The sequence below is a fragment of the Nocardioides sp. Root240 genome, assembly GCF_001428825.1.
In the GTDB taxonomy this organism is placed as follows: Bacteria; Actinomycetota; Actinomycetes; order Propionibacteriales; family Nocardioidaceae; genus Nocardioides.
On the sequence record NZ_LMIT01000001.1, the window covers coordinates 534,265 to 589,593 of the forward strand.

Here is a 55,329-nt window from a genome sequence, read left to right on the forward strand (position 1 = left end):
GGGTGGCGGCGGGGGCGGGGCCGGTGGGGCCGCGGCGACGCGGACGACGGTGTGCTCGGGAGCCGGGGCGAAGGCCTGCTCCGGGGCGGGCTCCGGGGCGGGCTCCGGGGCGACCGGCTCTGGTGCGGTCGGGGCGGCGCCCGTGAGCACGGGGCACCAGGTCAGGCCGCCGCTGAGCACGACGCCACGCTCGAGCGGGAGCCGCGGGCCGGCCGGCGTCGTACCGATGGGGAGGAGGTGGACCTCCTCGCCGGACCGGGGGTGGGCCACCGCCTCGGTCCACGTCGCGGCGTCGCGGCCGTCGACCGACAGCTCACCGACCCGGACGGCGAAGGCACCGCGGACCAGCACCCGGACCTCGGCACCGACCACGCGGGCCGCGGCGAAGTCGGGCAGCGCGCCGAGGTCGCCGCGGGAGAGCACCTCCACCACGGTCAGCGGCTCGAGGCCGCGTCCGGCGAGTGCGGACACCTCGGCCAGCCGGTCGGCCGACACGACGACCACACCCTCGTCGGTGACGAGGGTGGCGTGCTGACCGGGGACGTACGACGCGGTCACGACCGCTCCCCCGCGTTGGGCCGCGTGTGCTCGACCCGCTCGTCGGCCGTACCGGCGACGTCGACCACCACGACGGTGACGTTGTCGTGGCCGCCGGCGGCGACCGCGGCGTCGACGAGCGTGTTGACGGTGCGCTCGGCCGGGCCGTCCTCGGCGAGGATGTGCAGGATCGCGGTGTCGGAGATCTCGGTCGGCAGGCCGTCGGAGCACAGCAGCAGGCGGCTGCCGACCTCGGCCGGCACCAGCGCGAAGTCGGGTTCGGACAGGGTGTGGGCGCCGATCGCGCGGGTCACGACGTGCCGCTCGGGGTGGCCCAGCGCCTCGTCGCGGGTGAGCTCACCGGCGTCGATCAGCTCCTGGACGACCGAGTGGTCACGCGAGATCTGCTCGAGCACGCCGTTGGCGAGCAGGTAGGCACGGGAGTCGCCGATGTTGGCGACCAGCCAGTAGCCACGGCCGTCCTCGATCACGTGGGCCGCGGCGACCAGGGTCGAGCCGGGCGCCGAGCCGTCGGCACCGACCAGAGCGGCGACCTGCTGCTGGGCGGAGCGGACGGCGGCGTCGATGTCGGCGGGCTGCACCACGCCGAGCCCGGCCAGCGGCGCGAAGGCTTCGACGACGAGGCGGCTGGCGGCGTCACCGCGCTCGTAGCCGCCCATGCCGTCGGCCACGACGAACACCGGCGGGGCCACGAGCAGCGAGTCCTCGTTGACGGTGCGGACGCGTCCGGGATGGGTCGCGGCAGCGTGGACCAGCCGAGTCGCCCCGCCCGCAGGCGTCCACGTCTCGGCTCCCGTCGCGTTGACCCGCACCGCTACCCCCGAGAGAACCAGCGCCCCACCCCTCCCATCGCACGGTGGGGACGTCGGGTCGCAGCGTACCCCGACGACCTCCGCCTCCGGGCAGCAATGGCGCCACATGTGGCGACGTCACACCAACACCCGGGCCCCCGCGGTGGGTCATTACGCTGGCCCCATGAGCCAGAAGCCCGAGATCGACTTCGTCGACCCCACCCCGCCCACCGACCTCGTCATCACCGACCTCACCGTCGGCGACGGCGCCGAGGCCACCTCCGGCAGCACCCTGTCGGTCCACTACGTCGGCGTCGCACTGTCGACCGGCGAGGAGTTCGACGCGTCGTACAACCGCGGTGCCCCGCTGGACTTCCGCCTCGGCATCGGCCAGGTCATCCAGGGCTGGGACACCGGCGTGCAGGGCATGAAGGTCGGCGGCCGCCGCCAGCTCGTCATCCCGCCGCACCTGGGCTACGGCGACCGCGGCGCCGGTGGCGTCATCAAGGGCGGCGAGACCCTGATCTTCGTGGTGGACCTGCTCGAGGTCCGCTGACCCTCCCGCTCCGGCTGCGGTCGGCCAGATCTACCAAGGCAGGTTGTCCGGTACGTCGCCCTCGGCGACCCGGGCAGCCTGCCCTCGCAATTCCACGACGTCGCCGACGCGCAGCTGACGTCCGCGGCGGGTGTCGACCTCCCCGTTGACCTGCACCAGGCCGTCGGCGATGACCGGCTTGGCCTCGGCCCCCGACTCCACGAGGTTCGCCAGCTTGAGGAACTGACCGAGCCGGATCACCTCGTCCTTGATGGGGACGTCGACGGGCACCGGGCCCGTGGGCTCCTGGTCCTTGCGCTTGCGGCCGAACATGGCCATCAGTGAAGCACCACGGAGATCGCGTGGATCAGGACCCCCACGAGTCCGCCGACGATGGTGCCGTTGATCCGGATGAACTGCAGGTCGCGGCCGACGTGCAGCTCGATGCGCTGCGCCGCCTCCTTGCCGTCCCAGCGCTCGATCGTGTGGGTGATGACGGTGGTCAGCTCGCTGCCGTAGCGGTCGACCGCGAAGACGGCGGCGTCGGCGGCCATCCGGTCGAGCCGCTCGCGCAGCGGGGCGTCGGCGCGCAGCCGCGCCGAGCCGGCCTCGACCTCGACCAGCAGCCGGCGTCGTACGGCGCCGTCGGGATCGTCGAGCGACGACAGCAGCGCCTTGCGCAGGGCCTGCCAGAGGGTCACCGCCGTCGCGATCACGGCCGGGTGGTCGAGCACCCGCTCCTTGAGCCGCTCGGCACGGGCCTGGGTGTCCGGGTTGGCGAGCAGGTCGTCGGAGAGCCGCCCGAGCATGGAGTCGAGGGCACGGCGGGCGCGGTGGGAGGGGTTGGCGCGGATGTCGGCGACCCAGCGGACCATCTCGAGGTGGGCGCGGTTGATGACATAGGTGTTGACCGAGTCCGGCGCCCACCACGGCGCCCGCTCCCCCAGCACCTCGTGGACGGTGTCGGGGTTGGCCAGCAGCCACCCGTGCATCTCCTCGAGCATCAGGTCGACCAGTCCGTGGTGGAGATCGTCGTGCAGCGCCTCGGCGAGCAGCCCACCCAGCAGCGGCGCGATCGGCTCCTCGCGGAAGCGCGGCACCAGCGCCTCGGTCACCAGCGCCTCGACGTGCTCGTCGCGCACCTTGCCCAGCGCGACCGCGGCGATCTCCGAGCCCTCCGTGACCACCCGCTCGGCGTTCGCGGGGACGGCCAGCCAGTCACCCACCCGCTGGGCGATCTGCACCCCGAGCACCCGCTCGCGGATGATCTCCTCCTGCAGGAAGTTCTCGCCGACGAAGTCCTCGAGCCCCTTGCCGAGGTCATCCTTGCGCTTCGGGATGAGGGCGGTGTGCGGGATCGGCAGCCCGAGCGGGTGCTTGAAGAGCGCGGTGACGGCGAACCAGTCCGCGATCGCACCGACCATCGACGCCTCGGCCCCCGCGTTGACGAAGCCCCAGGCCCCGTCGAGGCCGAGCGTGGCGACGTAGACGACCGCGGCGAGGACCAGCAGGGAGACGGCCACGGTCCGCATCCGGCGCAGGGCCGAGCGTCGTACCTCGTCGGCGGACGGGTCGGTGGGGATGAGGGGGCCGGACACGCGTCCATCCTTGCCTACGACGGCGAGGGAAGCGCGAAGGGCGGCCCCGGTCTGTGGTCCGGGACCGCCCTTGCGTTTCGCGCGTCGCGGAACCCCCCAGTCACCGCAACCTCGCACCTCGATCAACGACGCGGGGACCGTGAGGTTCCGGTTCCGGGAGGATGAACGTGACGGAAAGTCACAGGAATCGGATCTGATACCGAGCAGGCGCTCCGGCCTCAGGCCGAGGCACCCCGACGGGCCGGTACGAGCGCCGCGAGGACGACCCCCAGGAAGGCAGCCGCGGCGCCGACGACGAAGCAGATCCGGAACGCGCCCTCGTCCGGGATGTCGTAGCCCCCGAGGCTGATCGTCGAGGAGGTGAGGATCGCGGCCATGACCGCCGCGGAGACGCTGGTGCCGATGGAGCGCATCAGTCCGTTGATGCCCACGCCCGAGCCGGCCTCGGCCAGCGGGACGGCCTCGAGGATCAGCGTCGGCATGGCGGCGTACCCGATCCCGATGCCGGCGGAGGTGATGCAGTTGGAGACCATCAGCTGCCAGGGAGCGTCGGTCAGGAAGATCGCGAAGACGTAGCCCAGGCCGAGCACCGTGGCGCCGATCATCAGCGTGCGACGGGCGCCGATGAGGCGGATCAGGCGCCCCGACACCGGCGAGAAGGCCATCATCACCAGGCCGCCGGGAGCCAGCCACAGGCCGGTCTCGAGCATGGTCTGGCCCAGGCCGTAGCCGGTCGCCCCGGGCGACTGCAGGAGCCGGGGTACGACGATCGCCTGGGCCATCATCCCGAAGCCGATCGCGATCGCGGCGACGTTCGTGAGCAGGACCGGGCGGCGTGCGGACACCCGCAGGTCGCAGAGCGGGTCGGCGACGCGGAGCTCGTAGCTGCCCCACGCCAGGAGCACGACGACGGCGGCGACGAGCAGCCCGATGGTGCGTCCGTGGGCCCAGCCCCACTCGTTGCCCTTGGACACGGCCACCAGCAGGGCGACCAGGCCGACAGCCAGGCCGACGGCACCGACCGCGTCGAAGCGGCCGGGCACCGCGTCGCGCACGTGCGGCACCAGCAGGACCACGGCGGCGGCGACCGCGGCGGCGAGCCCGGTCGAGACCCAGAACAGGGTGTGCCAGCTGAAGTCCTGCACGATCCACGCGGACAGCGGCAGGCCGATGGCACCACCGACGCCGAGGGTGGCGCTCATCGCGGCCATGCCGGTCGCGGCGTACTGCGGCGGCACGACCTCGCGCATCAGCGCGATGCCGACGGGGATGAAGCCCATCGCGAAGCCCTGCAGCATCCGGCCGGCGAGCATCGGGGCCAGGGTGTCGCTGAGCGCACAGACGAGCGAGCCGAGCGCGAGCAGGGCGGCGCTGATCATCAGCACCCGCTGCTTGCCGAACAGGTCGCCGAGGCGCCCGGAGATCGGCATCGCGACCGCGCCGGCCACGAGCGTGGCGGTGACGACCCACGAGGCGTTCGCCTCGCTGGTGTGCAGCAGCATGCCGAGCTCACCCTGGATCGGGATGACCATCGTCTGCGTGAGCGAGGCGGTCAGGCCGCCGAAGCACAGGACGACGACGGTCAGCAGGGGCGAGCCGATCCAGCCGCCGGCGGCGGGCGCGGACGGCGAGGCCGCGGGCGAAGTGGTTGTCACGGTCAACCAGTCAACGGTGTTGACCGACTCCCTGTCAACGCCGTCGACCACGTCCGGCCATGCCCTACGGTGGCGGTGTGACGAAGACCTCCTCGCCCGAGCGCCAGCTGCGCCCCGCCGGCCTGGCCACCCGGGCCGCGATCGAGGAGGCGGCGCGGCGGCTGTTCGCGGAGCGGGGCTTCGACGCGTCGGTTCGCTCGATAGCCGCCGAGGCGGGCGTCGACCCGGCGCTCGTGATCCGGCACTTCGGGTCCAAGGAGGCGCTCTTCCTGCGCTGCATCGACACCTCCGGCAGCATCGGCGCGGTCCTCGACGGGCCGATCGAGACCGTCGGGCGACGGCTCATCGCCTACTTCCTCGAGCCCGGCCGGCCGCTGACCCGCCAGCGCTACCTCGCGCTCGCCCAGGCCGCTCACCTCGACCAGGTGCGCGAGGAGATGAACCGGCACACCGCCGAGACCTACGTCGCCGCGCTCGCCCCGCGGCTCACCGGTGAGGACCGCGAGCTGCGGGTCGCCCTCGCCGTCGCCCAGCTCGGCGGGCTCCTGAACCTGCTGTTCCGCCAGGAGGACCCGATCGTCACGGCCGCCGACGCCGACGCCGTCGTCGCGCTGTACGGCGATGCGATCCAGCACCTGCTGACCCCCGAGCACGCCTGATGCGCGGCGCGCGCGGCTGGCACGCGCTCACCGCCGTCGTCGCGATCGTCGCGATCGGCCTCCAGCTCGTGCTCGTGATCCAGGGCGGCCGGGTGCTCGACGAGGTCGAGCCGCCCGCCCTCGGCCTGCGGCTGGCCCGCTTCATCGCCTACTTCACGATCCAGAGCAACCTCCTGGTCGCGGCCGCGACGGTGCTGCTCACCCTCTCCCCCGGGCGCGACGGGGCGGCCTTCCGCGCCCTCCGGCTGGCCGCGACCGTCGGGATCACCGTGACCGGACTGGTCCACTTCTTCCTGCTCCGGCCGTTGCTCGACCTCGACGGCGCCGACTGGGCCGCCGACAAGCTGCTGCACATGGTGGTGCCCGTGCTGGCGTTCGTCGGCTGGTTCGCGTTCGGACCGCGTCCGCGGATCGACGGCCGGGCGATCGCGGTCGCCTTCGCATGGCCGATCGCCTGGCTCGCGGTCACCCTCGCCGTCGCCGGCGCGACCCGGTGGGTGCCCTACCCGTTCCTGAACTTCCGCGAGGAGGGCTGGGCGCACGTCGGCGTGGTCTGCGTCGGGATCACCGTGCTGTTCGCAGCACTCATCGCCGGGTTCCGGTACGCCGACCGCCGGCTCGCGCCTCGGCCCTGACCTGCGGCGGAGCAGGAGGACGAGACAGCGTCCCGGGGTGTGACATCGCCGCGAGACGTCAGTCGCCGCGGGCCTCCAGCGCCGCGGTGAGGAGCGCCACGAGGGCCTCGGTCTGCAGGTCGATGGCGCCGCCCTCGACGTCCTCGCCCGCACCGTCGAGGGCACGGGCCGCGAGGCCGGCCTTCTTGTCGATGAGCTCGGCGATGCGGGTGTCGAGGGTCTGGGTCGCGATGACGCGCCACGCCGTGACGGGCTCGGCCTGGCCGATGCGGTGGACCCGGTCGATGGCCTGGGTCTGCTCGGCGTCGGTCCACGAGAGCTCGGCGAGCACCAGGTTGGACGCCACCTGCAGGTTGAGGCCGACGCCGGCAGCGGTCAGCGAGCAGACCGCGATCTGCACCTCGGGGTCGTTGACGAAGGCGTCGATGGCCTTCTGCCGTGCGGTCGAGGACTGGTCGCCACGGATGGAGGTGTACTTGATGCCCCGCTCCGCGAACGTCTTCTCGGCCACGTCCATCACGTCGATGTGCTTGGCGAAGAAGACGACCTTGCCGACGTTGCGGGCCAGCTGGGCGGTGTAGTCGGCCGCGAGACCGGCCTTCGCCTGGCCGATGCGGCGCATCATCATGAAGACGTTCTCGCCGGTCTTCGACGAGTTGTCCTCGCGCTCCCAGCCGGCGACCTGGCGGACCAGGTGGTGGTCGATGCCCTCGACCACGTGGCCGGCGCGACGCGTGGACAGCGCGGCGTCGTACCGCTCGACCATGCGGCGGGCGAGCTCCTGCTCGGCCTTGCGGATGGACCGGCCGGCCTCGCCCTCGAGCTCGACGGGCATGTCCGCGACGCGGCGGGCCGGGATGTCGGCGGCGACGTCGATCTTGCGGCGACGCACGATGCCCTCGTCGACGACGGCGCGGCGGGCGGCGGGGTAGAACGCCGGGTCGGCCGGGGTCAGCCCGGTCTCCTCGAGCGCCTCCATCAGGTCGCCCTGGGGCACGACGTCGTCGATCCAGCCGAGGAACTGCCAGATCGCCCGGAAGTCCTCGATGTCGTTGATCAGCGGCGTGCCGGTCAGCGCCATCATCAGCGGCCGCGCGACCCGCGAGCGGATCCGGTTGCTGATCTCCAGCACGTTCTGGGAGCGCTGGGAGGTCTTGTTCTTGATGTAGTGCGCCTCGTCGACGATCATCCCGCGGAAGCCGTGGTTGCCGAGCCAGCCGACGTGGCGGTCGAGGATCTCGTAGTTGACGATGAACACGTCGGCGAAGCCGTCGGCGTCGGCGCCGTCGCCATGGAGGACGGTCGCCTTGCGGTGCGGGGTCCAGATCTCGACCTCGCGCGCCCAGTTCGTCTTCACGACGTTCGGCACGACGGCCAGCAGCGGGAACGCGCCCGCGGCCTCGGCCGCCAGCAGGGCCTGGGCGGTCTTGCCGAGACCCGGCTCGTCGGCGAGAAGGTACGTGCGGTGCCCCAGCGCGGCCGAGCCGATCAGCTGGGCCTGGTGGTGCATCAGCTCGCGGCCGACCGGGCCGTGGAGGCCGGTCAGCGTGGTCAGCTGGTCGGCGTCCGGCAGCGGCATGCACGCCGGGGCGTCGGGTGCGGCGCGCTCGAACGAGCGGAACAGCGGCTCGAGCAGCTCCCAGCCGGCCAGGCGGCGCGGCCGGACCTTCGCCCGGGCGTGCTCGAAGTCGGGGGCGAGGAAGGGGTTCGCCAGCTGGCGCGCCTGCACCGACTGCGGGATCACCCGCTTCTCGAGCAGGGCCGCCGTCTCGGGATCGACGACGACCGGCTCCGGCTCGGGCTCGGGCGCGTCGACGCCGGCCTTGCGCAGCAGCTCGCGCCGCATCGCCTTGGCCGACTCCGACATCTCGGCGTTCTCGTCGAGCAGCGTGAAGAGGGTGCTGTCACGGGCGGCCGTCTGCGCGAGGATCGTCGCGATGCCGTCGAGGCGCTTGAGCTCCTCGCCGCGGCGGCTGTCGGAGAGGTCCGGGTCGTTCTTCACCCGGGTCCGCTCTTCGCGGGCCAGGAGCGCGACGACCTGGAACTTCGCCCGGACCTCCGGCATCGCCGAGCGACGGGCGACCGCCGCCTCGACCTCGCGCACGGCGCGTGCGAGCTGCGGGATGATGCCCTCTTCGTTGCGACGCGTCCGCGCCGCCTGCGGGTTGTTGCGCCGCTGCTGCGTCGCTCCCCGCTGGCCTCCTCGAGCCACAGGTGTCCTTCCCAGTGCGGATCGCTCCGCAAGGCTTCGCCGGCGGCTCGCGCTGCTGCGGGAGGGCACCGGACTGGTGAACATCACCGGGTGCCCGTCTGCGAGACGGCGTCCGGTGGTCCTCCCAGAGTAGCGCACCCCCCGCCGGCGAGGGATCAGGCGGCGTCCACCACCCGCCCGCTGTACGCCGCCAACCGGGTCAGCGCGTCGGCGTCGACCGGCGCCGCGACCTCCTCGGCGAAGGCCCGGCCGCGGGCGCCCGGGACGACGTTCGCGGCCAGCCCGGCGACATACTCGGCCAGGGCGTCGCTGACGGTGATGGTCGCGCCGACGGCCCGGGCGAGGTCCCAGGCGTGCAGCAGCAGCTCGATCGAGACGATGCCGGCGAGCACGGGCGCCGGCGCCTCGCCGAAGGGGCTGCGAGCCATGCCGTCGAGACCACGACGACGCCAGGCCTCGATCACCTCGGCGGCGAGGATCGAGACCGTGTCCTCGAGGTCGGCACCCGAGGGGCGGACCAGCTCGGCCTCGGCCATGGTGCCGAACGAGACGAGCGAGTCGAGCAGGTGGTCGACGAGCTGGTCGACGGTGAACTCCGCGCACGGCGTCGGCCGGTCGCCGTCGGCGTCGCCGACCTGGCGCAGCACCTGCTGCAGCACCGCGAGGCAGGCCTCGGCGGACACCAGCTCGTCGATCGGGTCGGGCGCGGCGGCCCACTCGTCGGGGCCGGCGTCTCCCTTCGCGGCAGCGAGCTCGAGGCGCCCGAGGAAGTGGTTCCAGCCCTCGGCGTGCGAGACCTCCTGCTCGGCGCTCAGGCCTTCGTGGACGAGGGTGACGGTCGAGCCGCCGTCAGCGGGCTCGACGGTGATGGTGACGGTACCGAGCGCCCCGTCGTCGCCCGGCATCTGGTCCCAGCCCCAGTCGAGCACGAGGCGACGGCCCGGCTCGACCTCGGCGACGGTTCCCGCGGCCACGTTGCCCGGGGTCACGGTCCAGCGCCAGTCACCGCCGGCACGCAGGTCGATCCGGGCGGTCACGGTCATCCAGCGGCGCAGCCGGTCGGGGCGGGTCACGAGGGCGAACGCCTCGTCGGGCGTGACCGGCAGGGCGACGGTCTTCGAGTAGGTCATGACGACTCCTGGGTGTCCTGGGTGTTCTGGGTGTTCTCGGGTGGGGTACGACGGGCGCGGAGCTCCTCGGCGTCGGCGACCAGCAGGTCGAGCTCCGCTGTCCAGAACCGGTCGATCTCGGCCTGGAGCCGGCGCAGCCCGTCGGGGACGACGCGGTAGATCCGTTGCCGTCCGGACTTCTCGGCCTCCACGAGCCCGGCCTCGGCGAGGACGAGCAGGTGCTGGCTGATCGCCGAGCGGGTCACCGGGAACTGCTCCGCGAGCTCGGTGACGCTGCGCGGACCGCTCGCCAGCAGCTGCAGCAGGCGGCGCCGGTTGGGCTCCGCCGCGGCACTGAGGGGATCGGTCACGTTCAAATACGTTAGTCACGACTAACGCATTTGGTCAAGGCCCTCCCGATTCACAGCGTCCTGCCAGTCCCGGCGCAGCCCTCCCCCAGCACCCCGCAGCACCGTCGAGTGCAGTCCCCCAAGGAGGCGGGACACGAGAGGAGACCCAGATGACGAAGTACCGCACCCGGGCCGCGGCCCTGCTGGCCGCAGGCGCCGTCGCCGGCGGCGTGAGCGCAGCGACCCTCTCCGCGCACGCCGCGGACGACACCAGCTCCGGCTCGTCGAGCACGGCCGCCGAGCGCGGGCCGGGCGGCCCCGGCGGACCGGGCGGCCACGGTCGCGGCATCGGCGTCGACACCACCGCCCTCGCCAAGGCCCTCGGCGTCACCGAGGACGAGCTGTCCGACGCGCTCGACGCGGTCCGCGACGCGACGAAGCCGGACGACGCCGACAGGCCCGCCGCGGGAGAGCAGCCGACGCCGCCCACCGACGAGGAGCGCGCCGAGCGCGAGGCCGCCTTCGTCACCGCCCTCGCCAAGGCGCTCGGCCTGTCCGAGGACAAGGTGTCCGACGCCCTCGACACCGTCCGCGCCGCCCGCGAGGCCGACCGCCGCCAGGAGCTGGGCGAGCGCCTCGACACCGCCGTGGAGGACGGCGACCTGACCGCCGCCGACAAGGCGTCGGTGCTCAAGGCGTTCGACGCAGGCGTGCTCGGGGGCCCGCGCCGGTAGCAGCGCGGGCCCCGTACGAGATGCTCGGCCGGGACGGCTCAGTCGCCCACCCCGAGGGCGTCCCGGCCGAGCGCGAGGAGGGTGTCCTCCGGGGTGAACGGGTGGAACTTCACGGCGCGGATGTCGCGGTAGCACCGCTCGATCACCGATCCCCTGAAGAACGCCGGCCCGCCTGCCACCTCCATCGCGAGGTCGCAGACCTCGAGGCCGGCACGTCCCACCTCCGCCTTGGCGGCCATCACCGCCAGCACGGTGGCGTACGACGGCGACGGGTCGTCCCCGACCAGCGCCAACGCGCCGTCGAGCGCCCAGGTCGCGACCTGGAGCCTCGAGCGCATCACGCCGACCTGGCGCTGCACGGTGGGGTCGGACGCACGCCGGGAGGCGGCGGCGACCGCGGCGTCGTACGCCGCCTCGGCGATGCCGAGGTAGGCGCCGGTCACGATCGGGAACGCGATGCTCGAGATGACCTGCAGCGGCGGGTCGAGCACACCCCAGGGGCGGTTCGCGAGGACCTTGTCGTCGGGCACGAAGACGTCGACGAGGTCGATGTCGTTGCTGGCGGTGCCGCGCATGCCGAGCGTGTTCCAGTTGTCGGCGACGGTGACGCCCTCGGCGCCCACGGGGATCGCCATGTTGAGCACGCGACGCCCCTGCTCGGGGTCGTCGAGGCAGAACATCGTCGACATCACCGCGCCCTGGCTGGACTGGCTGGCGAAGCGCTTGCGTCCGGTGACCCGGTAGCCGCCGTCGACGCGCACGGCCTCGCCGTGCGGGTGCGTGTAGTCGCCGCCGCCGGTGGAGACGAGCAGGATCTGCTCCTCCGCCACCCGGCGCAGCGTCGCCTCGGCACCGGGCAGTCCCCGGCGGTAGCGCCAGGCGGTGAAGGCCACGACGTGCTGGTGCATGGCGCTGGCGAGGGCGGTCGAGCCGCAGTGGTGGCCGAGCTCGCGCTGCAGCGCGGTGAGCTCGGCGACGGAGGCGCCGTCGCCGCCGAGCTCGACCGGTACGGCGGCACGGAGCAGGCCGGCGGCACGGAGCTCGTCGTACGCCTCGGACACGAAGCTGCCCTCGGCGTCGTGACGCGCCGCGTGCGCTGCGATGCGCGGGCCGATCTCGGCGGCGCGAGCGAGAGGTGCGGGGTGGGTGGTGATCGTCGTCATGGCTCCACTGTCGAACCGGAGCAGGCCCGCAACCAGTCCTGAAAAGTGACCCCACTGGTCCAGGTTCCGTACTTCCGGCCGAGGCCGGCGAGGAGGACGATGGGCAGATGCCCGACTACGGCAACTACTGCCCCGTCTCCATGGCCGCCGAGGTCGTCGCCGACCGCTGGACGCCGCTCATCATCCGGGAGCTGGTGCTCGGGAACACCCGCTTCAACGACATCGCCCGGGCGCTGCCCGGGATCTCGCGCTCGTTGCTGGTGCAGCGCCTGCGCCACCTCGAGAAACGGGGCGTGCTGGAGATGTGGCCCGCGCCGACCGGGCGCGGCAGCGAGTACCACCTCACACCCGCCGGGCGGGACCTCGAGCGGGTGATCGACAGCCTCGGGCGCTGGGCGATCGAGTGGCTCTTCGAGGAGCTGCGGCCCCACGACGTCGCGCCGACCACGTTGATGTGGTGGATGCACCGCCGCGTCGACCACGACCGACTGCCCCCCGGCCGCACGGTGATCGCCTTCCGGCACACCGCCCCCGACCCGGTGACGATCTGGCTGGTGATGGCGCCGAACGAGGTGTCGGTCTGCCTGCAGCACCCCGGCTTCGAGGTGGACGTCGAGGTGGCCGGGCCGACGCCGGTGCTCGCCGACGTGTTCCAGGGCTACAGCACGTGGAGCGAGGCGGTCGACGCCGGCCGGCTCGAGGTCGCCGGGCCGCCGCGGCTGGTCCGGGCGCTGCCCCGCTGGTTCCTGTGGAGCCCGTGGGCCGGCGTGACGCGTGAGCGGGCGGACCGGGTCCCCGCGAACTAGAACCTGTTCTAGAGTCGGCCGCGTGGGTACCTACGCAGTCACCGGATCCGCCTCCGGCATGGGCGCCGCTGTCGTCGAGCGGCTCGTCGCCGACGGCCACCGCGTCATCGGCGTCGACATCAAGGCGGCCGACGTCGTCGCCGACCTCTCCACGCCCGCCGGTCGTCGTAGGGCGGCCGGGGAGGTGCTGGCGCAGGCGGGCGGCGTCCTCGACGGCGCGGTGCTCGCCGCGGGACTCGGCCCGGCACCCGGTCGCGACCGGGCCCGGCTGATCACCGAGGTCAACGTCCTCGGCGTCGTCGAACTGCTCGAGGCCTGGCGTCCCGCGCTCGCCGCGGCCGACCGCGCCAAGGTGGTCGTCTTCGCCAGCAACTCCACGACCACGGTGCCGCTCGTGCCACGCCGCGCGGTCCGGGCGATGCTCGACGGCGACGTCGAGAAGGCGGTCGGCACGCTGCGCCTGCTCGGCAAGGCCGCCCCGACCTTCGCCTACGCCGCCAGCAAGATCGCCGTCAGCCACTGGGTACGACGCCAGGCCGTCACCCCCGCCTGGGCCGGCGCCGGCATCCGCCTCAACGCCCTGGCCCCCGGCGCGATCATGACGCCCCTGCTCGAGCAACAGCTCGCCACGCCGGCCGAGGCCCGTCGGATCAGGGCGTTCCCCGTGCCGGTCGGCGGGTTCGGCGACGCGGGTCAGCTCGCCGCCTGGGTGGTCTTCATGCTCTCCGACGCCGCGGACTTCCTGTGCGGCAGCGTGGTCTTCGTCGACGGCGGCTCCGACGCGTGGTTCCGCGCCACCGACTGGCCCCGCCCGGTCCCCGCCCGGCGAGTGGGCTCGTACGTCGCCCGCATGAAGGCGTTCCGGGCGCAACGCTGATCATCGGCTCCCCCACGAGATGCCCGTCATGGCACCACGAACCGTGCCTCGTGGCACCACGAACCGTGCCTCGTGGCACCACGAACCGTGCCTCGCGGCGCGACGACGACCACGAGCCACATCTCGTGGTGCCATCTCCCACGGTTCGTGGTGCCATCTCGCCCGGTTCGCGGTGCCATCTCCTACGGTTCGTGGAGCCATCTCGCCCAGCTCGTGGTGACGGGCGCAACGTGAAACGAGTTGCGCAACTAGTTGCATAGCCCCGCGATCTGGGGCACGCTGGGGCCATGGCCCTGGAGCACGCGATCCTCGTGTCGCTGAGCGAGCGCGCCGCGTCCGGCTCGGACCTGGTGCGGCGCTTCGACGCGTCCATCGGGTTCTTCTGGTCGGCGACGCACCAGCAGATCTACCGCGTGCTCGGCCGGATGGAGGCCGACGGATGGATCAGCGCCGAGGCGGTCCCCCAGGCCGACCGGCCCACGAAGAAGGTCTACGACGTCACCGACGCCGGCCGCGCCGAGCTGGCCCGCTGGATCGGCGAGCCGACGACACCCGACGCGATGCGCAGCAGCGTCAGCGTGAAGATGCGCGGGGCGTCGTACGGCGACCGGGCGGCGTTGCTCGACGACCTCCGGCGCCAGCTCGACGAGCACACCAAGCGGCACTCGCTCTACGAGTTCCTCGCCGCCCGCGACTTCCCCGACCCCGGCGCGTTGTCCGCCGCCGACCTCGACATCTACCTCGTGCTGCGCGGCGGCCTCCTGATGGAGGAGTTCTGGATCCGCTGGCTGACCGAGTACGTCGACGCCCACACCGCTGGAACCACCAAGGAGTCACGATGACCAGCTACCCCCTGCTCACCTCGAAGGCCGTCGTCGGCGGCCTGGAGCTCCAGTCCCGCGCGGTGATGGGCTCGATGCACACCGGCCTCGAGGACCGGCCGTGGCACATCGACGAGATGGCGGCGTACTTCGCCGAGCGCGCGGCGGGCGGCGTCGGCCTGATCGTCACCGGCGGCTACGCGCCCAACGTGCGCGGCTGGCTGCTGCCGTTCGGCTCGCAGATGACCACGCGGATGAACGCGCACCGCCACCAGCGGGTGACCGACGCCGTGCACGAGAACGGCGGCAAGATCGCGCTGCAGATCCTGCACGCGGGCCGCTACGGCTACACGCCGTTCAGCGTCTCGGCCAGCGCGACCAAGTCGCCGATCACGCCGTTCAAGGCGTCCGCGCTGTCGACCCGCGCCGTCGAGAAGACCGTCCAGGACTTCGTGGCGAGCGCCCGGCTCGCGCAGAAGGCCGGCTACGACGGCGTCGAGATCATGGGCTCCGAGGGCTACCTGATCAACCAGTTCCTCGCGGCGCGCACCAACCGTCGTACCGACAAGTGGGGCGGCTCCGCCGAGGCCCGGATGCGCTTCCCGGTCGAGGTCGTGCGCCGGATCCGCCAGGAGCTGCCGGACTTCTTCGTGATGTACCGGATGTCCCTGCTCGACCTGGTCCCCGACGGCCAGACCTGGGACGAGACCGTCGAGCTGGCCCACCGGATCGAGGCCGCCGGCGCCAGCGTCATCAACACCGGCATCGGCTGGCACGAGGCGCGCGTCCCCACGATCGTCACCAGCGTCCCGCGGGGCGCGTGGGTCGACAGCACGTTGCGCCTGAAGGGCGTCGTCGACATCCCGGTCTGCGCGAGCAACCGCATCAACACCCCCGACCTCGCCGAGGCGATCCTCGAGCAGGGCATCGACCTGGTCTCGATGGCCCGCCCGTTCCTCGCCGACTCCGAGCTCGTCAACAAGGCCCGCGACGGCCGCGCCGACGAGATCAACACCTGCATCGGCTGCAACCAGGCCTGCCTCGACCACACCTTCCAGGCCAAGCGGGCCTCCTGCCTGGTCAACCCGCGCGCCTGCCACGAGACCACGCTGGTCCTCGGCCCGACGCGCGCGGCCAAGCGCGTCGCGATCGTCGGCGGCGGCCCGGCCGGCCTCGCCACCGCCGTCAGCGCGGCCGAGCGCGGCCACGACGTGACCCTGTTCGAGGCGAACGACGAGATCGGCGGCCAGTTCCGCCTCGCGATGCAGATCCCCGGCAAGGAGGAGTTCGCCGAGACGCTGCGCTACTTCCGCCGCCGGATGGAGGTGCTGGGCGTCAACGTCAAGCTCGCCACCAGGGCCACCCCCGAGCTCCTCTCCGGGTACGACGAGGTCGTCGTCGCGACCGGCGTCGCCCCCCGTACCCCGTCCATCCCGGGCATCGACCACGCCAAGGTGGTGTCCTACCCCGACGCCATCACCGGCCGGGTCGCGATCGGCGGCAAGGTCGCGGTGATGGGCGCCGGCGGCATCGGCTTCGACGTCACCGAACTACTCGCCCACACCCCGGAGACCGTCGAGGAGTGGAAGGCGCACTGGGGCGTCGCCGACCCGGCCGTGGTCCGCGGCGGCGTCACCGACAAGGCTCCCCGCACGCCGGCCCGCGAGGTCTGGCTGCTCCAGCGCAAGGAGTCCACGCAGGGCAAGGGCCTCGGCAAGACCTCCGGGTGGGTGCACCGCGCCGCCGTCAAGGACCTCGGCGTCCACCAGCTCAGCGGCGTCTCCTACGACCGGGTCGACGACGCGGGCCTCCACATCACCGTCGACGGCAGTCCGAAGGTCCTCGACGTCGACCACGTCGTCGTCTGCGCCGGACAGGAGTCGGTCCGCGGCCTGTACGACGAGCTGCTCGCCTCCGCCTTCACCGGCCGGGTCCACCTGATCGGGGGCGCCGACGTCGCGGCCGAGCTCGACGCCAAGCGCGCGATCAAGCAGGGCACCGAGCTGGCGGCCGCACTGTGAACGCCGTGGCGAGCGGGTTCCGCGCCGCCGTCGAGACCCGCGACGTCGTCGCGATGAAGGCCTGCCTGGCGCCGGACGTGGTCTTCCGCAGCCCGGTCGCGCACAAGCCCTACCCGGGCAAGGCGATCACCGGCGCAATCCTGGCCAACGTGGTCGAGGTGTTCGAGGACTTCCGCTACGTGCGAGAGCTCGGCGACGCCGAGGGCCACGCACTGGTCTTCGAGGCGAAGGTCGACGGTCTGGAGATCACCGGCTGCGACTTCCTGGTCCTCGACGAGGACGGCCTGATCACCGACTTCATGGTGATGGTGCGCCCGCTCAGGGCCGCGCAGGCCCTCGCCGAGGCGATGGGCGCCCGCTTCGACGCGATCGTCGAGCAGGCCTCACTCGCCTGAGCCTGGACGACGAAACTCACGCTTGGACGACGAAGCTTCGTCGTCCAAGCGTGAGTTTTCTCGTCCAAGTGCGGGAGTTTCACCGGCCGGCCGGTGAAACTCCCACCCAGCCGCGGAGCTGCCGTCGACCACCATGCCCGTGCCCTCCGCCGATACCGATCACCGTGACCGGAGGTTCGTCGCACGGGTCGTCGATGACCCCACGGTGTCCGTCCCGCACCGTAGGGTGACGTGCACCCGTGGGCAACCCTGCCCGTCGGGCACCGGCAGGGCTGAGAGGCGAGCATGGGGATCGAGTTCCGGGGCGTCAGCAAGACCTACCCCGACGGCACCGTCGCCGTCGCCGACTTCTCCTGCCAGGTGCCGAGCCACCGGACCCTCGCCCTCGTCGGCACGTCCGGCTCCGGCAAGACCACGCTGATGCGGATGGTCAACCGGATGATCGACCCGACCACCGGTGAGGTGCTGATCGACGGCAAGGACGTGCGCGGCCTCGACAAGGTCGCCCTGCGTCGCTCGATCGGCTACGTCCCGCAGGCCGGCGGCCTGCTCCCCCACCGGCGCGTGCTCGACAACGTCGCGACCGTCCCCGTCCTCACCGGTACGCCGAAGGCCGAGGCCCGCACGCAGGCCGTCGCGCTGCTGGAGAAGGTCGGCCTCGACCCCGCGCTCGGCAAGCGCTTCCCCGGCCAGCTCTCCGGCGGCCAGCAGCAGCGCGTGGCGGTGGCGCGTGCCCTCGCGGCCGATCCCAACATCCTGCTGATGGACGAGCCCTTCGGCGCCGTCGACCCGATCGTGCGCCGCGACCTGCAGGACCAGCTGCTCGCGCTGCAGGCCGAGCTCGGCAAGACGATCGTGCTGGTGACCCACGACATCGACGAGGCGTTCAAGCTCGGGGACCAGGTCGTGGTGCTCCGGACCGGCGGCGTGATCGCCCAGGAGGGCACGCCGCAGCAGATCATGGCGGCTCCGGCCGACGACTTCGTGCGTGACTTCGTCGGCGCGGGCCGCGCCGAGCGCAGCCTGCGCACCGTCGACCTCGACGGCCGCCGTGTGGTCGTCGACGGTGACGACCGTCCCGTGGGGGTCCTCGAGAAGTGAGCACCCCGTGACGTGGCTCCGGCTGAACCGCGAGCAGGTCGTCGACCTGCTGTGGCAGCACCTCTCCCTCGCCATCCCCGCGGTGCTGATCAGCATCGTGGTGGCGATCGCGCTCGGACGCGTCGCGTGGCGGTGGCCGCGCGTCGGCGCCGTCGTCCTCGGCGCCGCCAGCCTGCTCTACTCCGTGCCCGCGCTGCCGCTGCTCATCGTGATCCCCGTGCTGCTGTCGATCCCGCTGCGCAGCGAGACCAACCTCGTCGTCGCACTCGCGGTCTACGGCACCGCCCTCCTCGCCGGGACGGCGGCCGATGCCTTCCGCTCCGTCGACTCCCGGGTGCGCGAGGCGGCCGAGGCCATGGGCTACTCCCCCACCGGCATCTTCTGGCGCGTCGACCTGCCGCTGTCGCTCCCCGTCCTGGTCTCCGGCATCCGCGTCGTCTCCGTCAGCACCGTCAGCCTGGTCACCATCGGCGCGCTGGTCGGCATCTCCAGCCTCGGCAGCCTGATGACCGACGGCTTCCAGCGCGGCATCCGCGAGGAGGTCCTCACCGGCGTCGTCCTGACGATGGTCCTGGCGATCGTGCTCGACCTCGTCGTGGTCGCGGCCGGCGCCGCGCTGACGCCCTGGCAACGACGCACGAAGGCGGGGGCCGGCGCATGAACCTCTTCGGGGACGCCCTGTCCTGGATCTTCGACGGCTCCCACTGGGGCGGGCCGTCGGGCATCGACACCCGCATCCTGCAGCACCTGTGGGTCACCTTCGCCGCCGTCGGCATCGCCGCCGTGCTGGCGATCCCCATCGGCATCCTGATCGGCCACACCGGTCGCGGCCGGCTCGTCGTGGTGGCGCTCGCCGGCGCGGTGCGCGCGGTCCCCACGCTCGGGCTGCTGACCCTGCTCGGCCTGTGGCTCGGCATCGGCGTCGAGGCGCCACTGCTCGCCCTCGTCGCGCTCGGCTTCCCCTCCCTGCTCGCCGGGGCCTACGCCGGCATCGAGTCCGCCGACGCAGGGGCCGTCGACGCAGCGCGCGCCATCGGGCTGAGCGAGTGGCAGATCGTCACCCGGGTCGAGATCCCGCTCGGAGCCGACGTCCTGATCGGCGGCCTCCGCGCCGCGACGCTGCAGGTCGTCGCGACGGCCACGCTGGCGGCCTACATCTCCGACACCGGCCTGGGCCGCTACCTCTTCGCCGGCCTCAAGAGCCGCGACTACCCGCAGATGCTGGCCGGCGCGCTCCTCGTCGCCGCGCTCGCGCTGCTCCTCGATCTCGCGCTGGGCGCCGTCCAGCGCGCGTCCCGTGGGCACACTCGTGCCCACGGCTCCCAGACCCGCGACCCCGCCGGGGCCGCACCGTCGAAAGGTTGACCCATGACCTCCCTGAAGTGGACCAGCCGGCTGGGCCTCGTGCTCGCCACCACCAGCGTGCTCGCGCTGAGCGCCTGCGGCGGCTCCGACGACGACCCGCTCGCCTCCGACGGTGGTGACGGCGGCACCGTCGTGATCGGCTCGCAGGACTACTACTCCAACGAGATCATCGCCGAGATCTACGCCCAGGCCCTCGAGGCCGACGACGTGAAGGTCGAGCGGGAGTTCCGAATCGGCCAGCGCGAGGTCTACCTCCCGGAGATCAAGAACGGCTCGATCGACCTGTTCCCGGAGTACACCGGCCCGCTGCTGATCGCCCTCGACCCGAAGGCGACCGCGACCAAGCCCGACGAGGTCCTCACCGGGCTCGAGGCCGCCCTGCCCTCCGGCCTGCGCGCGCTGACCCCGGCGCCGGCGACCGACCAGGACTCCTACGTCGTCACCAAGGAGTACGCCGACAAGTGGGGCCTGACCACCATCGACGACCTCGCCAAGGTCACCGACCCGATCGTCTTCGGGGCGAACTCCGAGGCCGAGTCGCGGCCCAACGGCCCGAAGGGCCTGAAGAAGACCTACGGCGTCGACGTCACCTTCACCCCCATCGAGGACAGCGGCGGCCCGCTGACGGTGAAGGCGCTCAAGGACGGCGACATCCAGATCGGCATCATCTACACCGCCGACCCGTCGATCGCGAAGAACGACCTGGTGACCCTCGAGGACACCAAGGGCCTGTTCCTGGCCTCGGCCGTCGTGCCGATCGCCAGCGACGACGTCAGCGACGAGGCCGAGAAGACCATCGACGAGGTGAGCGCCGCGCTGACCTCGGACGACCTGATCGCCCTCAACGCCCGCAGCGTCGACGACAAGCTGCCCGCGGCGACGATCGCCAAGGACTGGCTCGACGAGAAGGGCCTGATTTGAGCCTGAGCCTGCTCGGCACCACCGGCTCCACGGGAGCGCTCGGGCGACTGGTCGCCCGGGCGCTCTCGGAGCACGGCCTCGAGCAGCGCCTGCTGGTCCGTGACCCCGCGCGGGCGCCCGAGCTGGCCGGCGCGAGCGTCGCCCGCACGTCGTACGCCGACGCGGAGCTGGCGCGCGCCTCGCTCGAGGGCGTGACCACGCTCTTCATGGTCTCCGGCGCCGAGGCGGCCGACCGGCTCGACCAGCACCGCACCTTCATCGACGCCGCCGCCGCGGCCGGCGTGCAGCACGTCGTCTACACCTCCTTCCTCGGAGCGGCCGAGGACTGCACCTTCACCCTCGGCCGCGACCACTGGGCGACCGAGGAGCACCTGCGCGCGAGCGGGATGGCCTCCACCTTCCTGCGCGACGCCTTCTACCTCGACTTCCTGCCCGACCTCGTCGGTGAGGACGGCGTGATCCGCGGACCCGCCGGCGAGGGCCGGGTCGCCGCGGTGACCCGGGCCGACATCGCGCGCAGTGCGGTCGCGGTGCTCACCGACCCGGCGCCGTACGCCGGCACGACCTGGGACCTGACCGGTCCCGAGGCGCTCACCTTCACCGAGGTCGCGGCGCTGCTGAGCGCCCACACCGGCCGTCCGGTCACCTTCCACGACGAGACCGTCGAGGAGGCCTACGCCTCCCGGTTGCGGTGGCCCGCACCGCAGTGGCAGTACGACGCCTGGGTCTCCACCTACACTGCGATCGCGCACGGCGAGATGGCGGGCGTGACCGACCACGTGCTGCGGCTCACCGGCCGCGCGCCGACCGGCCTGGCGTCGTACCTCAGCAAGCAGGAGAAACCATGACCGCTGTCGCCCTCGTGTTCGCCGGACTCGCGGCTGCGCTGCACGTCTACATCTGGGTGATGGAGTCCCTCACCTGGACCAGCCCGAGGACGCGGGCGACCTTCGGCATCACCGCCGAGCAGGCCGAGGCGACCAAGGAGATGGCCTACAACCAGGGCTTCTACAACCTGTTCCTCGCGATCGTGACCTTCGCCGGCGTCGGCGCCCACCTCGCCGACGAGGAGACGGTCGGCACCACGCTGGTCCTCACCGGTGCCGGCTCGATGGTCGCGGCCGGCCTGGTGCTGCTGCTGTCCTCGCCCGACAAGGCGCGGGCCGCGATCACGCAGCTCGCGTTCCCCGCCGTCGCCGTGGTGCTGCTGGTGATCGACCGGCTCTGAGCCAGCTGGGCCCGGGTCAGGCCATCACGCCGACGGCCTCGGGGGTGAACCCCGGGAACACCGTCGCCGACGACGCGTCCAGCCGCTTCGTGACGACCTCGGCCAGCACGCTGCGGTAGTCGGTGGTGACCGTCAGGTCGCCGTTGACGTCGTTGACCAGCCCCGGCCAGGTGCCGTGGTAGCCGCCGTTGACCCCGGCACCGAGCAGCAGCATCGCGTTGCCCCAGCCGTGGTCGAGGCCGTAGCTGGCGTTCTGCTTGGTCCGGCGGCCGAACTCCGACAGCGCGACCACGGTGACCTTGGACGCCAGGGATCCGAGATCGGTGAAGAAGGCCGCGAGCACCCCGGCGAGCTCGGTCGTCATCTCCTGCATGCTCCCCCAGGCGAGCGGGCCGAGGTTGACGTGGTGGTCCCACGAGCCGAAGTCCACGGTGATCACCTCGGCACCGACGTCGCCGCGGATGGTGCGGGCAGCAGCGGCCATGGCGTCCCCGAAGTCCCCGCGCGGGTACGACGCCCCGTTGGCCGGTGTCGTCGGCGTCTGCTTGACCGGGCCGAAGTCGTTGATCGCGGTCATCGCGGCACGGGCTCCCGCGCCCAGCGGTCCACCGACACCGGACCAGGTCGTCGTCATCGACCGCGTGCGGCGACCACCGACGTCCCACTCGTCCACACCGGAGAGACGCAGCTCGGAGATCCGCTCGAGGGCCACCGTGGCCGCGGGTCCGCTCAACGCGGTCGGCGGCGTGGCCGAGCCGATCTGCACGGCCTGGAGCGGGCTCGCATAGCTGTCGCGGCCGATCAGCCGGTTCAGCCAGCCGGTGCGGGTGCTCGACCCGGGCGCGGCGTCCTCGATCTCCTCCATCGCGGAGAAGTGCGAGCGGTTGGGGGCCGGCAGTCCGGTCGCGTGGACCGCCGCCATCCGCCCGGCGTCCCACAGCGGCAGCAGCGGCGCGAGGTGCGGGTGCAGGCCGAAGAAGCCGTCCTTGGCGAGCAGCTGGGCCGCGGGGACGGCGATGTCGGGGCGCGCGGCGTAGTAGACCGGGTCGCCGTGCGGGACCACCAGGCTCATCCCGTCGACCGCACCGCGCATCGACAGCACCACCAGTACTGCCGGGGCGGACCGGGTGGCGGCGTACGACGTCTCGACGAAGGCCGTCCCGAAGGCGGCGGTCGTGCTGGTCGCGAGGCCCGCGGCGAGCGAGGCGCGGAGCAGTCCGCGGCGCGAGAGCCGCGAGAACTCGGGGCATCCGCAGTCGGTCGCGGTGTCGGGGGGCGGGGCGGTCATCGCGTCACCTCGTCATGTGGGTCGGGCAGTCGAGGAGGACGGTCAGCAGTCGCGCCATGTCCCAGCGCACCAGGCCGTGCGATGCGGTGATCACCGTGGCCGGCGTGCAGCCGGTCGCCTCGCACGCCGCCTTCAGCAGCACCGAGGTCGAGCCGCGGCCGTGCATCGTGCGCGCGAGGTGGTCGACCAGGTGGTCGAAGCGGATCCGTGTGGCGGGCAGCCACGACGCCGGGGTCCGGTACGTCGCGCCCGCGGTCGGCCACCACCCCCCGGACATCGTGTAGTGCACGTCGAGGGAGTTGAGGAAGCGCGACGTCGACGACCAGGCGGCCGCCGTGTCGGGCCGGCCGTCGGGCGGCGCCCAGGAGAACGGCCGGAGCCCGACCGACTGGGCCTGCCAGAGGATCTCGTTGGCCGACGACTCCGCCTCGCTGTCGGCGGGCCGCACGGTGATCCGCGCGCCCAGCGCCCGCCAGGTCGCCACGACGTCGTCGGTCGGCGTCCGGACCTTGCGACCGATGGCGCTCGACGCCTTGAACTCGCTGGAGGCGACCAGGCTGCGCAGCACCGGGACGATGCGGGTGTCGTTGGCGAGGTAGACCTTCGCGAGCCGCTCGACGAGTGCCGCCGGTGGTGCGTCCGACACGTAGCGGCGGGCGATCTTGAGCGCGACCCGCCGCGCGGTCGCGGGGTGCCGCGCGAGGTAGCGCAGGTACGCCTGGACCACCGCACGGCCGTCGGGATCGCTGTTGGCGTGGCTGAAGCCCATCACCTGGACGGGACCGGTCCAGTGGCGGTTGGGGTCGTAGGAGAACGCCCACGTGTCCCACGCCGCGACGCGGTAGCCGGTCAGGATCCGGGCCGAGCCCTTGACGTCGTCCTCGGTGTAGTTGCCGCGCCCGACGGTGTGCAGCTCGAGCAGCTCACGACCGAGGTTCTCGTTGGGCGCCTTCTTCGACGAGTTGGCGTTGCCGAGGTAGACCGCCATCGCGGGGTGCAGGATCGCGGCCTCGAGCAGGTCGGCGTACCGCCCGAGCGCCAGCCGGCGGATGGTCCTGCCGTACGACGTGCGGAACGGCCCCACCTCGCCACTCGCCGGCACGTGCAGGTGGTGCTCCCACAGCTCGGCCATCGACTCGAGGACCTGGCGCTGGGAGCCGAGGCGTCGTACCAGCGCCCAGCGCTCGTAGTTGGCGTCGGCCATCCACATCTCCTCGACGCCGTCGACGTGGCGCTGCCAGATGGCCTCGGGAGAGGCGTTCACCGAGGTCCACCACGCGGAGGTCGTGGTGTACCAGCTGTCGCTGTACGTCGAGCCGAGCTGGCGCACGAACCAGGTCGGGAAGCCACCGGCGGCGACCACCTGCCGGTTCAGCGCCGGGGTGTAGCCCGCGGTGAAGCGGCGCAGCCCGTGCAGGGTCGCGGCCGACGGGATCGCGGTGCGTGTCCATGCCCGTGGTGCGTAGGCCACCCGCGTCCCCTCCCCGATCGGTGCGTGGCCACCAACCTAGGAAGGCGGGCCCGCCCGCCGGGACCTCCTTTCGGCCCTGCGTGGTCGGTCGGTTCGGACCACGGACCCGGGACCCTCGGTCGACGCCGGGCGTCAGTCCCGGACCAGCACGAAGAAGTACGGCGGCGCGTCGCGCAGGTCCATGCACCCCAGCAGGGTCTGCTCGTCGACCCGGCGGAACAGGTCGATGATCGGCAGGTGGTCGTAGCTCATCCCGGCCGTCACCACGCCGCGGTACTCCACGTTGCGCAGCCGCGCCCGCGGCTTCCCGGTCCGCAGGGCGGGCAGCGCGGCGCCCATCACGGCGCGACCGCGGGCAACGACGCCCTCGGGGATCTTGTCGACGATGCCGAACGGGATCCGGCGCGGGTCGACGGAGACGATCTTGCCGCTGGGCGCCTTGAAGAGCAGAGGGTGCACCTCGTCGACCGAGTCGAACTGCTTGCCGTACCAGCCCGACGCCTCCAGCAGGCCGTCCATCGGGTGCCCCGTGCCGAGCTCGCGGCCGTGCCAGCGGCCGGTGATCTCCTCGGCCCGGACCGCCGGCAGCGTGTCGAAGAAGGCGAGCGCGTCCTCGAGGCGGCAGGCGGGCTCGAGCTCGGCGAGGCGGTCAACGGGAATGACAGTCATGCTGTCATTCTCGCGCGAGGCAGGCCCCGGCGCCAGGCACGTCCAACCCGCAGGCACTCACGGGGCGTCCTCCGCCCGCTTCTTCACCTCGGCCCACGGGAACCGCTGGCGCAACGTCGCCCCGCTCGGCGCGCCGTCCTGCTCCTTGGCCCACGCGGAGTAGTCGGCGAACGAGCCGGTGCTCCCGGGCGCGCGCAGGTACGCCGCCACGATCGCCACCACGTCGTCGTCGCTCCAGCGCCGCGACGTCGAGCGGGTCTTGTTGGTGGCCACTCCGGCGCGCGCGCAGGCCTGGTTCCACGACCCGAACCGACGGATCAGCAGGGCCGGGGAGGCCGCGTCGTGGGCGCGCTGCCACGTGTCGTACGACGACGCGGTCAACGGCTCGCCGAGATCGGCCGCGGCGGCGGCGAGGTCGGCGGTGATCTGGTCGTCGGAGTACTCGGGGACCCGCATGTCCCCACCTTAGGAGTCGCGCGGGCGTTGTCATCCGCGGACGAAGGAGCGGCGGAAGTTCGTCCGCCACGGCCGTGACCGGCACCACTCGGGCGGACCTACCTTCGGGGCGGGTCGTGTGCGATCAACCCCCGAACAAGGAGCCAGACCGATGCCATTCCTCACCCCTGACGCCCCGCCGGTGGACCCGGCGGAGTTCCTCACCCGGCCGCGCCAGGAGCGCATCCGGACCCTGGCGACCTTCTGGTCGGAGTTCGGGTTCGGCACGCCGAAGATGGTCCACACGATCTACATCGTGAAGCTGATCGTGCTCTCGATCGGCGGCGGCATCGCGCTCGCGACGCTGACCTCCGACGTCGGCGGCCCCTTCGAGGTCGACCAGTGGTGGGACCAGCCGATCATCTACCAGAAGGTCGTGCTCTGGACGCTCTTCCTCGAGCTGTTCGGCATCGGTGGCACGTGGGGCCCGCTGGCGGCGCACTTCAAGCCGATGACCGGCGGGATCGCCTACTGGGCGCGACCGGACACCATCCGGCTCCCCCCGTGGCCGGGCAAGGTCCCGTTCACCGCGGGTGACAACCGCAGCCCGGTCGACGTCCTGCTCTACCTCGCGACGCTCGCCAGCTTCCTGTTCGCGGCCGCCTCCGGTGGCACCCGCCTCGACGGCTACGGCGTCGACATGGTGGAGCCCGGCCTGATGGCGCTCTCCGCGGTGCTGCTGGTGGTCTGCGGCCTGCGCGACAAGATCCTCTTCCTCGCCGCCCGTGGCGAGCAGTACCTGCCGATCCTGATCATCTCGGCCCTCGCCGGCGGCACGCTGACGTTCACCGACTTCATCGTCGCCGCCAAGCTGATCATCGTGATCGTCTGGGCCGGCGCCGCCGTCTCGAAGATGAACCACCACTTCCTCAACGTCGTCCCGCCGATGGTCTCCAACGCGCCGTTCGCGCCGAAGTTCCTCAAGCGGGCGCACTACAACTCCCTCCCCGACGACCTCAAGCCGTCGCGGCTGGCCTGGTTCATGGCCCACGTCCTCGGTACGACGGCCGAGCTCGTCGTACCGCTGGTCCTGCTGTTCAGCACGAACTGGACCATCACGCTGCTCGCGGTCGGCTCGATGGTGCTCTTCCACGTCTTCATCACGCAGACGTTCCCGCTGGCGGTCCCGCTGGAGTGGAACATCGTGTTCTCCTACATCACGATCTTCCTGTTCGCCGGCCACTTCGCGGGCGAAGGCTACGCCATCACCGACTTCAGCGAGGGCTGGATGCTGCCGGTGTTCGTGGCGGCGCTGGTCTTCTTCCCGGTGCTCGGCAACCTGCGGCCCGACCTGGTCTCGTTCCTCCCGTCGATGCGGCAGTACGCCGGCAACTGGGCGTCGGCCACCTGGGCGTTCAAGCCCGGCGCCGAGGCCAAGCTCAACCAGCTCAAGAAGCCCGCGAAGAACCAGATCGACCAGCTCGTCGAGGGCATGGGCTACGACCCGGACGTCGCCGAGATGACCATGCAGATGACGCTGAGCTGGCGCTCCATGCACAGCCAGGGCCGCGGCCTGTTCTCGGTGCTGCAGAACTACCTGGGCGACCAGTACGAGGACTACTCGCTGCGCGAGGCGGAGTTCTGCTGCAACTCGGTCATCGGCTGGAACTTCGGCGACGGCCACCTGCACGACGACCAGCTGATCAACGCGATCCAGAAGCGCGTGAACTTCGCGCCCGGCGAGTTCGTCGTGGTGTGGGTGGAGTCGCAGCCGATCCACAAGCCGACGCAGGAGTACTTCGTCATGGACGCCGCCCTCGGCATCGTCGAGCGCGGCACCTGGCTGGTCACCGACTGCGTCAACGAGCAGCCGTGGCTGCCCAACGGCCCGATCCCGACCAACGTGACCTTCCGCGACGCGGTCCACCACCCCGCCGTGAAGGCCAACGCGTGACGACCACGCTCACCAGCGTCGCCCGGATCCCGTTCCTCCGTGAGGAGCGGGATCCGGTCGGTCCGTGCCTGACCGACGGCGAACGGTCCCTGGACAACGCGGCCTTCGCCGCCGCCGTACGACGCCTCGCCGCGCGCTTCGAGGAGCTCGGCGTGGACCCCGGCGACACCGTCGCCGTGATGCTGCCGAACTGCGCCGAGATCATCACCACGATGTTCGCGGCGTGGTTCCGCGGCTCGGCCCTGAACCCGGTGAACCCGGCGCTGACGGACGAGGAGGCGGCGTACCAGCTCGAGGACTCGGCGTCCGCGGTGATCGTCGGCGACCAGCGGGCCCGGGCGCTGGCGGAGTCCCTCGGGATCGCATGGGTGGACGCTGACCTCGTCCACGGCCCCGGGGGCCCGCCGGTGTCCCTCACCGAGGAGCCGGTCGCCATCGGCTCGGACTTCGCGCTGGTGATCTACACCAGCGGGACGACCGGGCGCCCCAAGGGCGTGCTGCTCGACCACGACAACCTGGACGCGATGAGCGCCTCGCTCATCGCGCACTTCTCGCTGTCGCCGGCCGACCGCAGCCTGCTCGTGCTGCCGCTCTTCCACGCCAACGGGCTGATCGCGGGGACCCTCTCCGTGCTGCGCGCGGGCGGCGACGTGGTCGTGGCGCCGCGCTTCTCCCCTGAGACCTTCTGGGACCACGTCGAGGCCGCGCGCCCGACGTACTTCTCGGCCGTTCCGACGATCTACGCCATGCTCGAGGCCCGCACGGAGCGGGAGGTCGACACCTCGTCGCTGCGGTTCGTGATCTGCGGCGCGGCTCCGATGCCGGCCGAGCTGATCACGCGGTTCGAGGAGCGCTTCGGCGTACCCCTGGTCGAGGGCTACGGGCTGTCGGAGTGCAGCGTCGCCTCGAACATCAACCCGGTCGCGGGGCCGCGCAAGCCCGGCACGGTCGGCGTCGCGCTGCCCGGCCAGGAGGTCGCCGTCCTGACGCCGGACGGCTGGGAGCTGCCGCCCGGCCACCGCGGCGAGGTCGTGATCCGCGGCGCCAACGTGATGCGCGGCTACCTCGGCAAGCCCGAGGAGACGGCCAAGGTGCTGCGCCACGGCTGGCTGTTCACCGGCGACGTCGGGATCATCGACGAGGACGGCTACCTGCGGATCGTGGACCGGATCAAGGACATGATCATCCGGGGCGGGGAGAACATCTACCCGAAGGAGATCGAGGACTGCCTCTACGGGCACCCCTCGATCCTCGAGGCGGCCGTCGTGGGCGCCCCGCACGACGTGCTGGGCGAGGTGCCGGTGGCGTACGTCGCCACCAAGCCGGGACTGGTGGTGAGCGAGGACGAGCTGATCGCGCACTGCGCGGCGGCCCTCGCACGCTACAAGGTGCCGACGGAGATCCACGTCCTCGGCGAGCTGCCGAAGAACTCCGTGGGCAAGCTGGTCAAGACCCACCTGCGGGAGCGCCGTGCCGGTTGAGCGAGCACGCCCCGGGACACCCGGGACTTTGTCCCCGACGACCAAAATGCGCCGTCACGCTTCGTGGCGGCACGACAGTGACGTGCGTCACGTCGATTCTGGGACACTGCAGGGATGCCGGACCTGATGACCGAACCCCTGACCACCGCGGCCCTGGTCGAACGGGTCGCGGCCAGCCTGCACGCGCGCGTCGGCGATCTCAGCAACAGCATGCGCGAGCGGCTCTCGACCCGCATCGAGGAGCTGGAGAACGGCGGCGCCATCTTCGAGCTGCTGTACGCCAGCATCGAGGGCAACGTCGAGAACATCTTCCACCTGCTGCGCCACGACATCGACGTCGACAACGTGGAGCCGCCGTCGGCGGCCTACGAGTACGCACGCCGGCTCGCCCAGCGCGGCGTGCCGGTCAGCGCCCTGGTCCGGGCCTACCGGCTGGGCCAGCAGCACCTGCTGGAGAACATGTTCGTCGAGTTCGAGCGGGTCGAGGTCGACCCGGCCACGCGGGCGGCGGGCTTCGAGAAGGTCGTCGCGGTCACCTTCGACTACATCGACTGGATCTCCCAGCGGATCGTCACCGTCTACGAGAGCGAGCGCGAGCGGTGGCTCGCGGAGCAGACCAGCGCCCGGGCCGGCCGGGTCGAGGACCTGCTCGAGGGCCGCACGGCCGACGTGGACGCGGCCGAGCAGGTGATCGGCTACCGGCTGCGCGTCCCGCACCTCGGCGCCGTGCTGTGGGTCCACGAGACGGGTGCCCAGCAGGACCAGCTGTCGCGGTTCACCCGCGCCGCGGGCACCATCGCGGAGCACCTCGGCTCGACCCGCACCCCGCTGGTGATCGCGCGCGACCGGGCCAGCGCCTGGGCGTGGTTCGCCGTCCGTGAGGACGTCGTGCCCGACCTCGACGTGATCAAGTCGCTGCTCGGCGAGGTCGGCGGACCGCCGGTGCCGATGGTCGCGCTGGGGCGGCCGCGCTCGGGGCTGGACGGCTTCCGTCGTACCCATGAGGAGGCGATGAAGGCCCAACAGGTCGCCATGGTGCGCGACGAGCCGACCCACCCCGTCACCAGCTTCGGCGAGCCGGGCCTCAAGGTGGCCTCGCTGCTGGCCAACGACCTCGACACGACCCGCAGCTGGGTCCACGACACCCTCGGCGACCTGGCCCGCGACGACGACCACCACGAGCGGTTGCGGCACACGCTGCTGTTGTTCTTCCAGCACGAGAGCAGCTACACCGCGACCGCCGAGGCGATGTTGATGCACAAGAACTCGGTGAAGTACCGCATCGCCTCCGCCGAGAAGGCCCTCGGCCGCCCGATCAGCACCGACCGGCAGGCGATCGAGCTCGCGCTCACGGCGTGCGACTGGCTTGGGCGCGCGGTGCTGGTCCCCGTGTCCTGACCGGTCCGACTTGTCGGCAGGAACCAAAACCGGTCCCCGAACTCGGGCGCGACGGGACATGCGAAGAACCCGCCGGTAGCCCTACCTTCGTGCCATGACGGACGCGATCGTGATCGGCAGCGGGCCCAACGGGCTCTCCGCGGCGCTGACCCTCGCGCGGGCCGGGGTGGACGTCACCGTCCTCGAGGCCCGCGACGAGATCGGCGGCGGCACCCGCACCGTCCAGCCGTTCGGCGAGGGCATCCTGGTCGACCACTGCGCGGCCATCCACCCCATGGCGCTCCAGTCCCCCGCACTCGCCGGCCTCGACGCCCACGGCCTGTCGTGGGCCTGGCCCGAGATCGACGCCGCCCACCCGCTCGACGACGGCCCCGCCGCCCTCCTGCACCACTCGGTCGAGGAGACCGCGGCCGGTCTCGGCAAGGACGCACGCCGCTGGAAGATGCTGTTCGGCGCCCCGTCGCGCGCCTACGGCAAGCTCGCCGGCGACATCCTCGGACCCGTCGTCCACCTCCCCCGCCACCCCCTCCTGCTCGGCCGGTTCGGAGCCCCCACCGTGCTCCCGGCCGCCCTCCTCGCCCGCGTCTTCCGCACCGACCAGGCCCGCGCCCTTTTCCTCGGTACGACGGCCCACGCGATGCGCCCACTCACCGAGGTCGTCTCGTCGGCCATCGGCATGGGCATCCTGACCGCCGGCCACCACGACGGCTGGCCCGTCGCGGTGGGCGGCACCCAAGCCATCACGACGGCGATGGCCGCGGCGCTGGTGGACCTCGGCGGCAAGATCGAGACCGGCGTACCGGTCACCTCGCTGTCGCAGCTGCCCCGCACCGACGCGGTCCTGCTGAACCTGTCCCCCCAGGCCGCGCTGGCGCTCTACGACGACCAGCTCCCCGCCGGCACCCGCCGCTCCTACCGCCGCCACCGCTACGGCCCCGCGGCCTTCAAGGTCGACTTCGCCGTGCAGGACGGCATCCCCTGGCGCGACCCGGCCGTCGGCAGGGCCGGTACGGTCCACCTCTCCGGCGGCGCCGCGGAGATCATCGCCAACGAGCGCTCGGTTGCCTCCGGGCACCTGCCGGACCGCCCGTTCGTGCTGCTCGGCCAGCAGTACCTCGCCGACCCCACCCGCTCCCGCGGCGACGTGCACCCGATCTACGCCTACGCCCACGTGCCCGCCGGCTACACCGGCGACGCCACCGAGGCCCTCATCGCCCAGATCGAGCGCTTCGCCCCCGGCTTCCGCGAGCGGATCGTCGGCCAGTTCGTCACCAGCCCCGCCGCGTTCGCGGCCGGCAACGCCAACTACGTCTCCGGCGACATCCTCACCGGCTCCAAGACCCCGGCCTCCCTGCTCCTCGGGCCCCGCCCCGGCCGCAACCCGTACCGCACCGGCGTCCGCGGCGTGTACCTCTGCTCCGCCGCCGCCCCTCCCGGCCCCGGAGCCCACGGCATGGTCGGCTACCGCGCCGCCCACCAGGCCATCAAGGACCTCCGCCTCTCCTGACCCGTCCCCCACGAACCGTGGTCAGTGGCACCACGAACCGTGGGCAATGGCTCCACGAACCGTGGGCAATGGCTCCACGAACCGTGGGCAATGNGCCGCGGGCAATGGTTGCCGGGCACGACCGCGACGCCACCTCGTGATGCCATAACACGCGGTTCGTGGTGCCATCAGGCACGGTTCGTGGTGCCACCAGGCACGGTTCGTGGGGGTGGGGTCAGCGGGTGGTGATGAGGAGGACGGCGGCACCGAGCATCACGCCGGCCACGACCTGGCAGGTCAGGGCGCCGCGGCGGAGCACGGAGATCCGGTGCTCGCGCTCCTCGCTCGGGAGCGCGTCGACGACGAGGCCGTCGGCGTGGGCGCGGCCCCAGACCCCCAGGGGGAACAGGAAGCAGGCCACCGCCAGGCAGGTGATCACGTCCAGCACGCCGCTCATGGCTGCTCCTCCCAGGCACTCACGTCGTAGGGGTCCGAGGGCCGGTACGACGCCTCGTAGGCCACGTCGGCCGCGCGCAGCTCGCCGGCGAGCCAGTCGCTCCACGCGGCCTGCTCCTTCTCCGAGGTCAGCGCCGTGCGGAGCGTCGCGGCGGAGCCGGCGAGGGTGGCGGCGACGGGGGCACGGACGGCGGTGACGACGCCGACGTTCCAGCCCTGGCTGCCCTCCACCGGACCGTAGGCACGTCCCACGGGGGTGGCGAAGACGGCTTCGGCGACCGCCGGCAGGAGGTCCGCGCGGGCGACCGCGCCGAGCCGGCCGCCCTTGTCGCGGGTGGCCGCGTCGATGCTCACCTGCCGGGCCAGGACGGCGACGTCCGCACCGGCGTCGAGCCGGCGCCGTACCTTCCGGGCCTCGGCCTCGGAGCTGACCACCAGGTTGCTGACGACGCGGCGCTCGGGGGTCGCCAGGGAGGCCCGGCGCTGGGCGAAGGCGGAGCGTACGTCGGCGTCGCTGATCACCACGTCGCCGGCGACCTCGTCGAGCAGCTCGCGGAGCTCGAGCTGGCGGCGCACCTCCGTGCGCACGGCGTCCTCGGAGGTGTTCACGTTGCCGAGCGCGTCGAGGAACTGGTCGCGGTCGCCGTCGAAGCGGTTGTCGACGAAAGAGGTGACGGCGGCGTCCACCTCCGCGTCCGGTACGTCGATCCCGGCCTCCGCCACAGCGCGGTCCAGCACGATGCTGATCGCCATCGACTTGGCGGCCTGGCGGCGGAAGGCGTCGAGCTCCTTGCCGTCGAGCGGCTCCTGGATGCCGTACATCGCCCGCAGCGAGTCGTTGCGGGCGTCCAGCTCGTCGACCGTGACGGCCCGGTCGCCGACCCGGAAGGCGGTGCCGTCGGGCACCTCGTCGGACCACGGGCGGGCCACGGCCAGCCCCGCCCCCACCACCGCGAGCACCGCGACGACCGCCAGCACGAGCCTCTGCCTCATCACACCTTCTCCAGCACTCTCGTCTCCTCCGGTACGACGCCCGCCACACCCTCCGGCCCCCTCGAGGAACCCGCGGGCAGCAGCGCCCACACCAGCAGCCGCGACGCACCGAGCGCGACCGCGACGGTCACCGCCAGGAGCAGGCCGAAGCCGCGGATCAGGCCGAGGTCGGACACCGCGAGCACGGCGTACCCGGTGGCCGAGGCCGCCGCGGCGAGGTCGACCGCCCGCGCGATGCGGCGATCGCCGCGGCGTTGGGCCAGGGCCAGCAGCACGGTGAACTCGCAGGCGACCGCGGCGGTCAGCGAGCCGAGCCCCGCGGTCATCGGCGTGAGCGAGGCACCGACGAGCGCCATGCCCAGCGCCACCAGGCCGGAGGCCACGGCCGCCGACAGCATCGCCACCAGCGCCAGTCGCACGTCACGCAGCAGTACCAGCAGGGCCACGCCAGCGGCCACGATGCCGAGCACCGCGCCGAGCATCCGCTCCCGGTCCATCGCCTCCTGCGCGGAGACGGCGACCATCGGCAGGCCGGCGACCTCCACGTCGATCGCCTCGGGCGCCGTCGCGGCCACCTCCTCGAGGTAGTCGCGCAGCACCTCCAGCCGGTCCACGTCGCGCAGGTCCACGCCGTAGGTCATCACCGCGAGGGTGCGGTCGGGGCTGACCACGCTCGAGGCGAGGTACGGCGGCAGCAGGCGCATCGCGGCGTCGACCTCCGACGGCGCGGGCTCGGCGCCCAGGAAGGACAGCACGTCGGCGGGCGAGAGCACCGCGCTGAGCTCGTCGCCGTGCCGCGCGATCACGTCGCGGCGGGCCTGGCTCATCCAGCCGAAGCTGTCGGCCGAGAGCACGTCGTCGCCGCGCACCACGAGGGCGACCTCGCCGGAGGCGCCGACCACGCGCTCGACGCTGCGCGCGGCGTCGTACTCCGGCAGCCCGTCGGCCAGGGAGGTGAAGTCGGACTGCATCGACAGCGACGGGAAGAGCACCCAGCCGACCGCGGCGGCTGCCACCGGGACGAGCAGCAGCAACCGCCGCCGTCCGACCGGCATCGAGGCCGCCGCAGGGCCCGACCGGGCCGAAGGCCCCTCCACGACAGGGGTCTCGGCCTCCTGCGGTCCCCACCGGTGGACGGCGAGCGAGACCAGCACGGTCACCACCAGGCCGACGGCGAGGCTGGTGCCGAGGTCGGCGACGGCCGGCACCGGCGCGACCGCGAGCGCCCCGAAGCCGGCGGCCGAGGCCAGCGCCGCCGCCAGCACGGTACGACGCCCAGCACCCCGGTGCAGGTAGGTCATGAAGTCCGAGCCGATGCCCAGCAGCACCGGCAGGAAGGCGACCGCGGTCAGTGCGAGGGGCCGGCCGGACCAGCCCGCGACGGCCAGCGTGGTACCGGTGCCGAGCAGGGTCGCGACCAGCGGCAGCAACCGCAGCCGGCGCCGGGTCCAGCTGGTCAGCAGGAACCATGCGCCCACGGCCAGGACGGCCAGCCCACCGAGCAGGGGCACCTCGCGGCGCACCTGCTCCCCCAGGGCCGCCACGACCGACGGGACGCCAGTGACGGTGGTCCTTCGCGCGCTCACGTCGCTGTCGGCGACGGCCGCCTCGACCGACGACACGAGTGACTCGACGTCGCTCTGCGGCAGCGAGGCGTCCGGGCGCACGAGCAGGGCGACGGCGTCGGGCCGCGGCACGAGGAAGTCCCACTGCGGCCGGGGATCGCCCTCGTCGTTGAAGATCACGCGGTTGACGAAGGTCTGGTTGTGCAGGGTCGGCAGCCCGCCGGGCATGCCCTTCGCCAGCAGCCCCGAGTAGCGCTCGTCGAACTGTGCGGTCGCCCGCGATCCCGCTGCAGCGACCTCCCGCGGCGACCCGCCGGCCTTCCGAGCCCGCGCCTGCGCGGCACTGCGCAGCCCGTCGCGGTAGCCGCCGAGCTCGGCGAGCAGGTCCTGGGCCTGGCCGGCGATCTGGTTGAGCACCGTGCCCGGCCCGTAGACGGCCTTCACGTGCGGCAGCGCGGCGAGTGCGCCCTCGAGCTGCAGCAGCGCCGGCAGGTTGTCCTTGAGCAGCAGCTGCCCGGGCTCGTCGGACTCCAGCAGCACGACCACCGGGTCGCCCCCGAACTGGCCGGCGAGCTCCGCCGTCGCGCGGACGGCGGCGTCGTCGCGTGGCACGAACTCGTCGACGCCGGTCTCCACCTCGACCCGCAGCAGCCCACCCACCAGCAGCGCCAGCAGCGCGAGCAGGCCGAGAGCCGCGGCCACGCCAGGCAGGGGGCGTGGCCGCGGTGTCCTCGGGGTGGGCAGGCTCCACCTCATCGCGGGATCGGGTCCTCTTCGATGCGCGGGTACTCACCCGTGAACTCGCCCGGGTCGTTGTGCGCGCCCGGTGCGGGGTACGGGTTGTAGTACGTCGTCGGGCTGGCACCGACCGGCAGGTTCAGCGAACTGATGCCGAGGACCGGCTTGACCCGCGCGATCGGCCCGTTGCTGTCGGACGAGCCGACGAACCCGATGAAGTTCGTCCAGTACGACACCAGGTCGTGCCCGTACGGCTTGAGGTAGGCCAGCATCGGGTTGAGGTCGGCGAGGTTGACCTGCAGCGTCCGCAGCAGCGGGCTGACGGCTCCCTGCATCGGCTCGAGGCGGGTGAGCGAGGCCGGGGCCCGGTCGAGCGTCGTGTCGAGCGAGGGCAGCAGCCCGCGCAGGTCCTGCGTCGTCGCCGGCAGCTCGACCAGCGCGCCGCTCAGGTCGGGCGCGGCACCGCGCAGGTTGCGCGAGACGGTGCCGAGCGGCGCGCTGAGGTCGGCGAGGCTGTCGCTGGCCTTCTCGGTCGTGACGAGCAGCGGCGGCAGCGCCCGCATCAGCGCGGTGACGTCGTCCTCGTGACCGGCCGTGACGGCGGTCAGCGTCTGCGCGTCCTTCGTCAGGTCGACGATCCGGCCCTGCTGGGTGTCGAGCGCGTCGAGCACGGCGGTGGAGCTGCGGACCAGCGAGCGCAGGTCGTCCGACTGCTCGGACAGCGCCTCGAGCGCACCGGCGTTCTGGCCGAGGTCGCCGAGCCCGGCGAGCACGGCGCCGACGTCCTCGCGGGTGTCCTTCGTCGCCTGGCCGCCCGAGCGGACCAGCTTCGCGAGGTCCTTGCGGGTGGGCGCGTCGAGGCTGGTGAGCACGTCGTTGAGCTGCACGCTGCCCCGCGCGGCGGACGCCGGCAGGGTCGCCCCGTCGTCGTACGCCGAGCCGTCGCCGTCCACGATCTCGAGGTAGGTCTCCTCGATCATGGTCTTGTTGCGGACGGTGATCACCGCCCCCTCGTGCAGCGGTACGGCGGCGTCGTCGAGCTCGAGGGTGACCATCGCCTTGTCACCCTTCACGTCGATCGCCTCGACCTGGCCGACCTCGACGCCGGCGATGCGGACGTCGGACTGGAAGACCAGGTTGTCGACGTCGTCGTACGGCACCGTGACCTGGTAGCCGGCCCGCGACAGCACCGGGATCTTGCCGCCGGCCTGCAGCCACAGGAAGCTCACGATCGTCGTGCAGACCGCGAGGAACACGATGAGCGTGACGCCCTTGAGCTTGGGCACCGCCTGGTGGGGAATGCGCATCAGCCCAGTCCTCCGATCGTCTCGGGCGAGAGCTGGAAGAGCCCGCGCAGGATGCCGCGGTTCGCGTCGCGGAGGCTGACGACGGAGTTCGTGTTGTAGACGAACGCCGCGAGGTCGTCGAGCCGCGGGACGAGCATCTGGGTCAGCGGCCGGGCGTCGGCGCTGATCGGCCGCAGGTCTCCGGCGACGGTGCGCAGGTCGGGCGCCGCCGCCCGGAGGTCACCCACCACCGGACCGGCCCTGTCCAGCACCGGCTGGGCCTCGCGCAGGAAGTCGTCGAGCTCGTCGACGCTGCCGTTGAAGCTCTTCAGGGCCCCCGGCAGCTCGTCACTGGCCTTGCGGACGTCGGCGAGGGTCGGGTCCAGCTGGCCGGCCAGCTCCACCACGCTGCCGGAGGTCTCCCGCAGCTGGCGGGACAGCTCGGGCAGCTGGGCGAGCGTCGCGTCGAGGTTGCCGCGCTCCCCCGACAGCGTGCCGAGGGTGACGCTGAGCGAGCTCGCCATCCGCTCGAGGCGCACGTCGTTGGTGCCCGCGGCGTCGGAGACGTCGGCGAGCGCATCGACCAGGCGGGCGAGGTTCTTGCGCCGCGTCTCCAGCTTGTCCATCACCGGCTGCAGGTCCTTCAGCAGCTCGTTGGTCCGGTCGAGGCCGGCGGGCAGCCGCTTCGGCGCGTTCACCAGCGCCACGTCCGACTCCGCGAACAGCGAGCTCATCGCCGCCTGGGTGTTGGAGTCCAGGTGCGCCAGCACGTCGTCGACCTGGATCGGCGAGACGGTCCGGTCGACCGGCACGGTGTCGCCGTCGGCGAGGACGGGGGCGTCCGGCGTACCGGGGCTGATCTCGATGTACATGTCGTTGAGCGGGCTCTTCGGCCGGAGCAGCACCTGCGCGTCCTGGTGCACCTCCTGACCGTTGTCGATGCGCAGCTCGAGGCGGGCCTTGCCGTCAGCGGTGATCTCGGCGGAGCGGATGTCCCCCACCGGTACGCCGGCGATGCGCACCTCCTGGCCGTTGCCCGGGCTCACGCCGGCGGCCTCGTGGAGGTCGACGTAGAGCGTGTACCGGTCCTCCCACGGCGGGTTGAACCGCTCGTGGGCGAGGAAGTACCCGCCGACCGCCGTACCGAGGACGACGAGCACGGCGAAGGCGACCAGGTTGCGTCCCAGGCCGGGCTCGCTGCGGGCCCGCTCCCAGAACTTCGACAACGAGCGCTTCATCACCGGTCTCCGTTCGCGACGGCCCCGAAGAGCTGTTCGAGGCTGATCGGCAGGCCCGCGAGGGAGCCCGGGCCGATGCCGGGGAGGAAGGAGATCATCGATCCGTTCTCGTCCATCATGTTGGCCTGCGCGAGGTTGGAGAACATGTAGCCGGTCTCCTTGTAGAGCGGCCGGTCGGCGCCGCCGCCGGCGTACTCGCCGGTGCCGTGCCACGGCGACATCAGCTGGTCGATGACCGGCCCGTTGACCCGGTCGAGCACCGGGCCGCGGACGTTGTCGACGGTGGCGTCGAGGTCGCGGCTGATCGGGATCAGGGTGGTGATCAGCGGCCGCGCGTCGCGCAGCACGCCGCGGAGGTCCTTGACGACCGGCCGGGCCCGCGCCAGCACCGGGTCGGCGTGGTCGAGCAGCCGCGACAGCTCGCGCACCGACGGCCGGGCCGGGTCGGCCGTGTCCTCCAGCGAGGTGAGCACGCCGTCGAGGCTGTCGAGCAGCGTCGAGGTCTCGTCGAGGCCGGACGGCAGCGTCCGGGAGGCCTCGGCGATGTCGTGCCGGCGGGCGTCGAGCACCTTCGCCGTGGTGGCGAGGCTGTCGATCGTCTCGCCCAGGTGGGCGTTCTCCGAGGAGAGCACGGTCGAGGCGTTCTCGCCGCCCTCGACCAGGGTCGCGAGGTCGCGGTCGGGACGGGTGCCCTGCAGCGCCCGCAGCACGTCGTCGGTGGAGCGCAGCGTGCTCGGCGCGGAGTCGAGCAGCTCGCGCAGCGCGCGGGTGCCGTCCTTCGCCAGGGTCTCGTCGAGGGCCTTCGTCCCGGTGCGGACGCCCTTGCGGGCGTCGGCCGGGAAGGCGCTCGCCACGCCGTCCAGCTCGACGGGCAGCTCGGTGCGCTCGACCGGGATCGTCCCGGCGAAGGTGCCGCTGCGGCCGCCGGGGATGATCTCGACGTAGTAGTTGCCGCCGAGCAGCGTGGTCGGCCGGACCCGCGCCGAGGGCGCCGTACCCATCGCCTCGCGGACGCCCTCGTCGACCTTCACCTCGACGGTGGTCACGCCCTTCTCGTCCTCGACGGAGCGGACCACGCCGATGTCGACGCCGGCCATCTTCACGTCGGAGACCGAGGTGCGCAGGCGGTGCGCCTCACTGAACTGGATGCTGACGGTGTCGCCCGGCCGAAGCATCGCGGTCAGCTGGGCCTTCTGGAACAGCAGGGCTCCGGCCACCGCGGCCAGGACCACGAAGATCCTGCCGAGCTGCAGGGCCGAGAACCGGTGGTGCTCGCCCACGGCGGCGGCCCCCTTCGTCGCTCGGCGGTTCGGTCGTGTCCTCATCGCCGTCACCAGGTCTCTCCGGGAGCGGGGTACGGGTCGCGGGTCGCCGTCCCTGCGAGGCCCAGCGACTCCGCTCCGGGCAGCAGCAGGATCCGCAGCCAGTGACCGGCCTGGTCACCGCTGGCGAGGGCGCCCGAGGCGTTCGTGTGGAAGTAGGCGATGTCCTCGGCGTAGTCCCCCACGACGCTGGCCACCGGTGCGCCGTTGGCGCCGGTCCTGATCAGCTGGGCGGCCAGCGGACGGGCATCGGTGACGAGCCGGTCGAGGGCGACGACGCCCGGCTCGGCGTCCTCGTTGACCCCGGGCACCTTGCCGAGCGGCGTCACCGACTCGCGCAGGAAGGCCCGCAGGTCCGGCGTCGACCGGCCCAGCGCGGTGGCACCCGGACGCACCTGCCGCATCGCGACCGCGAGGTCCTCGAGCGGGGTGTCCAGCTTCGTGAGGGCCGAGTGCGCCGCGTCCAGGGTGTCGGGCGCCTGGTCGAGCGAGGCCCGGACCTGGTTGCCGTCGTCGGCGGCGAAGGAGTCGACCGTCACCGCCATCTCGTCGACCAGCGCGGCGAGCTCGTCGTCACGGCTGGCCATCCGCCCGCTCAGCCGCTCGGCCGAGGTGAGCAGGTCGCCGAGCGGTACGCCGCCGTCGGCCGCGAGTGCCTTCGACACCTCGCCGGTCGAGGTCAGCACCTCGGGCGCCTTGCGGGCGAAGGAGTGCAGGTCGTCCTCGTGGCCGATCATCCCGCCGCCGAGGTTCTGCAGCGTGGTGGCCGCTTCCTTGCGGGTCCTCGGGTCGAAGGTGTCGAGCAGCTCGTTGATGTCCTCGGTCTTCACCGTCTGCGACGCGGGGATGACCGCGTCCGAGCGGAGCGCGCCGGTCGACGGGTCCCCCGGGTCGAGGGTCACGAACTTCTGGCCGAGGCCGGAGCGGTCCGAGATCCGCGCAGCCACGGCGTTCTCGTACAGCTTGGTGTCCGGGTCGTCGAGCTGGATCACGGCGACGGCGACGCCGTCCTCGAGGACCAGGTCGTCGACGTACCCGACCCGGCTGCCGCCGATCCGCACGTCGTCCCCGGTGTTGAGGCCACTGAGGTCGTCGAAGGCGATCCGGACCTCGCGCCGCTCTGCGAGCGGCATGCCGTGGGTGGCGTTGAGGCCGAAGATCACTGCTCCCCCGAACAGGACCAGGACCGCCGTACCGATGCCGAAGGGGCTGCGCAGCCAGCCCAGCAGTGCGTTGTCCCTCATCTCACTTGCCTCCCAGCAGCAGGCCGAGCAGGTTGAGCTCCTGCTGCTTGCTCAGTCCGGTCGCGCTGTCGCCCTTGGGTTGCAGCAGGCCGCCGAGGACGTCGCCCAGACCCTCCAGCAGGCCCGGGGTCGTGTCCTTCCCGGGTTTAGCGGGCGTGCTCCCCCGCGGCGCCGACGCCTGGGGCTTCTTCGTCACCGGCAACAGGCCGAGCACGGTGTCCGGGTCGACGACGTAGTGCGCGCGGAAGTAGTGCGACAGGCCGTCGTGCCCGTTGGTGGTCAGCGCCCAGAACCGGATGTAGTTGAACAGGTTGTCGCGGTTGCGGGTCAGCGCGCCGGTCAGTCGCTGCACACCGGTCGTGCTGGTCGCGAGGCCGCCGCCGGCCCTGCGTACGTCGCGCGCCACGGGCGCCGCGGCGCGCAGCAGCGCATCGGCCTTGCGCAGCACCGGCTCCGAGCTCGCCAGGGCCGGGTCGAGGACGTCGGAGAACGCCCGCAGCTCCTCCGACAGCTCGGGCAGCTTGTCGGTCAGCGGCCGCAGCTCCTCCAGCGTCGGCGCGGTGTCGTCCGCGGCGTTGCGGAGGTTGGCCAGCGTGGTGCGTAGCACCGTGAGGGTGCCGGGCAGCTTCTGCAGCGTCTGCTCGAGCTTGACCTGCCGTTCACGGACGGCGGTCAGCACCTTGTCCGAGGAGTCGACCAGCTGGTCCATGGCCTTGCCGTCACGGGTCGCGAGCGCGCTCGCCACCGGTTCGAAGCTGTCGATCAGTCGCGCCAGCAGCTCGTTGTGCTCGTCGAGCACCGCGGCCATCGCCTGCGCGTCCTTGAGGCTCGGCGAGAGCACCTCGAGCGCCTCGTCGATGTTCTTGCCGTTGCCCTGCATGCCCTGGCCCAGCGTCGACACCAAGGCGCGGAGACCGTCGCCGGTCGGCTCGTCGACGGTGTTCAGCACCTCGTCGAGGCCCACCGAGGTGGCGGTCTGCTCGACGGGGATGACCGTGCCCTCGTCCAGCAGCGGAGCATCGGGGCTGCCGCGGTCGAGGTCGACGTACCGCTCCCCGAGGAGGCTGACCGGACGGATCGTGAGGCGGGCGTCCTGGTGCAGCGGACGGGCCTCCTCGTCGAGCTCGAGGCTGACCTCGGCGAGGCCGTGGTCGACCTCGAGGCTCTTGACCGAGCCGACGACGACGCCGTCGATCTTGACCTGGTTGCCCTCGACGAGCGGGGCGGCCGAGGCGAAGTGCGCGCGGACCAGCTCGGAGTCGTCGTCGCCGCCCATCTGCCAGGCGACACCGGTGACCCCGGCCGCGATCAGCACCACGACCAGGCCGGCCCGGCCGACGTCGGTGAAGGCGTTCATCGCATCTCGCTTCCGTAGGCGTCGGTCCACGGCTGGCCGACCGGGGCCCCGGGGTCCGGGGTCAGGTTCTGCGTGATGCCGGGCGCCGGCTTGCCGGTCGGGCTGGGGATCACGCTCTCGAGCCCGGCCTGGATGAGGAACCGGGTGTAGTGACCCTGGTTGTCGCGGTTGCCCGCCGCCGAGCCCCAGTTGGTGGCCCAGCCGGTGATCTCCGGGGTGTACGGGCGGAGGAAGTCCAGCGCCGGCGTGAGACCGGTCAACGCGTCGTCCGCGTCGGGTGCGGTCGCCGTGCTGCCGTCGAGCAGGCCCGGCGTGATGCCCAGCAGCTGCGAGAGCCGGTCGAGCGTGGGCCGCAGGTCGCCCACGGTCGGGCGCAGGTCCTGCAGCAGCGGCTCGAGGTTGCGCGAGACCGACTGGAGGCTGTCGGTCGCCGGGGCGAGGTCCTCCAGCAGCGGCAGGGTCTTGTCGACCGTGCCGGGCACCCGGGCCAGCGTGGTGTTCGCCTTCTCCAGCACCGGCGGCAGCTTCTGCAGCGTGCTGCCGACGTTGCGCTCCTGCGCGGCGATCGTGTCGGTGGCCGAGGCGAGCGAGGAGACGACCTGCTCGAGGCTGTCCCCGCGCGAGGCGAGGATCCGCATCGTCTCATCGAACTGCGTCACGATCTGCTTGATCGCCTCGCCGTCGGTGCCGACCTCCCGCAGCACCGAGCCGAGCTCCGCGAGCGCCGGGCCGGCGGCCTGCAGGCTCGCGTTGGCCTGGTCCTCCTTGCCGGCCAGGGTCTGCTGCAGCCGGCTCACGAGCGACGAGAGCCGCTGGCGCGTCGGGGCGTCGAGCGCGGACAGCACGGCGTCGAGCTCGACCGGCTCCCGCTGGACGCCGGCCAGCATCGCGCCCTCCGGCAGCTCGGCGTTCTCGTCGGGCCCGTCGACCACCCGCACGAGCCGCTCCCCCAGCGCGGCCTTCCAGACCACCTCGACCGTCGCGCCGTCGTGGAGCGGGCCGAACTCGTCGTCCAGCGAGAGCCGGACGAGCGCCTTGCCGTCCTGCACGTCGATGTCCGTCACGCTGCCGGCCTCGTAGCCGTCGTACATGACCGAGCTGCCGACGAAGACGTTGCCGGCGTTCGGCAGCACGGCGCTGACGTGGTAGCCGTCGGTCTGGTCGAGGGCGACCACCGAGCCGCCCACGAGGGCCAGCCCGAGGACGCCGACCGCGATCCCGCCCGCCGCCATCAGTCCATCCCCAGCGGGCCGGCGGACGAGCCGGCCAGGAACTGCCGGACGAAGTCGTTGTCAGCGTTGAAGGCGGCCTCGGCCTCGCTGTAGTGGATGCACTTGCCCTTCCACACGACGCCGATGTAGTCGCTCACCTTCCGCGCCGTCGCCATGTCGTGGGTGACCACCATGTAGGTGCCCTTGTGCCGCTCGTGCATCTCGAGGATCACGTCGTTCAGCAGGCTGGTGCGGACCGGGTCGAGGCCGGAGTCCGGCTCGTCGAACATGACGATGTCGGGGTCGAGGATCAGCGCCCGGGCGAAGCCGGCACGCTTGCGCATGCCGCCCGAGACCTCGCTCGGCAGCTTCGCCGCCGCCCCCTCGAGGCCGACCTCCTGGAGCCGGTCCATGACCAGGTCGCGGATGTCCTTCTCCGCCATGTCGGTGTGCTTGCGCAGCGGGAAGCAGACGTTGTCGAAGATGTTCATCGACCCGAACAGCGCGCCGTCCTGGAAGAGGACGCCGAAGCGCTTGCGCAGCTCGTAGCGCTCCTGCTTGCTGATCTTCCAGATGTCCTGGCCGAAGATCAGCACCTCGCCCTGGTCCGGCTCGAGCAGGCCCACGAGGTGCTTGATCAGGACGCTCTTCCCCGTACCCGACGGCCCCAGGATCGTGGTGATCGCGTCGTCGACGAAGTTGAGGTTCATCCCGGTCAAGATGTCGTACGGGCCGAAGCTCTTGTGGACGTCGCGCACCTCCATCGAGTGGGTGGTGCCGGCCGGCGCCGGGACGGGGGCGGCGTGCGTGGGAGCGAACGTGGTCATGACGGGTTCCTCTGCAGGGAGCTGGCGGGAGGGACGGGCGTGCGGGAGCGCGGCGAGCGCAGCTAGTTCCCGATGGGTGCGTTCGGCGACAGGCCCCAGAACAGCTGGGTCCCGAGGGCGCCGATCATGTGGATGAGCACCATGTTGAGGACCATGGATCTCGCGGTGTTCTTCCCGACTTCCACGGAACCACCACGCACGGTGTAGCCGTAGTAACAGGCCACGAACACGATGGCTGTCCCCATCGTCATGCCCTTGATCATCGAGTACATGAAGTCGAGCGGGTTCTGGTAGAGCCAGAAGATGTACATGTGCCCGCCCGGCGAGACGCCGCCGACGTAGTAGACGGTCACGAGGATCTCGCCGAGCGACATCATGCCGAGGCTCACGGCGTACAGGAACGGCATCGACAGCCAGGCGGCGACCACGCGGGTGCCGACGAGGTAGCTGCGGGAGTCGACACCCATCACCTCGAGCGCGTCGACCTCCTCGGCGATCCGCATCGAGCCGATCTCGGCGACCAGGCCACAGCCGATCTTGGCGGCCAGGATGTAGCCCCACATGTAGGGCACCAGCTCACGGACCGCGCACCAGGCGTTGAAGATGCCGGAGTAGATCGGCGCGCCGACCTGCTTGAGCGTGTAGATCGCCTCGGTGCCGCACATCGTCCCCATGACGAACTGCATCGCCCAGATGATCAGCGCGCTCGAGAGCACCAGGATCGCGGCCTGGCGGACCACCTCGGTCCAGTGCGCCCGCACGTCCGGGAGGCTGCGGGTCACCTGCCACGAGAACCGGAGGATCTCCCCGCCCGTGGTCAGGGCTGCGCGGACGCCGGCAGCGGCGGCGCCCAGCGAGATCTCGCTGTCCTTCGGCTCGGGGGCCGGGATCCGTTCACGACGGGGAGCATCGGGAGTCGTCGTCATCGCCGGGCCCCTACTTGAAGACCTGGATCTCGGGGTTGAGCCCGAGCAGGATGTTGGTGAAGACGACATTGACGACCCAGATCAGGGCGAAGGCGATGACGACCGCCTGGTTCACGGCCCGGCCGACGCCGATGGCGCCGCCCTTGGCGTACATGCCCTTGTAGCAGCACACGACGCCGATGATCAGGCCGAACAGGGTGGTCTTCACGACGCTGCCCCAGATGTCCGGGGTGGTCAGGTTGGCGAACAGGCTGTTGTAGAACGCCCACGGGTTCGCCCCGAGGATCGGTACGGCGGCGATGAAGCCGCCGAGCAGGCCGAAGCAGAGCGCGATGATGTCCATCAGCCCGGTGATGATCGTGACCGCCACGATCCGCGGCAGCACCAGCGCCCGGACCGGGTCGACGCCGAGCACCTCCATCGCGTCGATCTCCTCGCGGATCCGACGGGCGCCGAGGTCCGCGGTGATCGCGGAGCCGACGACGCCGGCCACGACCATCGCGTTCACCCAGGGGGCGAACTCACGGATGCTCGCCATGATGAAGAAGGAGCCCAGCCGCTCCGGCATGCCGAACAGGGCGTAGATGTTGCCGCCCTGCAGGCCCGGCGCGCCGAGTCCGAAGAAGGTGCACGACACCGCCATCGGGATCCAGCACTGCTTGAGGATCTGGAACATCTGGTCGACGGTGTCGCGCCAGTAGTCCCAGGGCCCGCGCACGGCCATCCACACCACGGTGCCGCCGAGCTGGGCCATCTCGCCCAGCTCGTTGACGCCGGCTGCGAGGCTGCCCGATCTCGGTGCAGCCCTGCGTGTCGCATTCCCCATGAATGGTTCACCGCCTGCCTCGGTTGAAGTCCCCGACAACCTTTCAAGGCGATGTGATCGACGACATAGTCGTCGGTTACAAAATGCTCAGGAGCCTTTGTGGCTCGCTGGCAAAGCCCCTCGCGGGGACCGGACGTAGCGTCGGGGGCATGCCCCAGGCCGTCCAGCAGACCCTTCCCGTCGGGCGCATCGACGTACCGAACGCGGTGCGTGGAGCCTCGACCGGCTTCAGCATCCTGCTGATCGGCGGCTTCCTCGCGCCGATGCTCACCCTGGTCTCCGTGTGGGCCGCGGGCGCGTGGCTGGCGGTCGTCGCGGTGGTCGCCTTCGCGGTGGCCGCTCGCCGTAGCACGCGGGCGGGGATCCCCGCACTGCACGGGATCTTCGCCGCGCTGCTGGCCTACGCGCTGGTGCTGCCGCTGCTGCTGCCGTTCGAGCAGGGCCGCGACCTCGGCCAGATCGCGCAGACCGTGCTGGCCGCCGTGATCGTCGGTGCGCTCACGGGCACCCTCGCCGCGCGCCGGGGCCTGCCCGCCACCGCCTGAGCGCCACGTCCTGGTCCGTGACCGGCCCTCTGCCACGATGGGGCCGTGACGTCCCCGACCATCCTGTGGTTCCGCCGGGACCTGCGCCTCGGTGACCACCCCGCGCTGCTCGCAGCTGCGCACGACGGGCCGGTGCTGCCGGTCTTCGTGCTCGACGACGCCCTGCTCGCGCCCTCGGGTCGCCCCCGCCTCGCCTTCCTGCTGCGCTCGCTGCGGGCGCTCGACCGCGACCTGCGCCGGCACGGTCCGGGCCTGGTCGTCCGCCGCGGCCGCCCGGAGGAGGTGCTGCCGGCGCTGGTCGAGGAGACCGGCGCGAGCGCGGTCCACGTGAGCGCCGACTTCGCGCCCTACGGCGCCGCCCGCGACGCGCGCGTGGAGGAGGCACTCGGCGAGGTCCCGCTCGTGCGGACCGGGTCGCCGTACGCCGTCGCGCCGGGCCGGCTCGCGACCGGCAGCGGCAGTCCCTACAAGGTCTTCACCCCCTTCCACAAGGCGTGGCTCGACCACGGCTGGCGCGCGCCGGCGCCGTCCGATCCCGGCTCCGTCGACTGGATCGGCGCCGACGGCGACGACCTCCCCGACGAACCGGACCTCGGCGACGTCGCGCTGCCCGAGGCGGGCGAGGCGGCTGCGCTGGCCCGCTGGGAGGAGTTCCGCGGGACGCCCTACGAGGACGTGCGCGACCGGCCGGACGTCGACGAGACGTCACGGCTCTCGACCTACCTGCGCTGGGGGGCGATCCACCCGCGCACGATCCTGGCCGGCATCGACGCGCGCGACCCGCACGCGCAGACCTACCGCAAGGAGCTGGCCTGGCGCGAGTTCTACGCCCACGTGCTGCACCACTGGCCGGAGTCGGCGCGCGAGTACTTCAAGCCCGAGCTGAAGGGCCTTCCCTACGTCACCGGACGCGAGCTGACGAAGCGGCTGGAGGCGTGGGCGGCGGGCCGGACCGGCTACCCGATCGTCGACGCCGGCATGCGCCAGCTGCTCGCCGAGGGCTGGATGCACAACCGGGTACGGATGATCGTGGCGTCCTTCCTGGTCAAGGACCTGCACGTCGAGTGGCAGCACGGCGCGCGGCACTTCATGGAGCACCTCGTCGACGGCGACCTCGCCAGCAACCAGCACAACTGGCAGTGGGTGGCCGGTTGCGGCACCGACGCCTCGCCGTACTTCCGGATCTTCAACCCGACGTCCCAGGGGAAGAAGTTCGACCCCGCGGGCGAGTACGCGCGCCGCTGGATCCCCGAGCTGGCCGATCCCGCGCGCGGGGACTACCCCGAGCCGATCGTCGACCACGCCGAGCAGCGCGCGGCGACGCTCGAGGCCTACCAGCTGCTGAGGCACGCCCGATGACCCATCCACCGCGCCGGCGTCTCCGAATGCTCCACGATGGCTGACCTGCACCTTCCCGAGCCCGGCACCGCTCCCGCCTTCACCGACGTGTGGCTGCCGGACGACCTGCGCGCCGTCGTGCTCGTCCTGCACGGCGGCGCCGAGCGCACCGATCGGCCGGTCGACGGCCGGAGCCTGTCCTGGCGACGGGCCCGGGCGCTGGGGCGCACGCTGGCCCGGCGCGTCGGGGCGGACGGGATCGGGGTCGCGGTGCTGCGCTACCGGGTCAAGGGGTGGAACGCCGGCGCCGGCGCGCTGCCCTCGCCGGTGCCCGACGCGCGGTGGGCCCTCGACGAGCTGGCCCAGGAGCACGACGTCCCTGTCGTCATCGTCGGCCACTCGATGGGCGCACGCACGGCCGTCGCCGTCGCCGACCACCCGGCAGTGCAGGGCGTGGTCGCCCTCGCGCCCTGGCTGCCGGCCGACGAGCCGGTCGATCCGTTGACCGGCAAGCGGCTGCGCGCCGCCCACGGCCGCCGCGACCGGATCACCTCCGCGCGGGCGACGCGTCGCTTCGTCGAGCGGGCCGCCACGGTCGCGGACGCCGACTTCACCGACATGGGAATGGTCGGCCACTACCTGCTGACGCAGGTCCCCCTGTGGAACGCCTTCACCGTGGCCAGCGTGCGGGAGCTGGTGCTCACCGACGCGTAGGGCGAGGAGGCCGCGCAGCAGCAGTCACGAGACCCCCTCAGGCCGCAGCAGCCAGCTCCCGGTCGACGTCATGCACGCGGGCGAGCAGCCAGGCCCATGCCGAGCCGGACCGCGCGTCGTACCCGCCGGCCTCACGCCACACCCGCAGGTAGGTGATCCGGCACAGGTGCGCCGCCGGCTCGGGGTGGCCGGTGAGGAGCAGCGAGAGCCGGTAGACCCGGGCGCAGCTGGCGTCGTACAGGGCGGCGAGGGCCTCCTCGTCGCCGTCCGCGCACCGACGCAGCAGCCCCGCGAGGTCGGCGGTCCCGTTCCGGTCCGGCATGGCATCTCCCTCCCCGGAGAGTGGCAGTGAAATCTTGAACAACTTACTTCAACGGCTTGTTTAGATTTATGATGTGAGCATGGACCAGACCGAGGCCGCCGCGCAAGCCCCCGATGCGGACCTGACCATCGGCGACCTCGCCCAGCGAGCCGGCGTGACCACGTCCGTGCTGCGCATGTGGGAGTCGCGGCACGGCTTCCCGGTGCCCCACCGCCTGGCCAGCGGTCACCGCCGCTACACCGCGGCGGACGTCGAGCTGGTGCGCCAGGTGCTCCGCCGGCGCGATGCGGGCATCCGGCTGGAGGTGGCGATCGCCGAGGCGGCCGCCACGCGCCCGCCGAGCAACCCGTCCATCTACGCCGAGCTCCGCCGCCGCCACCCCGCGCTGGCCACCCACCGCCTGCGCAAGTCCACCCTGATCGCGCTGTCCTGGGCGATCGAGGACGAGTGCTGCGCGGTCGCGGACCGCCCGGTGCTCTTCGGGGCCTTCCAGCGCGCCGAGTTCTACGCCCCGTCAGCGCCGCGCTGGACCGAGCTCGACCGCGTCGCACGCTCGGCGGTCGTCTTCGCCGACCACTGGCCCGACACCGCCGACGCGGCGAGCGGGCCGGTCCGCGCCACCCTCGCCGAGGATGCTCCGATGCGCCGGGAGTGGGCCGTGGTCTGCGACGCGGCCGACAGCACGGCCTGCCTGACCGCGTGGGAGCTGCCCGGCCAGGCCGCCGTCCCCGACCGCCAGCGGATCTTCGAGGCGATGTGGACGGTCGACCCGGCCGCCGTGCGCGACGCGGCTCGCGTCGCGGCCTCGGTCGCGGAGTCTGCCGGGGTGCTCGCCGCGCGCCCGCTGCTCTACGAGCTCGCCGAGGCGCCGGCACCGCGCACGACCACCCCCGACGGCGTCACCGCGCTCTTCAACCGCGTCGTCGCCTACGTCGACCGCCTCGGTCACTGACGCGCCAGCACCGCCCTGGCCGCCCGGCGGCCGGACGCGAGCGCGCCCTGGATCGAGCTCGTCGCCCGGTGGTCGCCCGCGACCACCAGGCCGGCCACCTCGACCGCCGGACGCATCGCGTGCGGTGCGGGCATCGCCGGAAGCGCGTGGGGAACGTCGCGCACGGCCACCAGCTCCCACGGACCAGCCGGCGCCTCGTGCAGCGCGCGGGCCGTCGCCTCGACCGACTCCGCGGCGAGGTCCCCCGGACCGATCACCGAGGTGGCGATCAACGAACGCCCGTCGGCGGCGTACTCCGGGGCCGAGGCGGTGAGGACGACCGACGTGGCCACGCCGGACCCGTCGGCATCGACGACCAGTGTGCCGGACTGGCCGGGCCACGGGTCTGCCGCGAAGTAGAACGTGCGCACACCACGCAGCACCGGTGGCTCGCCGAGCGCCGGAAGCAGGTCGTGCGCGGCCCGGGAGTCCGTGGCCAGGACGACGGCACTCGCCGCCACCTCTGCACCACCCACCAGGCCGACGACACCGGGGGCCAGGTCGCTGACGTGGGAGCCCAGGCGCAGCGAGCCCGCTGGCAGGTCCGCGGCCAGCGCGTCCGGCAGGCGCTGCATGCCGCGCGCCGGCACGGCTGACCAGCCCCGGGCGAAGCAACGCATCATGAGGTCGGCGAACACGCGGGAGGTCGCGACCTGCGGGTCGAGGACCACGCCGGCGAAGAAGGGCACCAGCACGTCGTCGACGACCTCCGCGGGGAGCACCTCGCGCCACACCTCGACCGCCGGGCGATCGTCCCGGGCCATGATCGCCGCCGGGGAGGAGGCCAGCAGACCGAGCACGTAGCGGGCCAGGGCGACCTTGCCGCGGACGTCGGCAGCCCCCGAGGCGAGGGCGCGCCACGGCGCAGCCGGGCTCGCGAGCGGGTGGGGTACGTCGACCAGGCGGCCGCCACGCCGCACCCGGGCCCCGCGCGGCAGACGCCGCAGGTCGAGACGATCGAGGTCGATCTCGCGACGCAGCGCCGGGTAGGCGGTGTTGAGGACCTGGAACCCACGATCGATCACGAACCCGTCGACGACGTCCGACCGGACCCGTCCACCGGGGGCATCCGCCGCCTCCAGGACCACCACCTCGCGCCCGGTGGCGACGAGCGCCCGGGCGCAGGCCAGTCCCGCGAGGCCGGCACCGACCACCACGACCGGTCGTTCACCCATCACGGCCCCGCTTTCCACAGAAAGTTCAACAGTCTGTGGAAGTTTAGGAGAGCGAGGGTGATCAGGCCAGTGCGAGGAAGAGCTTCTCCATCTTCTTCGCGTCCACGCTGTCGGGACCGCCCTCCTCGAGGCACTTCTGCAGTCCCGCGGCCACCAGCGCGTAGCCGCCCCGACTGACAGCCTTGCTGACCGCAGCCAGCTGCATCAGCGCGTCCTCGCACTCGGCGCCGTCCTCGAGCATCCGGATCACGGACGCCAGGTGGCCGTTGGCCCGCTTGAGGCGCGTGATGATCGCCTTGATCTCGTCAGGCTCCAGCTGCATCGGTTGCTCCCGTCGGTCCGGCCATCAGTGCCTCCATCATCCCGGTGAGCCGGGCGCGACCGTCGGCGGCCACCGCGGCGAGCTCCGGATCGGGCGTCAGCGAGGCCAGCAGTGCCGGGTCCATCACGTCGACGCGGGTGCCGCCCTCCCCCAGGTCGGCGACGACCACATTGCACGGCATCAGCACCGCGACCCGCGGCTCGACCTGCAGCGCACGGTGCGCGAGCTGCGGCCGGCAGGCGCCGAGGATCAGCTGCGCAGGGACGTCGACGTCGAGCTTCGCCTTGAGCGTCGCCCGGACGTCGATCTCCGTCAGCGCGCCGAAACCCGCGTCGCCGAGCAGGGCACGCACCCGCGTCACCGTGTCGTCGTACGACGACGCGAGGGTCGCGCTGAGCGTGAAGTCGGTCAGGTCCATGGGTCGCTCCTCCGTCGATTCATTATCCCCCCGGGGGGATATGCTACGGTTCCGATCATAACCCCCCAGGGGGATAATCGGAAAGGAGGCGCCACCGTGGCGCAGCACTCGCTCGAACCTTCGCCCCACGCCGGCCCGCTCGGCCGGCTCGGCCTGTGGGTCCTCAGCCACCGGCGCGTGGTCGGGATCGGCTGGATCGTCGTCGTGGTCGGCCTCGGGGCGTTCGCCCCTGCCGTCGAGAAGAACCTCTCGGGCGCCGGCTGGCAGGCCGACGGATCCGAGTCGGTCGCGGTGCGCGACCTCGCGCAGGACCACTTCGGCGGCAACGCCAGCCACGCGATCCAGGTCGTCGTGCACCGCACCGACGGATCGCTCGACAGCGGCGACGGGCCGCGGGTGCTCGCCGAGGTCACCCGGATCCTCGAGGGCGAGCCGCGTCTCGGCGAGGTCGTCGCACCGCAGCCCGGAACCAGCCTCTCCCCCGACGGCCGCACGGCCGTCGTCCTCGCCGGGGCCGGCGTCGACACCAACGAGATGGTGCGCGTCGCCAGCGACCTCAAGGAGGACCTGCAGGCCCTGTCGACCGACACGGTCGCCGTGAACCCGACCGGCTCGTCACTCCTGTGGTCCGACTTCAACGAGGCCAACCTCGAGGCGATGCTGACCTCGGAGATGTACTCCTGGCCCGTGACCCTGGCCATCCTCGTGCTCGCCTTCGGTGCGCTCGTCGCCGCCGGACTCCCGCTGATGCTCACCCTCGCCGGCCTGGTCGCGTCGGCGGGATCGCTCGTGCTGCTCAACGAGCTCGTGCCCGTCTCCATCTGGGCGATGAACTTCGCCATGATGTTCGCCCTCGCCCTGGGCATCGACTACGCACTCTTCCTCGTCGTCCGGTACCGGGCCGCCCGGATGGGCCGGCACGGATCCGCACGGCAGGCGATCGCCGAGACGATGGACACCGCGGGCAAGGCGGTGCTGCTCTCGGGAGCGACGGTGCTCGTGTCCCTGTCCGCCGTGATGCTGGTGCCGTCGCCGTCCTTCCGGTCGATGGCCGGCGGCATCATGATCTCGGTCGCCTTCGTCCTGGCGGCCACGCTCACGCTGCTGCCGCTGGTCCTCTTCAAGCTCGACGACCGGATCAACCGCCTGGCCCTGCCGTGGGTGAAGGCCGGCGAGCACCGCTCCCCCGTCTTCGCCCGCTGGGGTGAGCACCTGTGGCGGCACCCGGCCGCGTGGGGCATCGGCTCAACCGTCGTGCTGTTGCTCCTGGCCGCGCCGATCATCGGCCTGAAGACCGGCATGCCCTCGATCAAGGTGCTGCCCGAGGACGCCAGTGCGCGGATCGGCTACGCGCAGGTCCAGGACGCCTTCGGCGAGGGTGCGCCCGGCACGCTCCAGGTCGTCATGAAGGACGCTGACGCGCCCGCCGCAGCCGCCGTGCTCACCTCCGACCCCGGCATCGCCGCGGTGACGCGGGCCGTCCCGGCGGGCGACGACAGTGGTCTCGCGCTGATCCAGGCCACGCCGACGGTCAACCCGTCCGACCCGGCCCTGCCCGAGACGGTCGACCGGCTGCGCGCCGAGCTGCCGTCGTCCGCACTCGTCGGCGGCGCGGCGGTCGAGAACATCGACCTGACCGACCAGCTCGACCGCTCGACACCACTCGTGATCGGCGTCGTGATGGGGCTCGGCTTCCTGCTCCTGCTGGTCGCCCTGCAGGCGCCGCTCATCGCCCTGCTCGGCACGCTCGCCAGCCTGCTGTCGACAGCCGCCGCCTTCGGTGTGGCACGACTGGTGTTCCAGGAGGGCCACGGCGCCGGGCTCCTCGGCTTCGAGCCGCAGGGCTTCCTCGACGCGTGGGCCCCGGTGTTCTTCTTCGCGATGATCTTCGCGATCGCGATGGACTACACGGTCTTCCTGCTGGCGTCGGCCAAGGAGCACTGGGAGAAGTCGGGCGACCCGCGCGAGGCCATGGTCGGCGCCGTCGCCCACTCGGGACGGGTGATCTTCGCGGCTGGCGGAGTGATGGTCGCGGTGTTCTTCACCTTCGCGCTCTCCGGCCCGCTGCCGCCGAAGGAGATGGGCGTCATCCTCGGCGTCGCCGTCCTCCTCGACGCCTTCCTGGTCCGCCTCGTCCTGCTCCCCGTCCTGCTGCGCGTCTCCGGCCGCGCTGCCTGGGCGAGCCCGGCGTGGCTGCGCCGGATCCTGCCCCGCATCACCTTCGCCCACGACTGACCCACACCCACCCTGAGAGGAAAGACCATGACCACCTCACCCCACGGCAAGCCCGTCCTCGACGAGCTCTCGCCGCTGCACCGCAACCTGCGCCGCGCCATCCCGGACGTGTACGTCGGGTTCGGCGAGCTCTCGAAGGCCGCCTTCGACGACGGCGCCCTGCCCCGCAGCACCAAGGAGCTGATCGCCCTCGCCATCGGTGTCACCGAGGGCTGCGACGGCTGCATCGCCTCGCACGCGCAGGCCGCGGTCCGCGCCGGTGCGACGAAGCAGGAGGCGGCCGAGGCGATCGGCGTGGCCTTCCTGATGCACGGCGGCCCGGCCACCATCCACGGCGCCCGCGCCTACGACGCGTTCTGCTCGTTCGCCGATGCCCTCGCCGACACCGCGCAGGAGGCCTGAGCCGTGTGCCGTGCCGTGACCTGCAGGACCTGCGGGAGGACGACGTGGGCCGGCTGCGGCCACCACGTCGCCGCAGTGAGGGCCCGCGTCCCCGCCGACCAGTGGTGCGCCGGCCACGCACCGGACCCGACCGCCGGCCAGGGCCTGTTGCGCCGGCTCTTCGGGCGGTCATCGTGAACGTCGACCGTCTCGTCCTCGCCCTGGCCGGGACGCTCGTGCTGGCAAGCGCGCTCCTCGCCACGGTGCTGTCGGGCTGGTGGCTGCTGCTCGCCGCGTTCGTCGGCGCCAACCTGTTGCAGGCCAGCGTCACCGGCTTCTGCCCGGCGGCGGTCGTGCTGCGCCGGTTCGGCGTACCGGCGGGGTGCGCCTTTCGCTGAGCTCAGCTGCCGGTGCGCGCCTGGAGGTACGCCGCCAGCGGACCCGGCAGCTGCGCCGGCCGGTCGCCCCAGTCGTAGACCACGGCGGTCCGGGCGATCAGGTCGTGCAGCGCCCGGTGGTCGCGCCGGAGCACGATCAGCAGCGCGCCGATCCCGAAGACGGACGTGCTCAGCGGCAGCGCGAGGACCCGCACCACGCAGGCGACCGGGCGCACCGGCCGCCCGTCGCGCGCGACCACCTTCAGGCCCACGGCGGCCTTGCCGATGGTCCGCCCGGCGACGGCGGTGCCGGCCACGACGTACACCGCACCCCAGGTGAGCAGCGCGAGCGTGGCGACGAGCCCGGTGCCGTCCTCGAGGGACACGTCGAGCAGCGCCTGCGCGAGGAAGCCGGCGATCCCCACCCCCAGGGAGTACGACGCCAGCACCACACCGACGTCGATGGCCGTCGCCGCTGCCCGGCTGACCGGCCCGGCGTACTGACCGGTGACGGTCCGGCGGCTCACCGGCCCTCCCCCGCCCGCTGAGCCGGTCCCACCAGCAGCTCAGGACCGAGCGGCGCCGGACCCGTACGTCGCAGCAGTCGGTCGACGATCCCGCCGACCACGGTGTCGAGCCCGACGACCTGGGCACGCGCCGCGTCGAGGGTGCGCCCGGCGAGGTTGCCCGTCGTGTCCGCGACGATGTCGGGGATGCCGGCCCGCTGGACCAGCTGCTCGACGTCCGCGCGCGCCAGCAGCCGGTCGACGTCGACCCGGTCGAGCAGGCGGTTCACGTCGACCCGC

The 55,329-nt window shown here is 72.4% G+C and carries 56 protein-coding genes (1 of these 56 only partly in view); 26 read left to right on the top strand and 30 right to left on the bottom strand.

Going from position 1 to position 55,329, the window contains the following annotated elements; all coding sequences use genetic code 11:
- Positions 1-554: 554 nt before the first annotated feature.
- Positions 555-1,370, bottom strand: a complete 816-nt coding sequence (locus ASE20_RS02485; RefSeq protein WP_162260980.1) for a PP2C family protein-serine/threonine phosphatase — start codon at positions 1,368-1,370, stop codon at positions 555-557.
- Positions 1,371-1,533: 163 nt separating this feature from the next.
- Between ASE20_RS02485 and ASE20_RS02490 the strand changes: the two genes are divergently transcribed.
- A complete protein-coding gene (locus ASE20_RS02490; protein WP_056892922.1) occupies positions 1,534-1,905 on the top strand; it encodes an FKBP-type peptidyl-prolyl cis-trans isomerase in 372 nt (123 codons plus the stop codon).
- Between the two features lie 30 nt (positions 1,906-1,935).
- On the opposite strand, the gene ASE20_RS02495 is transcribed toward ASE20_RS02490, so the two are convergent.
- The 3 genes from ASE20_RS02495 to ASE20_RS02505 form a co-directional block, all read right to left on the bottom strand.
- Positions 1,936-2,217 (bottom strand): RNA-binding S4 domain-containing protein, encoded by a 282-nt coding sequence (locus ASE20_RS02495; protein WP_056893090.1) that lies wholly within the window; start codon positions 2,215-2,217, stop codon positions 1,936-1,938.
- 5 nt (positions 2,218-2,222) lie between these two features.
- A complete protein-coding gene (locus ASE20_RS02500) occupies positions 2,223-3,482 on the bottom strand; it encodes a DUF445 domain-containing protein (protein ID WP_056892923.1) in 1,260 nt (419 codons plus the stop codon).
- Between the two features lie 218 nt (positions 3,483-3,700).
- Positions 3,701-5,137 carry an MFS transporter gene (locus tag ASE20_RS02505; protein WP_225869011.1) on the bottom strand — a complete coding sequence of 479 codons (1,437 nt, stop codon included), beginning with the start codon at positions 5,135-5,137 and terminating at the stop codon, positions 3,701-3,703.
- Between the two features lie 77 nt (positions 5,138-5,214).
- Between ASE20_RS02505 and ASE20_RS02510 the strand changes: the two genes are divergently transcribed.
- Both ASE20_RS02510 and ASE20_RS02515 read left to right on the top strand, forming a co-directional pair.
- Positions 5,215-5,796, top strand: a complete 582-nt coding sequence (locus ASE20_RS02510; RefSeq protein ID WP_162260981.1) for a TetR/AcrR family transcriptional regulator — start codon at positions 5,215-5,217, stop codon at positions 5,794-5,796.
- On the top strand, positions 5,796-6,431 hold the full coding sequence (locus ASE20_RS02515) for a Pr6Pr family membrane protein (RefSeq protein ID WP_056892925.1): 636 nt from the start codon (positions 5,796-5,798) through the stop codon (positions 6,429-6,431). Before ASE20_RS02510 ends, ASE20_RS02515 begins: the two co-directional genes overlap by 1 nt.
- Positions 6,432-6,489: 58 nt before the next feature.
- Here ASE20_RS02515 and ASE20_RS02520 read toward each other — a convergent pair whose 3' ends face one another.
- The 3 genes from ASE20_RS02520 to ASE20_RS02530 form a co-directional block, all read right to left on the bottom strand.
- Positions 6,490-8,643 (bottom strand): DEAD/DEAH box helicase, encoded by a 2,154-nt coding sequence (locus tag ASE20_RS02520; RefSeq protein ID WP_056892926.1) that lies wholly within the window; start codon positions 8,641-8,643, stop codon positions 6,490-6,492.
- A 155-nt stretch (positions 8,644-8,798) separates the two neighbouring features.
- Positions 8,799-9,773, bottom strand: a complete 975-nt coding sequence (locus ASE20_RS02525; protein ID WP_056892927.1) for a TIGR03086 family metal-binding protein — start codon at positions 9,771-9,773, stop codon at positions 8,799-8,801.
- Positions 9,770-10,123: an ArsR/SmtB family transcription factor gene (locus ASE20_RS02530; protein ID WP_157538381.1), complete on the bottom strand. Its 354-nt coding sequence runs from the start codon at positions 10,121-10,123 to the stop codon at positions 9,770-9,772. The genes ASE20_RS02525 and ASE20_RS02530 overlap by 4 nt, the downstream gene beginning before the upstream one ends.
- A 149-nt stretch (positions 10,124-10,272) precedes the next feature.
- Here ASE20_RS02530 and ASE20_RS02535 point away from each other — a divergent pair, with 149 nt between their 5' ends.
- A complete protein-coding gene (locus ASE20_RS02535; protein WP_056892929.1) occupies positions 10,273-10,836 on the top strand; it encodes a hypothetical protein in 564 nt (187 codons plus the stop codon).
- A gap of 38 nt (positions 10,837-10,874) precedes the next feature.
- Here ASE20_RS02535 and ASE20_RS02540 read toward each other — a convergent pair whose 3' ends face one another.
- Positions 10,875-11,999, bottom strand: coding sequence for an acyl-CoA dehydrogenase family protein (locus ASE20_RS02540; RefSeq protein WP_056892930.1), 1,125 nt, complete (start codon positions 11,997-11,999; stop codon positions 10,875-10,877).
- A 107-nt stretch (positions 12,000-12,106) separates the two neighbouring features.
- Between ASE20_RS02540 and ASE20_RS02545 the strand changes: the two genes are divergently transcribed.
- From ASE20_RS02545 to ASE20_RS02595, 11 genes are all read left to right on the top strand, one after another.
- Positions 12,107-12,805: a winged helix-turn-helix transcriptional regulator gene (locus tag ASE20_RS02545; protein WP_056892931.1), complete on the top strand. Its 699-nt coding sequence runs from the start codon at positions 12,107-12,109 to the stop codon at positions 12,803-12,805.
- Positions 12,806-12,827: 22 nt separating this feature from the next.
- Positions 12,828-13,682 (top strand): SDR family oxidoreductase, encoded by an 855-nt coding sequence (locus tag ASE20_RS02550; RefSeq protein ID WP_056892932.1) that lies wholly within the window; start codon positions 12,828-12,830, stop codon positions 13,680-13,682.
- A gap of 287 nt (positions 13,683-13,969) precedes the next feature.
- Positions 13,970-14,524: a PadR family transcriptional regulator gene (locus ASE20_RS02555; protein ID WP_056892933.1), complete on the top strand. Its 555-nt coding sequence runs from the start codon at positions 13,970-13,972 to the stop codon at positions 14,522-14,524.
- Positions 14,521-16,524, top strand: coding sequence for an NADPH-dependent 2,4-dienoyl-CoA reductase (locus ASE20_RS02560; protein ID WP_056892934.1), 2,004 nt, complete (start codon positions 14,521-14,523; stop codon positions 16,522-16,524). Before ASE20_RS02555 ends, ASE20_RS02560 begins: the two co-directional genes overlap by 4 nt.
- Positions 16,525-16,529: 5 nt before the next feature.
- Positions 16,530-16,919: a nuclear transport factor 2 family protein gene (locus tag ASE20_RS02565; protein WP_225869012.1), complete on the top strand. Its 390-nt coding sequence runs from the start codon at positions 16,530-16,532 to the stop codon at positions 16,917-16,919.
- 285 nt (positions 16,920-17,204) lie between these two features.
- Positions 17,205-18,020, top strand: coding sequence for an ABC transporter ATP-binding protein (locus tag ASE20_RS02570; protein WP_056892935.1), 816 nt, complete (start codon positions 17,205-17,207; stop codon positions 18,018-18,020).
- A gap of 7 nt (positions 18,021-18,027) precedes the next feature.
- Positions 18,028-18,681: an ABC transporter permease gene (locus ASE20_RS02575; protein ID WP_056892936.1), complete on the top strand. Its 654-nt coding sequence runs from the start codon at positions 18,028-18,030 to the stop codon at positions 18,679-18,681.
- Positions 18,678-19,385, top strand: coding sequence for an ABC transporter permease (locus tag ASE20_RS02580; protein WP_056892937.1), 708 nt, complete (start codon positions 18,678-18,680; stop codon positions 19,383-19,385). The genes ASE20_RS02575 and ASE20_RS02580 overlap by 4 nt, the downstream gene beginning before the upstream one ends.
- A 3-nt stretch (positions 19,386-19,388) precedes the next feature.
- Entirely contained in the window at positions 19,389-20,306 is a 918-nt protein-coding gene (locus tag ASE20_RS02585; protein WP_056892938.1) for an ABC transporter substrate-binding protein, read from the top strand.
- The gene (locus ASE20_RS02590; protein ID WP_200952682.1) at positions 20,303-21,154 is read left to right on the top strand and encodes an SDR family oxidoreductase; all 852 of its coding nucleotides are present in this window, start codon (positions 20,303-20,305) and stop codon (positions 21,152-21,154) included. The genes ASE20_RS02585 and ASE20_RS02590 overlap by 4 nt, the downstream gene beginning before the upstream one ends.
- On the top strand, positions 21,151-21,534 hold the full coding sequence (locus ASE20_RS02595; RefSeq protein WP_056892939.1) for a DUF1304 domain-containing protein: 384 nt from the start codon (positions 21,151-21,153) through the stop codon (positions 21,532-21,534). The genes ASE20_RS02590 and ASE20_RS02595 overlap by 4 nt, the downstream gene beginning before the upstream one ends.
- 16 nt (positions 21,535-21,550) lie before the next feature.
- On the opposite strand, the gene ASE20_RS02600 is transcribed toward ASE20_RS02595, so the two are convergent.
- The 4 genes from ASE20_RS02600 to ASE20_RS02615 form a co-directional block, all read right to left on the bottom strand.
- A complete protein-coding gene (locus ASE20_RS02600; protein WP_056892940.1) occupies positions 21,551-22,822 on the bottom strand; it encodes a DUF1501 domain-containing protein in 1,272 nt (423 codons plus the stop codon).
- Positions 22,823-22,826: 4 nt separating this feature from the next.
- A complete protein-coding gene (locus ASE20_RS02605) occupies positions 22,827-24,293 on the bottom strand; it encodes a DUF1800 domain-containing protein (protein ID WP_056892941.1) in 1,467 nt (488 codons plus the stop codon).
- Positions 24,294-24,425: 132 nt separating this feature from the next.
- A complete protein-coding gene (locus ASE20_RS02610) occupies positions 24,426-24,962 on the bottom strand; it encodes a DUF4334 domain-containing protein (protein ID WP_056892942.1) in 537 nt (178 codons plus the stop codon).
- Between the two features lie 57 nt (positions 24,963-25,019).
- The gene (locus ASE20_RS02615; RefSeq protein ID WP_056892943.1) at positions 25,020-25,418 is read right to left on the bottom strand and encodes a homing endonuclease associated repeat-containing protein; all 399 of its coding nucleotides are present in this window, start codon (positions 25,416-25,418) and stop codon (positions 25,020-25,022) included.
- Positions 25,419-25,569: 151 nt separating this feature from the next.
- On the opposite strand from ASE20_RS02615, the gene ASE20_RS02620 reads away from it, so the two are divergent.
- From ASE20_RS02620 to ASE20_RS02635, 4 genes are all read left to right on the top strand, one after another.
- Positions 25,570-27,351: a DUF3556 domain-containing protein gene (locus ASE20_RS02620; RefSeq protein ID WP_056892944.1), complete on the top strand. Its 1,782-nt coding sequence runs from the start codon at positions 25,570-25,572 to the stop codon at positions 27,349-27,351.
- Complete coding sequence (locus ASE20_RS02625) at positions 27,348-28,832, top strand: class I adenylate-forming enzyme family protein (protein ID WP_056892945.1); 1,485 nt, start codon at positions 27,348-27,350, stop codon at positions 28,830-28,832. Before ASE20_RS02620 ends, ASE20_RS02625 begins: the two co-directional genes overlap by 4 nt.
- A gap of 126 nt (positions 28,833-28,958) precedes the next feature.
- The gene (locus ASE20_RS02630) at positions 28,959-30,230 is read left to right on the top strand and encodes a PucR family transcriptional regulator (protein ID WP_162260982.1); all 1,272 of its coding nucleotides are present in this window, start codon (positions 28,959-28,961) and stop codon (positions 30,228-30,230) included.
- Positions 30,231-30,324: 94 nt separating this feature from the next.
- Positions 30,325-31,737: a phytoene desaturase family protein gene (locus tag ASE20_RS02635; protein WP_056892947.1), complete on the top strand. Its 1,413-nt coding sequence runs from the start codon at positions 30,325-30,327 to the stop codon at positions 31,735-31,737.
- A 214-nt stretch (positions 31,738-31,951) separates the two neighbouring features.
- On the opposite strand, the gene ASE20_RS02640 is transcribed toward ASE20_RS02635, so the two are convergent.
- From ASE20_RS02640 to ASE20_RS02695, 12 genes are all read right to left on the bottom strand, one after another.
- Entirely contained in the window at positions 31,952-32,173 is a 222-nt protein-coding gene (locus ASE20_RS02640) for a hypothetical protein (protein ID WP_056892948.1), read from the bottom strand.
- Entirely contained in the window at positions 32,170-33,165 is a 996-nt protein-coding gene (locus tag ASE20_RS02645) for a peptidyl-prolyl cis-trans isomerase (RefSeq protein WP_056892949.1), read from the bottom strand. Before ASE20_RS02645 ends, ASE20_RS02640 begins: the two co-directional genes overlap by 4 nt.
- A complete protein-coding gene (locus tag ASE20_RS02650) occupies positions 33,165-35,432 on the bottom strand; it encodes an MMPL family transporter (protein ID WP_056892950.1) in 2,268 nt (755 codons plus the stop codon). The genes ASE20_RS02645 and ASE20_RS02650 overlap by 1 nt, the downstream gene beginning before the upstream one ends.
- A 50-nt stretch (positions 35,433-35,482) precedes the next feature.
- Positions 35,483-36,775: an MlaD family protein gene (locus ASE20_RS02655; RefSeq protein WP_056892951.1), complete on the bottom strand. Its 1,293-nt coding sequence runs from the start codon at positions 36,773-36,775 to the stop codon at positions 35,483-35,485.
- On the bottom strand, positions 36,775-37,992 hold the full coding sequence (locus ASE20_RS02660; RefSeq protein WP_056892952.1) for an MlaD family protein: 1,218 nt from the start codon (positions 37,990-37,992) through the stop codon (positions 36,775-36,777). Before ASE20_RS02660 ends, ASE20_RS02655 begins: the two co-directional genes overlap by 1 nt.
- On the bottom strand, positions 37,992-39,317 hold the full coding sequence (locus ASE20_RS02665) for an MlaD family protein (RefSeq protein ID WP_157538382.1): 1,326 nt from the start codon (positions 39,315-39,317) through the stop codon (positions 37,992-37,994). The genes ASE20_RS02660 and ASE20_RS02665 overlap by 1 nt, the downstream gene beginning before the upstream one ends.
- Before the next feature lie 5 nt (positions 39,318-39,322).
- Positions 39,323-40,558 carry an MlaD family protein gene (locus ASE20_RS02670; RefSeq protein WP_056892954.1) on the bottom strand — a complete coding sequence of 412 codons (1,236 nt, stop codon included), beginning with the start codon at positions 40,556-40,558 and terminating at the stop codon, positions 39,323-39,325.
- 1 nt (position 40,559) lies between these two features.
- Positions 40,560-41,915 carry an MlaD family protein gene (locus tag ASE20_RS02675; protein ID WP_056892955.1) on the bottom strand — a complete coding sequence of 452 codons (1,356 nt, stop codon included), beginning with the start codon at positions 41,913-41,915 and terminating at the stop codon, positions 40,560-40,562.
- Positions 41,912-43,147 (bottom strand): MlaD family protein, encoded by a 1,236-nt coding sequence (locus tag ASE20_RS02680; RefSeq protein WP_056892956.1) that lies wholly within the window; start codon positions 43,145-43,147, stop codon positions 41,912-41,914. Before ASE20_RS02680 ends, ASE20_RS02675 begins: the two co-directional genes overlap by 4 nt.
- Entirely contained in the window at positions 43,147-43,953 is an 807-nt protein-coding gene (locus ASE20_RS02685) for an ABC transporter ATP-binding protein (protein ID WP_056892957.1), read from the bottom strand. Before ASE20_RS02685 ends, ASE20_RS02680 begins: the two co-directional genes overlap by 1 nt.
- A gap of 62 nt (positions 43,954-44,015) precedes the next feature.
- Positions 44,016-44,879, bottom strand: coding sequence for an ABC transporter permease (locus tag ASE20_RS02690; RefSeq protein WP_056892958.1), 864 nt, complete (start codon positions 44,877-44,879; stop codon positions 44,016-44,018).
- A 10-nt stretch (positions 44,880-44,889) separates the two neighbouring features.
- Positions 44,890-45,705, bottom strand: coding sequence for an MlaE family ABC transporter permease (locus ASE20_RS02695; RefSeq protein WP_200952683.1), 816 nt, complete (start codon positions 45,703-45,705; stop codon positions 44,890-44,892).
- 149 nt (positions 45,706-45,854) lie between these two features.
- On the opposite strand from ASE20_RS02695, the gene ASE20_RS02700 reads away from it, so the two are divergent.
- Genes ASE20_RS02700 through ASE20_RS02710 form a run of 3 tightly spaced genes read left to right on the top strand, consistent with a single transcriptional unit; the run spans position 45,855 to position 48,302 of the window.
- Entirely contained in the window at positions 45,855-46,250 is a 396-nt protein-coding gene (locus ASE20_RS02700; protein WP_056892960.1) for a hypothetical protein, read from the top strand.
- A 45-nt stretch (positions 46,251-46,295) separates the two neighbouring features.
- Complete coding sequence (locus ASE20_RS02705; protein ID WP_056892961.1) at positions 46,296-47,609, top strand: cryptochrome/photolyase family protein; 1,314 nt, start codon at positions 46,296-46,298, stop codon at positions 47,607-47,609.
- A gap of 36 nt (positions 47,610-47,645) precedes the next feature.
- A complete protein-coding gene (locus ASE20_RS02710; protein WP_056892962.1) occupies positions 47,646-48,302 on the top strand; it encodes an alpha/beta hydrolase in 657 nt (218 codons plus the stop codon).
- A gap of 37 nt (positions 48,303-48,339) precedes the next feature.
- On the opposite strand, the gene ASE20_RS02715 is transcribed toward ASE20_RS02710, so the two are convergent.
- Positions 48,340-48,624, bottom strand: coding sequence for a sigma factor (locus ASE20_RS02715; protein ID WP_056892963.1), 285 nt, complete (start codon positions 48,622-48,624; stop codon positions 48,340-48,342).
- 79 nt (positions 48,625-48,703) lie between these two features.
- Here ASE20_RS02715 and ASE20_RS02720 point away from each other — a divergent pair, with 79 nt between their 5' ends.
- Positions 48,704-49,576, top strand: a complete 873-nt coding sequence (locus ASE20_RS02720; protein WP_056892964.1) for a DICT sensory domain-containing protein — start codon at positions 48,704-48,706, stop codon at positions 49,574-49,576.
- Here the strand turns inward: ASE20_RS02720 and ASE20_RS02725 are convergent.
- The 3 genes from ASE20_RS02725 to ASE20_RS02735 form a co-directional block, all read right to left on the bottom strand.
- Positions 49,570-50,790 carry an NAD(P)/FAD-dependent oxidoreductase gene (locus ASE20_RS02725; protein WP_056892965.1) on the bottom strand — a complete coding sequence of 407 codons (1,221 nt, stop codon included), beginning with the start codon at positions 50,788-50,790 and terminating at the stop codon, positions 49,570-49,572. The two genes, ASE20_RS02720 and ASE20_RS02725, sit on opposite strands and share 7 nt — an antisense overlap.
- A gap of 61 nt (positions 50,791-50,851) precedes the next feature.
- Positions 50,852-51,112 carry a metal-sensitive transcriptional regulator gene (locus tag ASE20_RS02730; protein ID WP_056892966.1) on the bottom strand — a complete coding sequence of 87 codons (261 nt, stop codon included), beginning with the start codon at positions 51,110-51,112 and terminating at the stop codon, positions 50,852-50,854.
- The gene (locus ASE20_RS02735) at positions 51,096-51,530 is read right to left on the bottom strand and encodes a DUF302 domain-containing protein (protein ID WP_225869013.1); all 435 of its coding nucleotides are present in this window, start codon (positions 51,528-51,530) and stop codon (positions 51,096-51,098) included. The genes ASE20_RS02730 and ASE20_RS02735 overlap by 17 nt, the downstream gene beginning before the upstream one ends.
- A 96-nt stretch (positions 51,531-51,626) precedes the next feature.
- Between ASE20_RS02735 and ASE20_RS02740 the strand changes: the two genes are divergently transcribed.
- The 3 genes from ASE20_RS02740 (at position 51,627) to ASE20_RS02750 (ending at position 54,544) form a co-directional block, all read left to right on the top strand.
- A complete protein-coding gene (locus ASE20_RS02740; protein ID WP_056892967.1) occupies positions 51,627-53,765 on the top strand; it encodes an MMPL family transporter in 2,139 nt (712 codons plus the stop codon).
- Positions 53,766-53,792: 27 nt separating this feature from the next.
- Positions 53,793-54,167, top strand: a complete 375-nt coding sequence (locus ASE20_RS02745) for a carboxymuconolactone decarboxylase family protein (protein ID WP_056892968.1) — start codon at positions 53,793-53,795, stop codon at positions 54,165-54,167.
- 173 nt (positions 54,168-54,340) lie between these two features.
- On the top strand, positions 54,341-54,544 hold the full coding sequence (locus tag ASE20_RS02750) for a DUF2892 domain-containing protein (RefSeq protein WP_056892969.1): 204 nt from the start codon (positions 54,341-54,343) through the stop codon (positions 54,542-54,544).
- Positions 54,545-54,546: 2 nt separating this feature from the next.
- Here the strand turns inward: ASE20_RS02750 and ASE20_RS02755 are convergent, their stop codons facing one another.
- Both ASE20_RS02755 and ASE20_RS02760 read right to left on the bottom strand, forming a co-directional pair.
- On the bottom strand, positions 54,547-55,050 hold the full coding sequence (locus tag ASE20_RS02755) for an RDD family protein (RefSeq protein ID WP_056892970.1): 504 nt from the start codon (positions 55,048-55,050) through the stop codon (positions 54,547-54,549).
- On the bottom strand, positions 55,047-55,329 hold the 3' portion of the coding sequence (locus tag ASE20_RS02760) for a hypothetical protein (protein WP_056892971.1). The gene runs 146 nt beyond the window's last position; only the last 283 of its 429 coding nucleotides appear in the window; its start codon lies beyond the right edge, outside the window; the stop codon is at positions 55,047-55,049. Before ASE20_RS02760 ends, ASE20_RS02755 begins: the two co-directional genes overlap by 4 nt.

Coding starts and splice junctions, on each gene's coding strand:
- ASE20_RS02490 (WP_056892922.1), top strand. CDS start 1,534: ATGAGCCAGAAGCCCGAGATCGACTTCGTCGACCCCACCCCGCCCACC.
- ASE20_RS02495 (WP_056893090.1), bottom strand. CDS start 2,217: ATGTTCGGCCGCAAGCGCAAGGACCAGGAGCCCACGGGCCCGGTGCCC.
- ASE20_RS02515 (WP_056892925.1), top strand. CDS start 5,796: ATGCGCGGCGCGCGCGGCTGGCACGCGCTCACCGCCGTCGTCGCGATC.
- ASE20_RS02525 (WP_056892927.1), bottom strand. CDS start 9,773: ATGACCTACTCGAAGACCGTCGCCCTGCCGGTCACGCCCGACGAGGCG.
- ASE20_RS02535 (WP_056892929.1), top strand. CDS start 10,273: ATGACGAAGTACCGCACCCGGGCCGCGGCCCTGCTGGCCGCAGGCGCC.
- ASE20_RS02540 (WP_056892930.1), bottom strand. CDS start 11,999: ATGACGACGATCACCACCCACCCCGCACCTCTCGCTCGCGCCGCCGAG.
- ASE20_RS02545 (WP_056892931.1), top strand. CDS start 12,107: ATGCCCGACTACGGCAACTACTGCCCCGTCTCCATGGCCGCCGAGGTC.
- ASE20_RS02555 (WP_056892933.1), top strand. CDS start 13,970: ATGGCCCTGGAGCACGCGATCCTCGTGTCGCTGAGCGAGCGCGCCGCG.
- ASE20_RS02560 (WP_056892934.1), top strand. CDS start 14,521: ATGACCAGCTACCCCCTGCTCACCTCGAAGGCCGTCGTCGGCGGCCTG.
- ASE20_RS02570 (WP_056892935.1), top strand. CDS start 17,205: ATGGGGATCGAGTTCCGGGGCGTCAGCAAGACCTACCCCGACGGCACC.
- ASE20_RS02580 (WP_056892937.1), top strand. CDS start 18,678: ATGAACCTCTTCGGGGACGCCCTGTCCTGGATCTTCGACGGCTCCCAC.
- ASE20_RS02585 (WP_056892938.1), top strand. CDS start 19,389: ATGACCTCCCTGAAGTGGACCAGCCGGCTGGGCCTCGTGCTCGCCACC.
- ASE20_RS02595 (WP_056892939.1), top strand. CDS start 21,151: ATGACCGCTGTCGCCCTCGTGTTCGCCGGACTCGCGGCTGCGCTGCAC.
- ASE20_RS02600 (WP_056892940.1), bottom strand. CDS start 22,822: ATGACCGCCCCGCCCCCCGACACCGCGACCGACTGCGGATGCCCCGAG.
- ASE20_RS02610 (WP_056892942.1), bottom strand. CDS start 24,962: ATGACTGTCATTCCCGTTGACCGCCTCGCCGAGCTCGAGCCCGCCTGC.
- ASE20_RS02615 (WP_056892943.1), bottom strand. CDS start 25,418: ATGCGGGTCCCCGAGTACTCCGACGACCAGATCACCGCCGACCTCGCC.
- ASE20_RS02620 (WP_056892944.1), top strand. CDS start 25,570: ATGCCATTCCTCACCCCTGACGCCCCGCCGGTGGACCCGGCGGAGTTC.
- ASE20_RS02630 (WP_162260982.1), top strand. CDS start 28,959: ATGACCGAACCCCTGACCACCGCGGCCCTGGTCGAACGGGTCGCGGCC.
- ASE20_RS02635 (WP_056892947.1), top strand. CDS start 30,325: ATGACGGACGCGATCGTGATCGGCAGCGGGCCCAACGGGCTCTCCGCG.
- ASE20_RS02640 (WP_056892948.1), bottom strand. CDS start 32,173: ATGAGCGGCGTGCTGGACGTGATCACCTGCCTGGCGGTGGCCTGCTTC.
- ASE20_RS02645 (WP_056892949.1), bottom strand. CDS start 33,165: ATGAGGCAGAGGCTCGTGCTGGCGGTCGTCGCGGTGCTCGCGGTGGTG.
- ASE20_RS02655 (WP_056892951.1), bottom strand. CDS start 36,775: ATGCGCATTCCCCACCAGGCGGTGCCCAAGCTCAAGGGCGTCACGCTC.
- ASE20_RS02660 (WP_056892952.1), bottom strand. CDS start 37,992: ATGAAGCGCTCGTTGTCGAAGTTCTGGGAGCGGGCCCGCAGCGAGCCC.
- ASE20_RS02665 (WP_157538382.1), bottom strand. CDS start 39,317: ATGAGGACACGACCGAACCGCCGAGCGACGAAGGGGGCCGCCGCCGTG.
- ASE20_RS02670 (WP_056892954.1), bottom strand. CDS start 40,558: ATGAGGGACAACGCACTGCTGGGCTGGCTGCGCAGCCCCTTCGGCATC.
- ASE20_RS02675 (WP_056892955.1), bottom strand. CDS start 41,915: ATGAACGCCTTCACCGACGTCGGCCGGGCCGGCCTGGTCGTGGTGCTG.
- ASE20_RS02680 (WP_056892956.1), bottom strand. CDS start 43,147: ATGGCGGCGGGCGGGATCGCGGTCGGCGTCCTCGGGCTGGCCCTCGTG.
- ASE20_RS02685 (WP_056892957.1), bottom strand. CDS start 43,953: ATGACCACGTTCGCTCCCACGCACGCCGCCCCCGTCCCGGCGCCGGCC.
- ASE20_RS02690 (WP_056892958.1), bottom strand. CDS start 44,879: ATGACGACGACTCCCGATGCTCCCCGTCGTGAACGGATCCCGGCCCCC.
- ASE20_RS02695 (WP_200952683.1), bottom strand. CDS start 45,705: ATGGGGAATGCGACACGCAGGGCTGCACCGAGATCGGGCAGCCTCGCA.
- ASE20_RS02700 (WP_056892960.1), top strand. CDS start 45,855: ATGCCCCAGGCCGTCCAGCAGACCCTTCCCGTCGGGCGCATCGACGTA.
- ASE20_RS02710 (WP_056892962.1), top strand. CDS start 47,646: ATGGCTGACCTGCACCTTCCCGAGCCCGGCACCGCTCCCGCCTTCACC.
- ASE20_RS02715 (WP_056892963.1), bottom strand. CDS start 48,624: ATGCCGGACCGGAACGGGACCGCCGACCTCGCGGGGCTGCTGCGTCGG.
- ASE20_RS02720 (WP_056892964.1), top strand. CDS start 48,704: ATGGACCAGACCGAGGCCGCCGCGCAAGCCCCCGATGCGGACCTGACC.
- ASE20_RS02725 (WP_056892965.1), bottom strand. CDS start 50,790: ATGGGTGAACGACCGGTCGTGGTGGTCGGTGCCGGCCTCGCGGGACTG.
- ASE20_RS02730 (WP_056892966.1), bottom strand. CDS start 51,112: ATGCAGCTGGAGCCTGACGAGATCAAGGCGATCATCACGCGCCTCAAG.
- ASE20_RS02735 (WP_225869013.1), bottom strand. CDS start 51,530: ATGGACCTGACCGACTTCACGCTCAGCGCGACCCTCGCGTCGTCGTAC.
- ASE20_RS02745 (WP_056892968.1), top strand. CDS start 53,793: ATGACCACCTCACCCCACGGCAAGCCCGTCCTCGACGAGCTCTCGCCG.